Source organism: Achromobacter semiaridum (genome assembly GCF_053543755.1).
The window spans coordinates 1-57,671 of sequence record NZ_JBLVOL010000004.1 but is presented as its reverse complement, the minus strand read 5'-3'; the positions used below and the strand labels follow the sequence as shown (position 1 = coordinate 57,671).

General features: G+C 64.4%; 46 protein-coding genes and 1 tRNA gene (1 of these 47 running past the window's edge). 31 read left to right on the top strand and 16 right to left on the bottom strand.

All coding sequences use genetic code 11. The features are described 5' to 3' along the window. From murF to lpxC, 11 genes are all read left to right on the top strand, one after another. Positions 1–330, top strand: partial view of a bifunctional UDP-N-acetylmuramoyl-L-alanyl-D-glutamate--2,6-diaminopimelate ligase MurE/UDP-N-acetylmuramoyl-tripeptide--D-alanyl-D-alanine ligase MurF gene (murF, locus tag ACNPP0_RS01220; RefSeq protein ID WP_448704798.1) — the 3' end only. Its footprint begins 2,529 nt before the window's first position; only the last 330 of its 2,859 coding nucleotides appear in the window; its start codon lies off the left edge, out of view; it ends in the stop codon at positions 328–330. Beyond that, a complete protein-coding gene (mraY, locus tag ACNPP0_RS01215) occupies positions 320–1,489 on the top strand; it encodes a phospho-N-acetylmuramoyl-pentapeptide-transferase (RefSeq protein WP_046804320.1) in 1,170 nt (389 codons plus the stop codon). Before murF ends, mraY begins: the two co-directional genes overlap by 11 nt. Beyond that, entirely contained in the window at positions 1,486–3,018 is a 1,533-nt protein-coding gene (gene murD, locus ACNPP0_RS01210) for a UDP-N-acetylmuramoyl-L-alanine--D-glutamate ligase (RefSeq protein ID WP_448704797.1), read from the top strand. Before mraY ends, murD begins: the two co-directional genes overlap by 4 nt. Beyond that, positions 3,015–4,208 (top strand): putative lipid II flippase FtsW, encoded by a 1,194-nt coding sequence (gene ftsW, locus ACNPP0_RS01205; protein ID WP_332613012.1) that lies wholly within the window; start codon positions 3,015–3,017, stop codon positions 4,206–4,208. The genes murD and ftsW overlap by 4 nt, the downstream gene beginning before the upstream one ends. Next, on the top strand, positions 4,205–5,281 hold the full coding sequence (murG, locus tag ACNPP0_RS01200; RefSeq protein ID WP_332613010.1) for an undecaprenyldiphospho-muramoylpentapeptide beta-N-acetylglucosaminyltransferase: 1,077 nt from the start codon (positions 4,205–4,207) through the stop codon (positions 5,279–5,281). Before ftsW ends, murG begins: the two co-directional genes overlap by 4 nt. Then, positions 5,278–6,684, top strand: a complete 1,407-nt coding sequence (murC, locus tag ACNPP0_RS01195; protein ID WP_046804316.1) for a UDP-N-acetylmuramate--L-alanine ligase — start codon at positions 5,278–5,280, stop codon at positions 6,682–6,684. Before murG ends, murC begins: the two co-directional genes overlap by 4 nt. Further along, complete coding sequence (locus tag ACNPP0_RS01190) at positions 6,681–7,631, top strand: D-alanine--D-alanine ligase (RefSeq protein ID WP_332613008.1); 951 nt, start codon at positions 6,681–6,683, stop codon at positions 7,629–7,631. Before murC ends, ACNPP0_RS01190 begins: the two co-directional genes overlap by 4 nt. Positions 7,632–7,643: 12 nt before the next feature. Then, positions 7,644–8,468, top strand: a complete 825-nt coding sequence (locus tag ACNPP0_RS01185) for a cell division protein FtsQ/DivIB (protein ID WP_046804314.1) — start codon at positions 7,644–7,646, stop codon at positions 8,466–8,468. A gap of 4 nt (positions 8,469–8,472) precedes the next feature. Continuing rightward, positions 8,473–9,699, top strand: coding sequence for a cell division protein FtsA (ftsA, locus tag ACNPP0_RS01180; RefSeq protein ID WP_006217473.1), 1,227 nt, complete (start codon positions 8,473–8,475; stop codon positions 9,697–9,699). Between the two features lie 192 nt (positions 9,700–9,891). Continuing rightward, the gene (gene ftsZ / locus ACNPP0_RS01175) at positions 9,892–11,076 is read left to right on the top strand and encodes a cell division protein FtsZ (protein ID WP_046804312.1); all 1,185 of its coding nucleotides are present in this window, start codon (positions 9,892–9,894) and stop codon (positions 11,074–11,076) included. Positions 11,077–11,317: 241 nt separating this feature from the next. Next, entirely contained in the window at positions 11,318–12,241 is a 924-nt protein-coding gene (lpxC, locus tag ACNPP0_RS01170; RefSeq protein WP_046804311.1) for a UDP-3-O-acyl-N-acetylglucosamine deacetylase, read from the top strand. Positions 12,242–12,445: 204 nt separating this feature from the next. Here lpxC and ACNPP0_RS01165 read toward each other — a convergent pair whose 3' ends face one another. Further along, positions 12,446–12,853 (bottom strand): DciA family protein, encoded by a 408-nt coding sequence (locus tag ACNPP0_RS01165; RefSeq protein WP_006217476.1) that lies wholly within the window; start codon positions 12,851–12,853, stop codon positions 12,446–12,448. Positions 12,854–12,980: 127 nt separating this feature from the next. Here ACNPP0_RS01165 and ACNPP0_RS01160 point away from each other — a divergent pair, with 127 nt between their 5' ends. From ACNPP0_RS01160 to ACNPP0_RS01120, 9 genes are all read left to right on the top strand, one after another. Continuing rightward, positions 12,981–13,967 carry a M23 family metallopeptidase gene (locus ACNPP0_RS01160; protein WP_448704801.1) on the top strand — a complete coding sequence of 329 codons (987 nt, stop codon included), beginning with the start codon at positions 12,981–12,983 and terminating at the stop codon, positions 13,965–13,967. Positions 13,968–14,141: 174 nt separating this feature from the next. Then, positions 14,142–16,877 (top strand): preprotein translocase subunit SecA, encoded by a 2,736-nt coding sequence (secA, locus tag ACNPP0_RS01155; protein WP_332613003.1) that lies wholly within the window; start codon positions 14,142–14,144, stop codon positions 16,875–16,877. Between the two features lie 15 nt (positions 16,878–16,892). Continuing rightward, positions 16,893–17,612, top strand: a complete 720-nt coding sequence (locus tag ACNPP0_RS01150; RefSeq protein ID WP_448704796.1) for a VOC family protein — start codon at positions 16,893–16,895, stop codon at positions 17,610–17,612. A 241-nt stretch (positions 17,613–17,853) separates the two neighbouring features. Beyond that, on the top strand, positions 17,854–18,606 hold the full coding sequence (locus ACNPP0_RS01145; protein WP_448704795.1) for a GntR family transcriptional regulator: 753 nt from the start codon (positions 17,854–17,856) through the stop codon (positions 18,604–18,606). After that, positions 18,606–19,592 carry a tripartite tricarboxylate transporter substrate binding protein gene (locus tag ACNPP0_RS01140; protein ID WP_442880391.1) on the top strand — a complete coding sequence of 329 codons (987 nt, stop codon included), beginning with the start codon at positions 18,606–18,608 and terminating at the stop codon, positions 19,590–19,592. The genes ACNPP0_RS01145 and ACNPP0_RS01140 overlap by 1 nt, the downstream gene beginning before the upstream one ends. Positions 19,593–19,651: 59 nt before the next feature. Continuing rightward, entirely contained in the window at positions 19,652–21,346 is a 1,695-nt protein-coding gene (locus ACNPP0_RS01135) for a thiamine pyrophosphate-binding protein (protein WP_332612998.1), read from the top strand. 139 nt (positions 21,347–21,485) lie between these two features. Next, entirely contained in the window at positions 21,486–22,268 is a 783-nt protein-coding gene (locus ACNPP0_RS01130; protein ID WP_332612996.1) for an SDR family oxidoreductase, read from the top strand. A 78-nt stretch (positions 22,269–22,346) separates the two neighbouring features. Further along, a complete protein-coding gene (locus tag ACNPP0_RS01125) occupies positions 22,347–22,805 on the top strand; it encodes an Lrp/AsnC family transcriptional regulator (protein ID WP_046804345.1) in 459 nt (152 codons plus the stop codon). Positions 22,806–22,967: 162 nt separating this feature from the next. Continuing rightward, positions 22,968–23,579 (top strand): gamma-glutamylcyclotransferase, encoded by a 612-nt coding sequence (locus tag ACNPP0_RS01120; protein WP_332612994.1) that lies wholly within the window; start codon positions 22,968–22,970, stop codon positions 23,577–23,579. Positions 23,580–23,595: 16 nt separating this feature from the next. Here the strand turns inward: ACNPP0_RS01120 and pagP are convergent, their stop codons facing one another. The 4 genes from pagP to ACNPP0_RS01100 form a co-directional block, all read right to left on the bottom strand. Next, positions 23,596–24,150 carry a lipid IV(A) palmitoyltransferase PagP gene (pagP, locus tag ACNPP0_RS01115; protein ID WP_332612992.1) on the bottom strand — a complete coding sequence of 185 codons (555 nt, stop codon included), beginning with the start codon at positions 24,148–24,150 and terminating at the stop codon, positions 23,596–23,598. A gap of 159 nt (positions 24,151–24,309) precedes the next feature. After that, entirely contained in the window at positions 24,310–25,782 is a 1,473-nt protein-coding gene (gene mgtE, locus ACNPP0_RS01110) for a magnesium transporter (protein ID WP_332612991.1), read from the bottom strand. A gap of 10 nt (positions 25,783–25,792) precedes the next feature. After that, a complete protein-coding gene (locus ACNPP0_RS01105) occupies positions 25,793–26,203 on the bottom strand; it encodes an acyl-CoA thioesterase (RefSeq protein ID WP_046804300.1) in 411 nt (136 codons plus the stop codon). A 105-nt stretch (positions 26,204–26,308) separates the two neighbouring features. Then, positions 26,309–27,403: a YeiH family protein gene (locus ACNPP0_RS01100; RefSeq protein ID WP_332612987.1), complete on the bottom strand. Its 1,095-nt coding sequence runs from the start codon at positions 27,401–27,403 to the stop codon at positions 26,309–26,311. A gap of 120 nt (positions 27,404–27,523) precedes the next feature. On the opposite strand from ACNPP0_RS01100, the gene ACNPP0_RS01095 reads away from it, so the two are divergent. Then, a complete protein-coding gene (locus ACNPP0_RS01095) occupies positions 27,524–28,417 on the top strand; it encodes a LysR family transcriptional regulator (protein WP_332612985.1) in 894 nt (297 codons plus the stop codon). A gap of 2 nt (positions 28,418–28,419) precedes the next feature. On the opposite strand, the gene ACNPP0_RS01090 is transcribed toward ACNPP0_RS01095, so the two are convergent. Next, positions 28,420–29,616, bottom strand: a complete 1,197-nt coding sequence (locus tag ACNPP0_RS01090) for a M20 aminoacylase family protein (RefSeq protein ID WP_448704794.1) — start codon at positions 29,614–29,616, stop codon at positions 28,420–28,422. A gap of 76 nt (positions 29,617–29,692) precedes the next feature. On the opposite strand from ACNPP0_RS01090, the gene ACNPP0_RS01085 reads away from it, so the two are divergent. Next, complete coding sequence (locus ACNPP0_RS01085) at positions 29,693–31,432, top strand: AMP-binding protein (RefSeq protein WP_448704793.1); 1,740 nt, start codon at positions 29,693–29,695, stop codon at positions 31,430–31,432. A 2-nt stretch (positions 31,433–31,434) separates the two neighbouring features. Here the strand turns inward: ACNPP0_RS01085 and ACNPP0_RS01080 are convergent, their stop codons facing one another. Further along, complete coding sequence (locus tag ACNPP0_RS01080) at positions 31,435–32,319, bottom strand: inositol monophosphatase family protein (RefSeq protein WP_332612979.1); 885 nt, start codon at positions 32,317–32,319, stop codon at positions 31,435–31,437. 145 nt (positions 32,320–32,464) lie between these two features. Between ACNPP0_RS01080 and mnmC the strand changes: the two genes are divergently transcribed. The 6 genes from mnmC to ACNPP0_RS01050 all read left to right on the top strand — a co-directional run bounded on the left by mnmC (position 32,465) and on the right by ACNPP0_RS01050 (position 39,869). Continuing rightward, complete coding sequence (gene mnmC / locus ACNPP0_RS01075) at positions 32,465–34,339, top strand: bifunctional tRNA (5-methylaminomethyl-2-thiouridine)(34)-methyltransferase MnmC2/FAD-dependent 5-carboxymethylaminomethyl-2-thiouridine(34) oxidoreductase MnmC1 (protein WP_448704792.1); 1,875 nt, start codon at positions 32,465–32,467, stop codon at positions 34,337–34,339. Between the two features lie 269 nt (positions 34,340–34,608). After that, positions 34,609–36,834, top strand: coding sequence for a glycoside hydrolase family 31 protein (locus ACNPP0_RS01070; RefSeq protein WP_448704791.1), 2,226 nt, complete (start codon positions 34,609–34,611; stop codon positions 36,832–36,834). Between the two features lie 228 nt (positions 36,835–37,062). Next, the gene (locus ACNPP0_RS01065; RefSeq protein ID WP_046804292.1) at positions 37,063–38,151 is read left to right on the top strand and encodes a methionine ABC transporter ATP-binding protein; all 1,089 of its coding nucleotides are present in this window, start codon (positions 37,063–37,065) and stop codon (positions 38,149–38,151) included. Next, the gene (locus ACNPP0_RS01060; RefSeq protein WP_006226291.1) at positions 38,108–38,761 is read left to right on the top strand and encodes a methionine ABC transporter permease; all 654 of its coding nucleotides are present in this window, start codon (positions 38,108–38,110) and stop codon (positions 38,759–38,761) included. The genes ACNPP0_RS01065 and ACNPP0_RS01060 overlap by 44 nt, the downstream gene beginning before the upstream one ends. Before the next feature lie 99 nt (positions 38,762–38,860). Further along, positions 38,861–39,658 (top strand): MetQ/NlpA family ABC transporter substrate-binding protein, encoded by a 798-nt coding sequence (locus ACNPP0_RS01055; protein WP_332612971.1) that lies wholly within the window; start codon positions 38,861–38,863, stop codon positions 39,656–39,658. 135 nt (positions 39,659–39,793) lie between these two features. Further along, positions 39,794–39,869 (top strand) — tRNA-Lys (locus ACNPP0_RS01050). Between the two features lie 96 nt (positions 39,870–39,965). On the opposite strand, the gene ACNPP0_RS01045 is transcribed toward ACNPP0_RS01050, so the two are convergent. The 7 genes from ACNPP0_RS01045 to ACNPP0_RS01015 form a co-directional block, all read right to left on the bottom strand. Further along, positions 39,966–43,007, bottom strand: coding sequence for an autotransporter outer membrane beta-barrel domain-containing protein (locus ACNPP0_RS01045; RefSeq protein ID WP_332612969.1), 3,042 nt, complete (start codon positions 43,005–43,007; stop codon positions 39,966–39,968). Positions 43,008–43,305: 298 nt separating this feature from the next. After that, positions 43,306–46,326 carry an autotransporter family protein gene (locus ACNPP0_RS01040; protein WP_448704790.1) on the bottom strand — a complete coding sequence of 1,007 codons (3,021 nt, stop codon included), beginning with the start codon at positions 46,324–46,326 and terminating at the stop codon, positions 43,306–43,308. 411 nt (positions 46,327–46,737) lie between these two features. Then, positions 46,738–47,025: an MSHA biogenesis protein MshH gene (locus ACNPP0_RS01035; protein ID WP_448704789.1), complete on the bottom strand. Its 288-nt coding sequence runs from the start codon at positions 47,023–47,025 to the stop codon at positions 46,738–46,740. A gap of 182 nt (positions 47,026–47,207) precedes the next feature. Then, positions 47,208–48,830, bottom strand: coding sequence for a methyl-accepting chemotaxis protein (locus ACNPP0_RS01030; RefSeq protein WP_448704788.1), 1,623 nt, complete (start codon positions 48,828–48,830; stop codon positions 47,208–47,210). A 160-nt stretch (positions 48,831–48,990) separates the two neighbouring features. Then, positions 48,991–49,902, bottom strand: a complete 912-nt coding sequence (locus tag ACNPP0_RS01025) for a LysR family transcriptional regulator (protein WP_332612963.1) — start codon at positions 49,900–49,902, stop codon at positions 48,991–48,993. Positions 49,903–50,185: 283 nt separating this feature from the next. Further along, the gene (locus ACNPP0_RS01020) at positions 50,186–50,605 is read right to left on the bottom strand and encodes a hypothetical protein (RefSeq protein ID WP_332612962.1); all 420 of its coding nucleotides are present in this window, start codon (positions 50,603–50,605) and stop codon (positions 50,186–50,188) included. Then, complete coding sequence (locus ACNPP0_RS01015; RefSeq protein WP_332612961.1) at positions 50,602–51,039, bottom strand: Fur family transcriptional regulator; 438 nt, start codon at positions 51,037–51,039, stop codon at positions 50,602–50,604. The genes ACNPP0_RS01020 and ACNPP0_RS01015 overlap by 4 nt, the downstream gene beginning before the upstream one ends. A gap of 106 nt (positions 51,040–51,145) precedes the next feature. Between ACNPP0_RS01015 and ACNPP0_RS01010 the strand changes: the two genes are divergently transcribed. After that, positions 51,146–51,931: a helix-turn-helix domain-containing protein gene (locus ACNPP0_RS01010; protein WP_332612960.1), complete on the top strand. Its 786-nt coding sequence runs from the start codon at positions 51,146–51,148 to the stop codon at positions 51,929–51,931. A 19-nt stretch (positions 51,932–51,950) separates the two neighbouring features. On the opposite strand, the gene ACNPP0_RS01005 is transcribed toward ACNPP0_RS01010, so the two are convergent. Then, positions 51,951–52,412, bottom strand: a complete 462-nt coding sequence (locus ACNPP0_RS01005) for a YkgJ family cysteine cluster protein (protein WP_046804230.1) — start codon at positions 52,410–52,412, stop codon at positions 51,951–51,953. A 223-nt stretch (positions 52,413–52,635) separates the two neighbouring features. Between ACNPP0_RS01005 and ACNPP0_RS01000 the strand changes: the two genes are divergently transcribed. Beyond that, positions 52,636–53,241 (top strand): DNA-3-methyladenine glycosylase I, encoded by a 606-nt coding sequence (locus ACNPP0_RS01000; protein WP_332612959.1) that lies wholly within the window; start codon positions 52,636–52,638, stop codon positions 53,239–53,241. Between the two features lie 20 nt (positions 53,242–53,261). On the opposite strand, the gene ACNPP0_RS00995 is transcribed toward ACNPP0_RS01000, so the two are convergent. Then, entirely contained in the window at positions 53,262–55,187 is a 1,926-nt protein-coding gene (locus tag ACNPP0_RS00995) for an LTA synthase family protein (protein ID WP_448704787.1), read from the bottom strand. A gap of 355 nt (positions 55,188–55,542) precedes the next feature. Between ACNPP0_RS00995 and ACNPP0_RS00990 the strand changes: the two genes are divergently transcribed. Continuing rightward, on the top strand, positions 55,543–57,618 hold the full coding sequence (locus ACNPP0_RS00990; RefSeq protein ID WP_448704786.1) for an AsmA family protein: 2,076 nt from the start codon (positions 55,543–55,545) through the stop codon (positions 57,616–57,618). Positions 57,619–57,671: the final 53 nt, after the last annotated feature.

The following is a 57,671-nucleotide window of genomic DNA, read 5'->3' as shown; positions in this document are numbered from 1 at the left end:
GGCACGCGTGTCCTGGTGTTGGGCGACATGGGTGAAATCGGGGACAACGGCCCCGCCTTGCACGCCGAGGCGGGCCACTATGCGCGCGAGCAAGGGCTTGACGCGTTGATCACGCTGGGCGACGCCAGCCGGGCGGCCGCGGCCGCATACGGACCCGGCGCGCAAGCGTGCACATCGGTAGACGAAGTGGTGGCCGCCTTGCGCGGCTTGCGCCCGTCCAGCGTATTGATAAAGGGATCGCGCTTTATGCGCATGGAGCGGGTAGTGAAGGCTTTTTCCACGAACGACGAACAGACGGCCAAGGCGCAGGGAGAGCAGCATGCTGCTTGAGCTAGCCCGTCTGCTTTCCGATGATGTGCGCGCCCTGGGCGTGTTCGAATACATCACTTTGCGCGCCGTGCTGGCGTGCGCGACGGCGTTGCTGATCGGTCTGGTGGCCGGTCCGCGTGTGATACGCAAGTTGACCGAAATGAAGATCGGCCAGGCCGTGCGCGCCTATGGTCCGGAAACGCATCTGGTCAAGACCGGCACCCCCACGATGGGCGGCGTGCTGATTTTGATTTCCATTGCCATCAGCACGTTGCTGTGGGCCGACTGGACCAACCGTTTCGTGTGGGTGGTCCTGCTGGTCACGTTCGGCTTCGGCTGGATCGGCTGGATGGACGATTACCGCAAGGTCGTCTATCGCGATCCCGAAGGCATGCCCGCGCGGCAGAAATTCTTCTGGCAGGCCACCATCGGCATGGTGGCCGCGGTGTACCTGGCGTTTGCCGTGTCGGCCCCCGCCAACACCGACCTGTGGCCCTTGTTCAAGGCCTGGGTCGGTAGCGGCTTCACGATGTCGCTGCCGACGCGCGCCGACCTGATCGTGCCGTTCTTCAAGTCCGTCAGCTATCCGCTGGGCGTGCTGGGATTCGTGGCGCTGACCTGGGCCGTGATTGTTGGCACCAGCAATGCCGTGAACCTGACCGACGGCCTGGATGGCCTGGCCATCATGCCCACCGTGATGGTGGGCAGCGCGCTGGGTATCTTCGCCTACGTGGTCGGCCGCGTCGACTATTCCAAGTACCTGCTGTTTCCATACATCCCCGGCGCGTCCGAACTCATGGTGCTGTGCGCGGCGATAGGGGGCGCGGGACTCGCCTTTTTATGGTTCAACGCGTATCCGGCCCAGGTCTTCATGGGCGACGTCGGCGCGCTTGCCCTGGGCGGCGCGCTGGGCACCATCGCGGTCATCGTGCGCCAGGAAATCGTGCTGTTCATCATGGGCGGCGTGTTCGTGGTGGAAACGCTGTCGGTGATGATTCAGGTGACGTGGTTCAAGTACACCAAGCGACGTTATGGAACAGGTCGACGCATATTCCGCATGGCCCCGCTGCATCATCACTTTGAAGTGGGCGGCTGGAAAGAAACCCAGGTGGTCGTGCGTTTCTGGATCATCAGCATGATGCTGGTGCTGATTGGCCTCTCAACCCTGAAGTTGCGATGAATACGATGGAAACCTCCCGCGCTGACGCGCCGCTTGTCCTGATCCTTGGATTGGGCGAGACGGGTGTCGCCGCCGCACGCTGGTGCGCCCGCCTGGGCGCCCGCTTGCGCGTGGCCGACACGCGCGCTGAACCGGGTGGGCTTGCCGCGCTGCAAGAGGCGCTGGCGCAAAGTGATGTGCATTACCACCTGGGATGCGATGCGTCCTTTGATACGGCCCTGCTGGATGGCGTGACGCAAATCGTCCTTAGCCCCGGCCTGGCGCCCACGCAAGCGCCTGCCGCTGATCTGCTGCGCGAGGCCGAAGCCCGCGGCATCGAGGTGCTTGGCGAAATTGAATTGTTTGCCCGCGCGTTGGCCGATCTGGCCGAAACGCGCGAATACCGTCCGCGCCTGTTGACCGTCACCGGCACCAACGGCAAGACCACCGTCACCGCCCTGACGCGCGACTTGATCGACGCCAGCGGCCTGTCGGTGATCGCCGCCGGAAACATCAGCCCGGCCGCTCTGACCGCGCTGATGGACGCGCTGGACAACGATGCGCTGCCGCAGGTGTGGGTGCTCGAGCTGTCCAGCTTCCAACTGGAAACGACGCGCTCGCTGATGGCCGACGCCGCGGTCGTGCTGAACGTGACACAAGACCACCTTGACTGGCATGGCGGCATGGAATCCTACGCCGCTGCCAAGGCCCGCATTCTGACGATGGCGCGTATCGCCATCGTCAACCGTGATGACCCGCTTACCGTGGCCATGGTGCCTACCTTGAACGCGCTGAACGTGCGCAGCTTTGGCCGAGACATGCCCGAGCTGGTCGGCGACATGGGCCTGGAACTGGGCCAGGGCGTGGCTTGGCTCGTTGCCTGCGAACCCAGCGATTTCGACGAACCCGCACCGCCCACGCGTCGCAAGAAAGACGCGCCCGAACCGGTGCGCGCCAACGGTCGCAAAAGCCGCCTGATGCCCGTGGACGCGTTGCGCATTCGGGGCATCCACAACGCCTTGAACGCGCTGGCCGCCCTGCAACTGGCCCGCTGCCTGGACCTGGGCTGGGGCGCCATGCTGCGCACGTTGCGCGAATACGCGGGCGAACCGCATCGTGCAGCGTTCGTACGCCAGATCGGCGGCGTGGACTACATCAATGACAGCAAGGGCACCAACGTGGGCGCCACGGTGGCCGCGCTGGAAGGCCTGGGCCAACCGGTCGTGCTGATTGCCGGCGGGCAAGGCAAGGGGCAGGACTTTTCGCCTCTGATCCCCGTGGTGTCGCGCCATGCGCGCGCCGTCATGCTGATCGGCGTGGACGGCCCCGAGATCGGCCGTGTGCTGGCGTCCACCGGCGTCAACTGCATCACCGTTGACTCACTGCATGCCGCCGTGCGCGGCGCGGCCGATCTGGCGCAGCCGGGCGACGCCGTGTTGCTGTCGCCGGCGTGCGCCAGCCTGGATATGTTCCGCAACTATCCGCACCGTGGGCAGGTTTTCATGGAAGAGGTCGAAGACCTGGCACGCGACCGCGGAGAAGTGGCATGAGCCTGATCGCCGACCTCACCGCCAGCGTCAATGCCGTACGGCCCGGCCGTACCAAGATGCGCAACTTCGATCTGCCGCTGGTCATCGCGGCGTCGACCTTGTTGCTGCTGGGCTTGCTGATGGTGTATTCGGCGTCGATCGCGTTGGCCGACGGCCCGCGCTACGCGTCCTATGGCCGCTACTACTTCGTGATCCGCCATGGCCTGTTCGTCAGCGCCGGCCTGGTTGCGGGCGCGGTAGTGCTGGCCATCCCGATCCGGGTCTGGCAGCGCATGGCGGTGCCGCTGTTCGTGGTGGCGATGGTGCTGCTGGTGGCGGTGCTGATCCCGGGCATCGGCCGCGAAGTCAACGGCGCGCATCGCTGGATCCCGCTGGGTCCGCTGAACTTTCAGCCGTCTGAATTGATGAAGCTGGCGGCCTTGCTTTATGCCGCCGACTACACGGTGCGAAAGCAGGAACACATGCAGGCGTTCGCGCGCGGCTTTTTGCCGATGGCCTTTGCGTTGGCCGGCGTGGGCATGCTGCTGCTGCTTGAGCCCGACCTGGGCGCCTTCATGGTGATCGTGGCCATTGCCATCGGCATCCTGTTTTTGGGCGGCATCAACGGCAAATACTTCAGCAGCCTGCTGGCCGTCTTGGTCGGCACCTTCCTGATGCTGATCTGGCTGTCGCCGTGGCGCCGGGCGCGCCTGTTCGCGTATCTGGACCCCTGGAACGAAGACAACGCCTATGGCAGCGCCTATCAGCTGTCGCATTCGTTGATCGCGCTGGGCCGTGGCGAATGGCTGGGCGTGGGCCTGGGCGCCAGCGTGGAAAAACTGCATTACCTGCCCGAAGCGCACACCGACTTCCTGATGGCGGTGGTGGGCGAAGAACTTGGCTTTGCCGGCGTCATGCTGGTGATCACGCTGTTCGCCATCATCGTCTACCGCGGCTTCGATATCGGGCGTCAGGCCATCGCCATGGAACGCACGTTCGCGGGCCTGGTGGCGCATGGCGTCGCGATGTGGTTCGGCGTGCAGTCCTTTATCAACATGGGCGTGTGCCTGGGCCTGCTGCCCACCAAGGGCCTGACCTTGCCGCTGATGAGCTACGGCGGTTCGGGCGTGGTGATGAACCTTTGCGCGCTGGCCATGCTGATCCGGGTTGACGTCGAAAATCGCGTGATGATGCGTGGGGGACGGGTATGACCGCCGCGCGCACCATCCTGATCATGGCCGGCGGCACCGGCGGCCACATCATGCCCGGTCTGGCCGTGGCCGATGTGTTGCGCGCGCGGGGCTGGCGCGTGATGTGGTTGGGCAACCCGGACAAGATGGAAGGCAAGCTGGTGCCGCCGCGCGGTATTGAACTGGTGCCGCTGCGCTTTCAAGGCGTGCGCGGCAAGGGCGCGTCCGCGCTGCTGAAACTGCCGTTCCTGCTGCTGCGCGCCTTCGCGCAAGCCTGGTCGCGCCTGGCGGACGTGCGTCCCGACGTGGTGCTGGGCATGGGCGGCTACGTGGCGTTCCCCGGGGGCGTGATTGCGGCGCTGCGCGGCACCCCGCTGGTCGTGCACGAACAGAATGCCGTTGCCGGCACCGCGAACAAGTGCCTGGCAAAGATGTCGCGCCGCGTGCTTAGCGGCTTCCCCGACGTGCTGCCCAAAGGCGAGACGATGGGCAACCCGGTGCGCGCCGACCTGTGCGCGCTGCCCGACCCGGCCATGCGTTACGCCAGCCGCTCCGGTCCGTTGCGCCTGCTTGTCGTGGGGGGAAGCCTGGGCGCGCAGGCGCTGAATATTGCCGTACCGCAAGCGCTGTCGCGCTTGCCGCAGGATCGCCGCCCGGTGGTTGTCCATCAGGCCGGCGAACAACATTTACCCGCGCTGCAACAAGCCTACGCCCAGGCGGGCGTGCCGGCCGATTGCCGCGCGTTCATCGAAGACATGGCGGGCGCCATGGGCGATGCCGACCTGCTGATCTGCCGCGCGGGCGCCATGACGGTGTCTGAAGTAGCGGCCGCGGGCGTCGCCGCGCTGTTCGTGCCGCTGCCGCATGCCATCGATGACCACCAGACCGCCAATGCACGCTTCTTGAGCGATGCAGAGGCCGCTTGGCTACAGCCGCAATCCGCCCTGACGCCCGAGTGGCTGGCGGACTGGCTGGCCCAGCGTTCCCGACAAGAACTCGAAGCCGTTGCCGTCCGTGCCCGCGCGCATGCGCAGCCGGAAGCCGCGGCCCATATCGCCGATGTCTGCGAACAAGCAGCGGGGCGTTCATCATGAAACACAGAATTCAACATATCCATTTCGTGGGCATCGGTGGCTCGGGCATGAGCGGCATTGCCGAGGTCCTGCTCAACCTGGGCTACACGATTAGCGGTTCCGACCTGAACGAATCTGCGGTCACGCGCCGCCTGGCCGGTCTGGGCGTGAAGATCGCCATCGGTCACGTGGCCAGCAACGTTACCGGCGCGGCCGCCATCGTCACGTCCACCGCGGTGGCGGGCGACAACCCCGAAGTCATCGCTGCCCGCGCCGCGCGTATCCCCGTGGTCCCGCGCGCCATCATGCTGGCCGAGTTGATGCGCCTGAAGCGCGGCATCGCCGTGGCCGGTACGCACGGCAAGACCACCACCACCAGCCTGGTCGCCAGCGTGCTTGCGGCCGGCGACCTGGACCCCACATTCGTGATTGGTGGCCGCTTGAACTCGGCCGGCGCCAACGCGCGGCTGGGGCAGGGCGACTACATCGTTGTCGAAGCCGATGAGTCCGACGCGTCGTTCCTGAATCTGCTGCCGGTGATGGCCATCGTGACCAACATCGACGCCGACCACATGGACACCTACGGGCACGATGTGGCGCGCCTGAAAAGTGCCTTCATCGAATTCACGCAGCGCCTGCCGTTCTATGGCAGCGCCGTGCTGTGCTCGGACGACGCCAATGTGCGCGAGATCATGCCCTTCGTGTCGCGCCCGATCACCACCTATGGCTTGAACGAAGACGCGCAGGTGCGCGCTTATGAAGTGCAGCCGTCCGGCACGCGCATGCGCTTTAACGTGCAGCGCACGCATCGCGACACGCTGCTGCCGCCGCTGCAAGTGGAACTGAACCTGCCCGGCCTGCATAACGTGCGCAACGCGCTGGCCGCGATTGCCGTTGCAACCGAGCTGGGCGTGTCCGATGACGCCATCCGCGATTCGTTGGCCGCCTTCAAGGGCGTGGGCCGCCGTTTCACGCAGACGGGCGAATTTCCGGTGCCGGCCAGCCATGGCGGCGGCACCTTCACGGTGATCGACGACTACGGCCATCACCCTGTCGAAATGGCGGCCACGCTGGCTGCCGCGCGCGGCGCCTGGCCCGATCGCCGCATCGTGCTGGCCTTTCAGCCGCACCGCTACACGCGCACGCGGGATTGCTTTGAGGATTTTGTACGGGTGCTGGGCACGGCCGACGCCGTGTTGTTGACCGAGGTCTACGCCGCCGGCGAACCGCCGCTGGTGGCCGCCGATGGCCGTGCGCTGTCGCGCGCGCTGCGAGTGGCCGGCAAGGTCGAGCCGGTGTTCGTCGAAGACGTGGCTGAACTGCCGCAGGCTGTGGTCGACTTCGTGCGCAACGGCGACGTCGTGATCGTGATGGGAGCGGGTTCGATCAGCAAGGTCCCCGCCCAAGTAGGAGAACTGGCATGAGCGCGCAATTCGGCAAAGTGGGTGTGTTGTACGGCGGACGCTCCGCCGAGCGCGAAGTGTCGCTGATGTCCGGCAAGGGCGTGCAGCAGGCGCTGGCCAGCGCCGGCGTGGACGCGCACCTGTTCGACACGGGCGAACGCAGCCTGGCCGAATTGGCCGCCGAAGGCTTTGACCGCGTCTTCATCGCGCTGCATGGCCGCTACGGCGAAGACGGCACGATTCAGGGCGCGCTGGAATTGCTGGGCATTCCGTACACCGGCAGCGGCCCGATGGCGTCCGCGCTGGCCATGGACAAGACCATGACCAAGCGCGTGTGGCTGCAAAACGGCCTGCCAACGCCCGAATTCGAAGTGTTGGATGCCGACACGGAACTTCGTCTGGTGCCGGATCGTCTGAGCCTGCCGCTGATCATCAAGCCGCCGCATGAAGGGTCGACCGTGGGCATCACCAAGGTCGTTGGCTATTCCGACATGAAAGAGGCGTATGCCGCCGCCGCGCGCTTTGACAGCGTGGTGCTGGCCGAACAATTCATCACCGGTCGCGAGCTGACGGTGGCGGTGCTGGGGTCGGGCAAGGGCGCGCGCGCGCTGCCCGTCATCGAGATCGCCGCGCCCGGTGGCAACTACGACTACGAACACAAGTATTTCTCGGACGACACGCAGTACTTCTGCCCGGCAACGCTGCCGGACGGCGTGGCTGAAGAAGTCGCCGCAATTGCCGTTAAGGCCTATCAGGCGCTGGGCTGCGAAGGCTGGGGCCGCGCCGACTTCATCCTCGACCGCGACAACCGGCCCTGGCTGCTTGAAATGAACACCTCGCCTGGCATGACCAGCCATTCTTTGGTGCCGATGGCCGCGAAGGCCGTGGGGATCAGCTACGCCGAACTCTGCGTGGCGATTTTGTCCGAGGCCTCGTGCAAAGTGCACAGCGCCCCGCGTAACGCTTGACCTGGATAATCCGTGTGGAACGACGCTCGCACTACCAACCTGATCGCCAACACGCTAGCCGTGCTGGCGGTTTGCGCCATGCTGATCGCGGGCGTGGTCTGGGTAGCGCAACGCCCGTTCTTCACGCTGACGGCCATCGAGCTGGAATCGATGCCGGACACCGAATTGCACTACGTGTCGCCGCAAGCGGTGCGCTCGGCGATCGCGGGCCGCTTCAAGGGCAACTTCTTCACGGTGGACCTGGACGACGCGCGCGAGATCTTCGAATCGGTGCCGTGGGTACGCCATGCCACCGTGCGTCGCATCTGGCCCAACGTGCTGCGCGTGCGAATCGAGGAACAGCAGCCCTTGGCGCTGTGGAACGAAAACCAGATGATCAACACCTGGGGCGAAGCGTTCACGGCCAATACGGGCGAGGTGGACGACGAAACCGTACTGCCGCAGTTCTCGGGCCCCGAGGGCACGGAATCGCTGGTGGTGCAGCGCTACGCCGAATTGGCGCGGTGGTTCGCGCCGCTGGACATGCATGTCAAACAGTTGGAGCTGAGCCCGCGCTATGCCTGGCGGGTGGTGCTGTCCAACGGCATGCTGCTGGACCTGGGCCGCGACCCGGGCGCCGACGCGCCGGACCCGCATGGCCTGCCCGGCGCCTTGCCGTTCGCGGCTCGTATTCAACGCTTTGTGCAGGCGTGGCCCGTCGTGTCAGGGCGCCTGGAAGGGCGCACCATCACGCAGGCCGACCTGCGCTATCCGAATGGTTTCGCCCTGGCGCTGGCTCCGTTGCCCGCGTCGGAAACCAAATCCAAATCCACACCGAAACCTCCCAAGAAACGCTAACGCCATGACCCGTGACATCAAGGACCTTATCGTCGCCCTCGATATCGGCACCAGCAAGGTGGTGGCTGTGGTGGCTGAAATTTTGCCCGAAGGGCGATTCGAAGTGCTTGGCCTTGGCCAGCATGAATCGCGCGGCATGCGCAAGGGCGTGGTCGTCAATATCGAGACCACTGTGAATTCCATTCAGCGCGCGCTTGAAGAAGCCGAGCTGATGGCAGATTGCAAGATTCGCGACGTCTACACCGGCATTGCCGGCAGCCATATCCGCAGCTTCAATTCCAGCGGCATGGTCGCTGTGAAGGACAAAGAAGTCACCGCCACCGACGTTGCCCGCGTCATCGAGACCGCCAAGGCGGTGAACATCCCGACCGACCAGCAAGTGCTGCACGTGCTGACGCAAGAGTTCATCGTTGATGGCCAGGAAGACATCCGCGAGCCCATCGGCATGAGCGGCCTGCGCCTGGAAGTGCGCGTGCATATCGTGACCGGCGCGGTCAGCGCCGCGCAGAACATCGTCAAGTGCGTGCGCCGCTGCGGCCTGGAAGTGCAGGACCTGATTCTGCAACCGCTTGCCTCCAGCCTGGCCGTGCTGACGGCGGACGAAAAAGAACTGGGCGTCGTGCTGGTGGACATCGGCGGTGGCACCACCGATGTCGCCATCTTTACCGGCGGCGCCATTCGCCACACCGCGGTGTTGCCGATTGCCGGCGACCAGATCACCAACGACATCGCGGCCATGCTGCGCACGCCGACGCCGGACGCCGAAGAGATCAAGCTGCGCTACGGCGTCGCCAAGCAGGTGCTGGCCAGCCCGGACGAATCCGTCGAAGTGCCCGGCCTGGGCGATCGCGGCCCGCGCCAGGTCAAGCGCCAGGCATTGGGCGCCGTGATCGAGCCGCGCGTCGAAGAACTTTTCACGCTGGTGCAGCAGGTGGTGCGCGATTCAGGCTACGAAGATCTGCTGGCATCGGGCGTTGTCCTGACCGGCGGTTCGGCGCAGTTGCCCGGCATGATCGAACTGGCCGAGGACGTGTTCCTCAAGCCGGTGCGTGTGGCGGTACCCGAATACGAAGGAAGCTTGGCCGACGTGATGCGCAATCCGCGCTTCTCGACGGTCATGGGTTTGTTGCAGGAAGCACGGATGCAGCGTGTGCGAGGTCGCAAGGTCGCCGCTCAGACAGGCAATTTCAAAAGCCTGCTGGCGCGCATGAAGGAATGGTTCATGAATTAAAGAGGAAGGGGCAGGTTGGGGCCTGCTCCTTGGAATGCGGCGCGGCAGTATCGCGGGGCGGACCAGAAAGGAGAGGCGTCTCAAACCCGTCGCGGACCATAGCAGTCGGCATCGGCTTTGAGGCGATTCACAAAATATAGGTTGTTGGGGAATTTTTGTGATTTGCAAAATCGGACTTGTGAGGGAGTCATCATGATGAACTTTGAGATGCTTGAGAACAACACCAAAGGGACCGTAATCAAGGTCGTTGGTGTGGGCGGTGCGGGCGGCAATGCCGTCGCGCACATGATTCGCAGCGGCGTGCACGGCGTGGATTTCATCTGCGCCAACACCGATGCGCAAGCACTGGCGGCAACCAATGCCCCGGTGCAGATTCGCTTGGGCCGTACCGGCCTGGGCGCGGGCGCCAAGCCCGAGCAGGGACGTGCGTCGGCTGAAACCGCGCGCGAGGAGATCCGTGCTGCGCTGAACGGCGCTCACATGGTCTTCATCACCGCCGGCATGGGCGGTGGCACCGGCACCGGCGCGGGTCCGGTCGTGGCCGAAGTGGCAAAGGAACTGGGGATCCTGACCGTTGGCGTGGTCACCAAGCCTTTTACGTTTGAAGGCAACAAGCGCCTGAAGATGGCCGAGGACGGCATTGCCGAACTGGCCAAGCACGTGCATTCGCTCATCGTGGTGCTCAACGAGAACCTCTATGAACTGATGGACGAGGACGCGACGCAGGAAGACTGCTTCCGTTCGGCCGACGATATCCTGCACAACGCTTGCGCGGGCATCGCCGAAATCATCAACGTCGAAGGTAACGTCAACGTCGACTTCGAAGACGTCAAGACGATCATGGGCGAGCAGGGCCAGGCCATGATGGGCACGGCATCGGCATCGGGCGCGGACCGCGCACGTGTCGCCGCCGAGCACGCCATTGCTTGCCCGTTGTTGGAAGGCGTGGACTTGAATGGTGCGCGCGGCGTGCTGGTCAACATCACCGCCAGCCGCTCGCTGAAGATGCGCGAAACGCGCGAAATCATGGAAACGATCCGCAGCTATGCTTCGGACGACGCGACCGTGATCTTCGGCACGGCCTACGACGAATCCATGGGTGAAAACCTGCGCGTGACCGTGGTTGCAACCGGCCTTGGCCGTGCGCAAGCGCGTCCGCAACTGGTGCAAAGCACGGCTGAAGTGCTGCGTACCGGTACCGACAACATGCCCATGGGCACGATGCCGGCTGGTCAAGGTGGCGATTACCGCAATCTGGATATGCCGTCTGTCATGCGCAACCCGCGCAGCCAGGCGTCGGCCCAGGTGCGTGCGTTGGAAAGCTCGGGCATGGATCATTTCGACATCCCGGCATTCCTGCGCAAGCAGGCGGATTGAACGAAAGAGCCGACGACAGGCTCTGAATCGCAACTCCCTCATCTCCGGCTCGCTTGTCCCCGCGGGCGAGCCGGAGGCGGAGCGGTCCGTGTTTCCCTTGCACGGTTCTATAAAGGGACGGAAGTATCGGTCGATCTGGGTTGCTTGATGGCGCCAAGGATCGGACAGCGTTACAATACGTCAGTTACGCCGGCAATCTGTACTCTTCGTGCCGGCTTCCTGGCTCTAATACCCAAGCATCATGTTCCGACAGCGCAGCATTCAGAATCTAGTCCGCACGACAGGCGTCGGCGTCCACTCCGGACGGCGGGTAGAGCTCACCCTGCGTCCGGCACAGCCCAATACGGGCATTGTTTTCCACCGTGTTGATTTGCCCGAAGTCGTGGACCTGCCTGCTCAGGCCACCGGTGTCGGTGACACGCGCATGGCGTCCGTCCTGCAACAGGGCAACGTCCGCGTATCCACGGTAGAGCACCTGATGTCGGCATTGGCCGGCCTGGGTATCGACAACCTGCATATTGACCTCACTGCCGAAGAAGTCCCCATCATGGACGGCAGTGCGGCAACCTTTGTTTATCTGTTGCGCTCGGCGGGCATCGTCGAGCAGAACGCGCCCAAGCAGTTCATCCGCGTCAAAAAGACGGTGGAAGTGCGCGAAGGCGAAGGCCGCAACGAAAAATGGGCCCGGCTGGAACCGCATGAAGGCTACGCGCTGGCCTTCTCGATCGATTTCCGCCACCCCGCCATTGATTCCACCGCCAATTTTGCCGAGATCGATTTCGCCACGCATTCGTACGTGCGCGAAATTGCGCGCGCGCGCACGTTCGGGTTCGTCAATGAAGTGGAAGCGCTGCGCTCGATGGGCCTGGCCCGTGGCGGCAGCCTGGACAACGCCATCGTCATGGACGAATACCGGGTGCTGAACAGCGACGGGTTGCGCTATGACGATGAATTCGTGAAGCACAAGATCCTGGACGCCATCGGCGACCTGTATCTGTTGGGCAAGCCCCTGGTGGCGCGCTACGTGGCGTGCAAGTCGGGCCACGGCCTGAACAATCAGTTGGCCCGCGCGCTGCTTGCTCAGCAAGACGCGTGGGAACTGATCACCTATGAATCGCAGGCTGAAGCGCCGCAAGCCTTCCGCCACGAATGGAAGCTGGCGTAACGCCGGGTTCCTGATGGGATGCGGGCGGGGGCGCGATGCCCCGATTCCGTCCGCTTACCGCCTTGTCCCACTAATGGACGGGGCCGGTCACCATCCCCTGATGCAACAGCCGCCATCCGGCTCCAAACCATCGTCGTAGTCCGACAAGAACTTGGTTTCGCTTCGTTTCCGTGCGCCGTGCGCGCCGGACAAAGCCGGATAGCTTCAGCTACTCTTGTGGTGCCTCAAGAGCTTGGCAACCGCGTCGGCCAACGGGCCGGGGCGTAGTTTTTCGTGCAGCGTTTCGAACGCACCCAAGGCGGTATTGCCCAGGGGCTGCGCCTCTTTGGGAGGGCGTGGCTGACGGGCGCCGGGCTTCGGTAACCCCGCTTGTACCTTGACGGCAATTTCGTTAAGGTTCCAGCCTTGATCGGCCAGGGCACGCGCCACGCGCGGCGCCAACTGACGCATCTTGGCTGCGTGCGCGGCACTGGGCACCACCAGATGCAGGCACTGGTTTTCCAGTTTGCCCACCTGGCAGACGGCACCTAGCGGGGCGGGCAGAACTGCCGCCACCGCATACTGAATTTGCAAGTGCTTGCGGGCAGTCGCCAACACTCCGGCGCCCCGCATGTCATGACCCAGCCATCCCAGAGCGGTATTTTCTTTCCGCCGGCTGGAACTGGAACGTTGACGGTATGAAGTGGGTCTATTCATCCCGGCTCTAGAGAATTAGGAAGCAATCTTGAAAATCGTGATTATGCACGCCCGCGACGGGCGGGACGGGCATTTCACCCTGGGTGGCGCGCGGCTGGCGTTGCTGCTTGGGGCCGCGCTGATGACAGCCGCCATCTTCGGCGCCGCGCTACAGCGCTACCTTACTCCCATCCTGCCCGCGGTACACGCCGTGGGCTGGCCTCTGGCGCAACAGCCGGGCCGCGATACCGATTTCCTGCGTGGAAACATGAATTTGCTGGCCGCCAAGGTGGGCGCCCTGCAAGCCAAGCTGGTCAGTATCGACGGCTTGGGCCAGCGCGTGGCCAAGGTGGCGGGCGTGGCGTACACCGATCCCGAACTGGCCAAGCAGTTGGCCGTGGCGCAGCCCGAAGCGCTGACCCAGCCGGAAGCGACCCAGGTCATGGATGACCTGTTCACCGATCACCCACCGCCCAGCGCGGCATCCGCCGAAGCCCTGGGCCGCCAGCTGGACGAAATTCAGGCGCGGCTGGCGCAGCAGTCCGACAACCTGAAGCTGCTGGACGCGGCGCTGACCAAGCGGTCGGCCGACCAGGCCCGCATGCCCACGGCGATGCCCATCACCGACTACCCCTATCTGACTTCTTCCTACGGCTGGCGCCGCAATCCGGTGACGGGTCGCACCGCCATGCACGAAGGCCTGGACTTCGCGGCGCCTTCCGGAACCCCGATCCTGGCCGCTTCCGGCGGCGTGGTGCTGGAAGCCAAGTTCCAGCCCGGCTTTGGCAATATGGTCGAAATCGACCATGGCGATGGCCTGATCACCCGCTACGCGCATGCGTCGTCGCTGATGGTCAAGCAGGGGCAGTTGGTTGAACGCGGCCAGCAAGTGGCTCGCGTGGGCAGTTCCGGACGTTCGACCGGGCCGCATCTGCACTTCGAGGTCCGCCTTGCCGGACAGCCGCTGGACCCCCGTTTGTTCCTGGGATCGCAGCAGAACGCGCCGCCCGCCGTGGCCCAAGCCGCGGCGACTGAACCTGCGGCGCGCTGACCGGTCAAACCGGTCATCTTCAGCACTCTGGCCATAGGGCCAGGCTATTACGCGCCAGGTGCGTTAAACTGGTTCGTTTCCCAGCGGACCCCGCTCAACCAATAAATCAAAGTCACGGGAGGCGCTGCCCTTGCCCTTTGCAGGCGCGGCGTGGCTCGTGCGGCCGACATACGCATGGTTTCTCTGCTCAAAAAACTCATAGGTAGCCGCAACGACCGGCTGCTTAAGCAGTATCGCAAGCTGGTAACCCAGATCAATGGGCTCGAGCCCAAGATTTCCGCGCTTTCCGATGCGGAGCTGGCGGCCAAAACTGACGAATTCCGATCCCGATACGCCCAAGGTACGTCGCTTGACGACCTGCTGCCCGAGGCTTTCGCCGTCGTGCGCGAAGCCGGCAAGCGCGTGTTCGGGATGCGCCATTTCGACTCTCAGTTGCTGGGCGGCATCGCGCTGCATAGCGGCAAGATCGCCGAAATGCGCACGGGGGAAGGCAAAACGCTGATGGCGACGTTGCCCGTTTACCTGAATGCATGCGCCGGCAAGGGCGTGCACGTGGTGACGGTGAACGACTATCTGGCCCGCCGCGACGCGGAATGGATGGGGCGCCTGTACCACTTCCTGGGCATGACCACGGGCGTGGTGGTGCCGCAGCAGCCTAACGAAGAGAAAAAGGCCGCTTACGCCGCCGACATCACTTACGGCACCAATAACGAATTCGGTTTCGACTACCTGCGCGACAACATGGAATACCGTGTTGAGGACCGCCGCCAGCGCGTGCTGTTCTACGCCATCGTCGACGAAGTGGACTCGATCCTGATCGACGAAGCCCGTACGCCGCTGATCATTTCGGGCCAGGCCGAAGATCACACCGAGCTCTACATCCGCATGAACGCGGTGCCGCCGCTGCTCAAGCGCATGGCCAGCGAGCCCAAGCCGCAAGAGCCGGAACCCGAAGGCGATTACTGGGTCGATGAAAAAAGCCAGCAGGTTTACCTGTCGGAAGCCGGTCACGAGAATGCCGAGGCCATTTTGGCCCGTTTGGGCATCCTGCCGGAAGGCGAATCGCTGTACGACCCGCGCCACATCGCCCTGATGCACCACCTCATGGTGGCCCTGCGCGCTAACAACCTGTTCTTCCGCGACCAGCAATACGTGGTGCAGGACGGCGAAGTGGTGATCGTCGACGAATTCACGGGCCGCCTGATGGTGGGCCGCCGTTGGTCCGATGGCCTGCACCAGGCCGTCGAAGCCAAGGAAGGCGTGAAGATCCAGCACGAGAACCAGACGCTGGCATCCATCACGTTCCAGAACTACTTCCGCATGTACGAAAAGCTGTCCGGCATGACCGGTACGGCCGATACGGAAGCGTACGAATTCCAGGAAATCTACGGGCTTGAAACGGTCATCATCCCGACCAACAAGCCCATGATCCGCAAGGACCAGAACGATCAGGTCTTCAAGACCGATCCGGAAAAGTACAACGCGATCCTCGAAGACATCCGCGACTGCCACGAGCGCGGCCAGCCCGTGCTGGTGGGCACGACCAGCATCGAAAACTCCGAGCTGCTGTCGGGCCTGCTGAAAAAGGCCAAGCTGCCGCACGAAGTGCTGAACGCCAAGCAGCACGCCCGCGAGGCCGAGATCGTTGCCGAAGCCGGCAAGCCGGGTCACATCACCATCGCCACCAACATGGCCGGTCGGGGTACCGACATCGTGCTGGGCGGCAGTGTGGACAAGCAGGTTGACCTGATCCGCGCCGACGAATCGCTGTCGGAAGCCGAAAAGAATGCGCGCATCGAGAAGATCCGTGCCGAATGGAAGCCGCTGAACGAGCAGGTCAAGGCCGCCGGCGGCCTGCGCATCATCGGCACCGAACGCCACGAATCGCGCCGTATCGACAACCAGCTGCGCGGCCGCGCCGGCCGCCAGGGTGACCCGGGCTCGTCCCGTTTCTACCTGTCGCTGGAAGACTCGCTGATGCGCATCTTCGCGGGTGACCGCGTGCGCGCCATCATGGAACGCCTGAAGCTGCCCGAGGGCGAGCCCATCGAGGCGGGCATGGTGACGCGGTCGATCGAAACCGCGCAGCGCAAGGTGGAAGGCCGCAACTTCGACATCCGCAAGCAATTGCTGGAATACGACGACGTGGCCAACGACCAGCGCAAGGTGCTGTATGCGCAGCGTAACGACGTGCTGGAAGCCGCCAGCGTCAGCGCCACGGTGAACAACCTGCGCGATGCCGCCGTGGTTGAACTGTTCAACACGTACGTGCCGCCGGAATCGGTCGAAGACCAGTGGGACGTGCCCGGCCTGCAAAAGGCGCTGGAAGGTGACTGGCACCTGCACCTGCCGCTGACGGAAATGCTGGAGAAGGAATCCAACCTGACCGACGAAGACCTGCGCGAACGCGTGGTGGCCGCGGCGCGCGATGCGTACCAGGCCAAGGTCGATCAGGTGGGCGTTGAATCGTGGTCGCAATTTGAACGTTCGATCATGCTGCAATCGATCGACACGCACTGGCGCGAACACTTGTCGTCGCTGGATTACCTGCGTCAGGGCATCCATCTGCGCGGTTACGCACAGAAGAACCCCAAGCAGGAATACAAGCGCGAAGCCTTCGAATTGTTCTCGGGCATGCTGGATCGCATTCGCGATGACGTCGTGCGCGTCTTGATGACGGTGCGCGTGCAATCGTCCGAGCAGGTCGAGCAAGCGGAAGCGGAAGCGGCGCAATCGCACGTGCAAAACGTGCAATACCACCACTCCGACTACGACGAGGCACTGGCCCAAACGGAATCGGACGACAGCGCCCAGCCCGTGCGCAACGCGCTGCCCAAGGTTGGCCGCAACGACCCGTGCCCGTGCGGTAGCGGCAAGAAGTACAAGCAGTGCCACGGCAAACTGGTCTGATCAGGGGATAACGCCATGCTGCATTCTGTCGGCCGCACCGAATTCGACCACGCCGTCGTGATGGTGCGCGACCGGCTGGATGCGCTGGCGCCGCACTTCGAGCGCCAGGGTTTTCACCTGAGCGACAAGTCGGTGCATAACCTGGGTTCTTGCAATCGGCTGATCGTGCTGGAAGGCACGTATGTGGAATTGCTGGGGTGGCCGCCTGGGGCGCCGCCCGCCCGCAAGGAAATCGCGGATTCGCCGTTCGGGCTGGAAGCGCTGGTGTTTCGCACCTATGACGCCGATGCCACGTACGAACGGCTGAAGGCCGCCGGCTTCGCCGTGAACCCCGTCCAAGAACTGACCCGCCCGGCGATGCTGGATGGTCAGGAAGTGCAGGCCAAATTCCATACCGTGCGTTTTGCCGAGCAGCCCCTGCCCGGCATCCGTATGTATTTCTGCCGACACCTGACGCCGGAATGCGTGTGGTCGCCGGCATTGATGGCGCACCCGAATGGCGCGCGCAGCCTGATTCGCATCGACGCGCGCGCGGCGGACGCGCAAGCGGTGGCCGAGCGCCTGGCGCTGGTGGCGGACGTGTCCGCCGAAGCCGCTTCGGGCGGCTGGGACGTGCCGCTGGCCAATCTGCGTATTCACGTTCAGCAAGACGCCGCAGCGGTAACGCCCGCGTTGTCCACGCTGACGCTGGAAAACCGCGACGGTGCCCACTACACGCTGGATACCGGCCTGTAGCTTTGCAACGGGCGTGTCGGTCGCGCCCCGCCCGTTTCTTACTTCCACACTTATGATCCCAGGCTGCGTTTTTTGCGCAGCCGTGTCGCGTTGCGTCCCCTTTTTTACGCCGCGCCGCCCCGACCCTTCGCTTGCGGGCAAACCCTGCTTGCAACGCAAAGTGTATGCACTTTAGTATGCACTTCATCCCGTCGCATTTCTTCATTCCGATTTCCTCTATTCCCCAGCCGGATTTCGTTCCATGACGCAGTCGCCCACCGTCCATCGCCCCGCTGCCCGTACATCCGCGGGCCAGGCCGAGCTGTACGGCGCGGTCAAGGCGATGGCCGTGCGTTTCGACTTCAAGCCGGGCGAACGCATTAACGAGGTCGACCTGGCGCGCCGCTTGAACGTCAGCCGGACGCCGCTGCGGGAAGTGCTGAATCAATTGATGGTCGAAGGCTTTCTGACGCGCTCGGTGAACCGCGGCTTTATCGCCCGCTTGCTGGACGCCAAACAGATTCACAGCCTGTACGAATACCGCGCGGTACTAGAAGCCGGCATCGTGCGTGCCGCCTGCGACCGCGCCAGCGATGATGAACTGGCCCAGTTGCGCGAGTTCGTCGAGCGGTCGCGCGATGTACCGGAAGACAGCGACGCCACCCGGCTGTTGGAACTGGACGAAGCGTTTCACCTGCGTCTGGCCGGGCTGTCGCGCAATGAAGAATTTGTGCGGGCCTTGGAAAGCGTCAACGCCCGGATTCATTTCGTGCGCTGGATCGATATGCAGCAAGGCCGGCGCAGCCACACGCAGGGCGAACACTTGCGCATCGTGCAGGCGCTGGAGCAGCGCGACATGGATGCGCTGCCTGCGCTGATGGGCGCGCATATCGGCCGCCGCCTGGATCAGATCACCGATGTGATACGCACAGGATTTTCAACCATTTACATGCGGGACCAGGCCGAACCCGCCACGGTAGCGCCGGCCAACACCACAACAGCAGGGGAAAAATAATGACTCACACAATGAAGCGGATCCTGGCGGGCTTATGCACGCTGGCTGCCGCCGGGGGCGCCATGGTGGCCGCACCCGCCGCCGCCGAAGAACGGCCGTTGATCCTGGTGGTGCCGTACCCGCCGGGCGGCAGCACCGACATCCTGGCGCGCATCTTGCAGCCGCGTCTGTCGCAACAACTGGGTGGGCGCGCGGTCGTGGTTGAAAACCGCCCCGGCGCGGCCAGCCAGATCGCCACCGCTTTCGTGGCGCGCGCCGAACCCGATGGCAACACGCTATTGGTCAGCTTCGACAACCACGGCATCAACCCGGCCGTGAAGCCCAAGCTGCCTTACGACACCTTCAAGGACTTTGTCGCGATCTCGCAGACGGTGCGTTTTCCGCTGGTCATTGGCGCCAACCCCAATGTGCCCGGCAATAACCTGAAAGAGTTCCTGGCCGCAGCGGCCAAAGAATCGCCCAACAAATTCAATTACGCGTCTACCGGCGTCGGTTCGCTAAACCATCTGGCGCCCGAAGAGCTCAAGCGCCTGTCTAAGGTTGAACTGCTGCATGTGCCGTATGGCGGCGGCGGCCCGGCCATTCAGGCGGTGGTGGGCGGGCAGGCCAATATGACCTGGCTGAGTTTTGCGGCGCTGCGTGGGCAGATCCAGGGCGGCAAGATCAAGCCCCTGGCCGTGGCCGGCGAAAAGCGGCTGCCTGAATTGCCCAACGTGCCCACGGTTATCGAATCGGGCTTTCCCGGCTTTGTGGCCTATTCCTGGAGCGGCATGTTCGCCCCGAAGGGCACGCCCGACGCCACCGTGAAGAAGCTGACGGCCGACTTCAAGGCCGTGCTGGCGGACCCGGACATCAAGAAGAAGGTAACGGAAGCGGGCTTCGAAATCGTGGCGTCGAACGGCCCCGAGCTGGACGCCTACGTGAAGTCGGAATACGACCGCTGGAGCGCCTTCATCAAGAGCAGCAACATCAATCTGGATAACTGAGCGACGGTAAACCGGGCGGTGCGCCGCCCGGTCCCGACCGCGATACACGTGGAGATGACATGGAAAATTTGACCGGCGCCGAAGCCATGGTGCGGATGCTGCAACACAACGGCGTCAAACATATTTTTGGCCTGTGCGGAGACACCAGCCTGCCGTTCTACGACGCGCTGTACCGCCTGGACCACGGCATGCAGCACATCCTGACGCGCGACGAACGTAGCGCAGGCTACATGGCCGACGCCTACGCCCGCGTGACCGGCAAGGTCGGCGTGTGTGAAGGCCCCAGCGGTGGCGGCGCCACCTATCTGTTGCCCGGTTTGGTCGAGGCCAATGAATCGTCGATTCCGGTGCTAGGCATCACGTCCGACGTCGCCGTGGGCTCGCGCGGCAAGTATCCCTTGACGGAACTTGACCAGGAAGCGCTGTACCGCCCGCTGACGAAGTGGAACCGCACGATTGACCGTGCCGACCAGATCCCCGGCATGGTGCGCGCGGCGTTCCGCGCGATGACGACCGGCAAGCCCGGCGCGGCGCACCTGTGCTTTCCGTATGACGTGATGAAGCAGCAAGTGGACGCGTCCGACATCTGGGCGCAGCCCGAACATGGGCGCTTTCCCGCCATGCGCGTGGCGCCGGACCCCGCTGACGTGGCGCGCGCCGCGCAGCGCCTGGTGGGCGCGCGGTCGCCGGTGATCATTTGTGGTGGCGGCGTGGTCATCGCAGGCGCCAGCGGCGCATTGCAGGAATTGGCCGAAGCGCTGAAGGCCGCGGTGTGCGTGACCGTCAGCGGGCAGGGCAGCCTGGCCGACACGCATCCGCTGAACGCGGGCGTGGTCGGTTCCAACGGCGGCGTGATGGCCACGCGTGACGTGGTCGCGGCGGCCGACGTGGTGCTGTTCGTGGGCTGCCGGGCCGGGTCCACGTCCACCGAACATTGGCGCTTTCCGAACCGTGACGTGCCGATCCTGCATATCGACGTCGATCCGATGGTGATCGGCGCCAACTACCTGACCGAAGTGGGTCTGGTGGGCGACGCCAAGTTGGCGTTGGAGGCCCTGGGCGCCGAAGTGCAGGCGCGTCTGGCGCACCGCAATTCGGACGCCGTGGATGGCGCCGTGCTGGCCGGCCGCGCCAAGGCAGCGCGCCGGGCGCAGCTGGAGCCGCTTGCCAACAGCCTTGAGGCCCCGATCCGCCCCGAGCGCGTTGTGCAATCGCTGAACCGCCTGCTGCCCGACGATGCCGTGGTGTGCGCGGACCCGGGCACGCCTTGCCCGTACTTTTCGGCGTACTACGACGTGTCGCGCCCCGGCCGGCACTTCATTACCAACCGCGCACATGGCGCACTGGGCTTCTCAATGTCGGCCGCGCTGGGTGCATGGGTAGGCCGCCCACAATCCAAGTGCGTGTCGGTGATGGGCGACGGCAGCTTCGGCTTTACCGTGGGCGAACTGGAAACCATCGTCCGCCACAAGGCGCCGTTGCTGATGATCGTGTTTTCCAATTCCGTCTATGGCTGGATCAAGGCCAGCCAGAAGGCCGGCTACGACGAGCGCTACTACAGCGTGGACTTCAACCGCACCGACCATGCCCGCATTGCCGAAGCCTATGGCGTGAAGGCGTGGCGCGTGGAAGATCCGGCCAAGCTGGACGCCGCCATCAAGGCCGCCATGGAACATGATGGCCCGGCGCTGATCGACGTGGTGGCGCAGCCCTTGCAGGACGCGGCCGCGCCGGTCAGCCAGTGGATGGGCTGATTCGCGCCTGATCGTACAGCGGTACCCAGGGCCCTTCGGGGCCCTTTTTTTGGCTGCGCGCCGTGCTGCTGGTCCTATACTGATCCGCTTTGGCGCGGCGACGCCGCGTGGTCTGCAACACGTCAACGGGGAATCGGGCATGGATCTGGGGATCAGTGGCAAGACGGCTTTGGTGTTTGGTGGCAGCCGCGGCATGGGGCGCGCCTGCGCGTTGCAATTGGCGCGCGAGGGCGTGGCGGTGACGATCGCGGCACGCACCCCGCAGACGCTTGAGCAGGCAGCTGCCGAGATCTCGAAGGAAACCGGCATCGGCGTGGGCTGGGTGTCGGCCGACTTGACCCAGGCAACCGGCCGCGATGCGGCGCTGGCGGCGTGCCCGCATCCGGACATCCTCGTCAACAACGCCGACGGCCCGCTGCCCGGCGATTTTCGTGACTGGTCCCGGGACGATTGGATCGCGGCGCTGGACGCCATGATGCTTGGCCCCATCGACATGATCCGGCGCGTGGTGGACGGCATGGTCGAGCGCCGTTTTGGCCGCATCGTCAATATCGTGTCGCGCAGCGTCAAGGCGCCGCATGCGGAACTTGGCCTGTCCAACGGCGCGCGTTCGGGCCTGATCGGCTTCGTGGGTGGCCTGGCGCGCCAGACCGTGCGGCACAACGTCACCATCAACAATCTGCTGCCCGGCGCCTTCGCCACCGATGCACAGATTCGCCACATCCAGGGCATGCTGGACGAGGCCGGCGGCAAGACGTTCGAGCAACTATGGGACGAACGCGCACGCGGCAACCCGGCGGGCCGCTATGGGCAGCCCGAGGAAGTGGGCGCCCTGTGCGCGTATCTGTGTTCGGCCCAGGCCGGCTACATGACCGCGCAAAGCGTGCTGATCGACGGCGGTGGCTACCCGGGCACGTACTAGTCGCAAGCCGGGTTCCGCGCTGGACGCGCGCGGGACTAACAGGCAAGATTGGCACCCATGCCGTTCGAGAAAAAGCCCATGGACCAGACCGACATCAAGATATTGGGGTTGCTGCAAAAGGACGCCACGTGCTCGGTCGCGGAAATTGCCGAACAGGTGAATCTGTCGGTCACGCCATGCTGGCGGCGCATCCAGAAGCTCAAGGACGACGGCGTCATCGCGCGCAACGCCATCCTGCTGGACCCGCGTGCGCTGGGCTTGAACCTGACGGTTTTTGTGTCCATCAAGACCAGCCAGCACAACGAAAAATGGACGCAAAGCCTGATCAACGCGGTCATGGCCTTGCCCAATGTGGTCGAGTTCCACCGCATGGCGGGCGACATCGACTACCTGCTCAAGGTCGTGGTCGAGGACATGGCGGCGTATGACCGCTTCTACCGCCGGCTGATCGGCGCCGTGGATTTGCTGGACGTCAGCGCCAGCTTCTCGATGGAAATCATCAAAAGCACCACCGAATTACCGCTGGACGCGGTGTAGCGACGCGGCGCGCAAATTTTTTTCGTCGTGGGCAGCTCGGGCGGATGCAAATTCCTTTCGGCGCGTTGCAAAACGCCCATCTCGCAATTCTTTTGCGCGGCCGTCGGCGTAGGATATCGTTCATTCCCTGCTGGGGAATGAATCGGGATATCAGAGGACCCTATGTCGTTCGCAGTACCCGCCGGCTGTGCCGGTCTGGAAAAAACGCGGCAAGCGCTATCGGTGGACGACCTGTTGGCCGGCTGGAACGGCGTCGACGACTTATGGGTGTTCGCCTACGGTTCCCTGATCTGGCATCCCGGCTTTGCGTGGCGCGAACGCCGCCTGGCCACCGTGCGCGGCTATCACCGGTCCTTGTGCCTGTGGTCGCGTGATCATCGCGGTTCTCCCGACAATCCGGGGCTGGTGTTTGGCTTGAACCGGGGCGGTTGCTGCCGGGGCGTGGCGTATCAGATCGCCGCCGCCGATGTGCCCGACGTGTTCCAGGCACTGTGGCGGCGCGAGATGGTGACAGGCGCCTACACGCCCCGCTGGCTCACTTGCCACACCGAAGCCGCGCCGGTGCGGGGGCTGGTATTCCTGCTGAATCGCGCCTGCGATGAATATGCCGCCGATCTTTGCGACGATCGCCTGATTGCGTCCGTGCGCAGTGCCGTGGGCCACTCGGGGCCCTGCCTGGATTACGTGGTGGAAACCGAACGCGCGTTGCGCGCGCACGGGATCGACGACTGGCGGCTGGGTGATCTGGTGCGCAGGCTGGGTCAGGCGTTTTAAGCTCTGGCGTGGCGCCCTAGAAGTGCCAGCGCCCAAACATATACAGCACGTTGCCCGCGCCGGACGCGCCGGGAATATAGGTCGCGTAGAACATCGCGTCTTTGTAGCCGGCGCCCACTAGCGGCAGGATGCCGGGAAACGGCACGTAGTTCATGATGTCGTGCCGCGCGGTCAAGAACACCGTGTAGCCCGCGCCCAGCCGGAAGTTCTCGCTGACTTGCCCGATCTTCAGAAAGCCGTAGCCGGCGATGGGTTCGACCTTGCTGTGCGAATCCAGGAACGCCATGGCGTACAGGCCCTGCCAGTCGCCGTCTTCGTCGTAGATGCTGCGGCCATAGCCGCCCCCCCACGCCAGCTCGTTGAAGCTGTCGATTTTTTCTTTGCTGTACATGGCGCGGTTGTGCCAGGCGTAGCCGGAAACGTAGAGGTCGTGGCCGCCTTCGGTCCAGATCTGGTCCAGGCGATTGCAAGCGGATTGCGCCCACGAGGGCAGGCTTTCACAGGCCTGTGCGGTGGCGGTGAAAGTCGAGAGCAGCAGACAGAGGATCGCTGCTCGAAATGTGGCGTTCATTGCGGGTAAACAGGGGTAACGATGACAATTCGATGACTGTACATGTAGTCATCGCTTTATCCCTGTCAGATGGCTGTCATGCATCGGCGTGCGTAGCCACCGCCCCAGGAAGGGCGCGGCACGCCAACGCAAGAACAAGAATTTTCTGTGGTGGCCGAGCTACAGCAAGAAGATCGTGGCCAAGCCCAGAAAGATGAAGAAGCCCAATGAATCGGTGGCGAACGTCAGCAACACCGACGACCCCATTGCCGGGTCCTTGCCGAACCGTGCGCGCACCATCGGCACCAGCACGCCCACCGAGGCGCCGACCAGCATATTGCAGATCATCGCCGCCATCATCACCAGCGCGATCGACAGCGAATGCGAGATCACCCAGGCAAACAAGGCGGCGACCAAACTGCCGCACAGGCCGACCAGCAACGTCACGAAAAGCTCACGCTTGACCAGTTGCCACAGGTTACGTCCGGTGATCCGGCCCATGGCCAGCGCCCGGATGATCAGCGTCATGGTCTGGTTGCCGGAGTTGCCGCCGATACCCGCAACGATCGACATCAAAAACGCCAGGATCACGATCTGGCTGACCGTGCCTTCGAATTGGGATGCCACGAAAGACGCCGTGGCGGCGGTACAGAGGTTGAACAGCAGCCATGGCGCGCGGTTGCGCAGGGCGGTGGAGACGGGCGCAAAGATGTCTTCTTCTTGCAAACCGGCACGCGACAGCGCTTGTTCTTGCGAGTCTTCACGCATCACGTCCACGACGTCCGCAATGGTGACGCGGCCGATCAAGCGGCCCTGGTCGTCCATCACGGGGGCGGACACCAAGTCGTAGCGCTCGAACGCGCCGGCGGCGTCGGCGTCGGAATCCAGCGGGTTCAGCGCCAGAAAGTCCGAGTTCATGACGGCGCGCACTTCGGTCTCGGGTTCGCTGACCAACAGGCGCGACAACGGCAGTATGCCTTGCAGCTTGTCCTGGCGGTCCACCACGAAGATCTGGTCAGTGTGATCGGGCAGTTCGTGCAGGCGGCGCAGGTAGCGCAGCACCACTTCCAGCGTGACGTCCTCGCGCACGCGGACCATTTCGAAGTCCATGATCGCGCCCACGCTGTCTTCCGGATAGCCCATGGCTTCCAGCAGCTGCGCGCGTTCTTCTTCGGTCAGGCCCTTTTGCACTTCGGCCACCACGTCGGGCGGCAGGTCGGGCGCCAAGTCCGCCAACTCGTCGGCGTCCATGTTGCCGGTGGCGGCAACCAGGTCCTGGCGGTCCATCGCTTCGATCAGCGATTCCCGCACCCAGTCTTCGACTTCCAGCAGCACGTCCGCGTCGTGCTCGGGGCTGACCAGCTTCCAGATGGCCTGGCGTTCGTCCTTGGGCAGCGATTCCAGGATGAAGGCGATGTCGGCCGGATGCAGGCCGTCAAGCAGCGTCTTGAGTTCGGCTTCGTGCTGGCGGTGGACCAGGTCTTCGACCAGCGGCGCCTTGGCGTCGCCTTCTTCCTGGCGATGCACCAGGTCGGCCACCAACTGCTGGCGGCGCAGGCGTTCCTGCACTTCAGCCAAGGCGGTTTGGGCGTCTTCCGGGTCGAGGCGGCGGGGCGTCGCGGGCGGTTTCTGCGCGGCGGCGGACTGCGTCATGCGTTACGGCTCAAAGAGAAGGTAGGGGGCGGCTGCGCCGCGCTTCGTCGGTGGCGACGTAGGTCAGCGTGGCCTCGGTGACCTTGACGACTTCAGCGTCCAGGCGCTGGCGTTGGGCGTAGACCTCGACTGACACCGTGACCGACGTGGTGCCGGTCTTGACGATGGCCGCGTAGAAGCTGAGCAGGTCGCCCACGAAAACGGGCTCTTTGAACTGGAAGGCGTTGACCGCCACGGTGGCGACCCGGCCGGCGGCGCGGCGGGCGGCGGGAATCGAGCCGGCGATGTCCACCTGGGCCATGATCCATCCGCCAAAAACGTCCCCGTGGATATTTGCGTCGGCCGGCATCGGCATGACGCGCAATACCGCGTCGCGATTGGCGGGCAAAGTCGTAAACGGGGTTTTCGGGCTGGAGGTCATGCGGCCGACTCCAATGCATGGGAACCAGCCGATTATGCAGGAAAAACGAGACAGCGGCGTGCGCGGTGCAAGCCGTCGCGGCGCTTTGCCGCGACGGCCTGAAAATCAGGTCGCCAACTTCACGATGCCGTAGCCGCCAACCAACAGCCAGGCATACAGAATGAGGCCCAGGGCCATCACGCGGGGCCCCGCCTTCTTGATCTGGGCAAAGCGCGTTTCGATGCCCAGGGCGGTCATCGCCATGGTCAGCGCAAAGATGTCCAGGCGGCGGATGGCGGCGATGGCGTCGGCGGGGATGATGTTCAGCGAATTGATGATGGCCAGCACCAGGAAGCCGACGGCGAACCACGGAATGGGCAGCTTGCCGCCCTTGGCCTGGCCGCCCGACTGGCTGGCCGCGCTGCGCAGATACATGCCCAATACCAGCAGCACCGGCACCAGCAGCGCCACGCGGGTCATTTTGACGATGGTGGCGACTTCGGTGGTGGCCGGGTCGATATTGCTGGCCGCGCCTACCACTTGCGCCACTTCGTGGATGGTGCCCCCGATATAGATGCCCAGCGCCTGCGTGTCCAGGCCGAGCCAGCCCGCGTGATAAAGAATGGGGTACAGGAACATGGACAGCGTGCCGAACAGCACGACCGTGGCCACGGCCACCGCGCTTTTGTGGGGCGCCGCCCGCAGCGTGGGTTCGAATGCCAGTACCGCCGCCGCGCCGCAAATGGCGCTGCCGGCTGCCGTCAGCATGGCGGTATCGCGGTCCAGACCCAGCAGGCGCTGCCCGACAACCGTGCCGATTACCAACGTGCCCAGCACCACCGCCACCGACACGGCCAAGCCCGGCAGGCCCACGGCGGCGATCTGCTGGATGCTGATGTTCAATCCGTAGAACGCCACGGCGATACGCAACAGGCGGCGCGCGGTGAAGTTCACGCCCACGCCCCAGTCCGCCGGCATGGTGCCGCGCAGGAAATTGCCGTACAGCATGCCGCAGACGATGCCCACGACCAGCGGCGAAAAGCCCAGCTGACGAATGGCGGGCAAGTCGGCCAGTTGCATCACGGCGGCCGCCATCAGGCCCACGAACAACACGCCATTGAGCTTGTCGCGCCAGGGCGTGGCGGTGGTGCCCGCTGTGGCGGCTGCGGTAGGCGCCGTCGAGGCGGGCAGGGGAACGGCGGTGCTGGATGAGGTGCTCATGACGGGCCTTTGCGGCATATCTAAATAACTAGGCGAAATATTAAGTCCCTGGCCGTTATTTGAAAAATCTTCAATTTGAATATGTAATATCGGAAATTCTGATAATCGCCGCAGGCGCCCATGACCCCAGACCAACTACTGACCTTCGCGTGCGTGGCCGACACCGGCAACATCAGCCGCGCGGCGCAAGTGCTGAATTTGTCCCAGCCCGCCGTATCCGGCCAGCTACGCGCGCTACAAGATTGGTTTGGTGAACCGCTGTACCGGCGCAGGGGCCATGGCATTGCGCTGACCGAGGCCGGCGAGCGCCTGGCTGAACAGGCAAGGCAGCTACGGCAGGTGTACCGGCAGGCGCAGGCCGTGCGGGAATCGTGGCGCGGGCTTGAAACGGGGGCGTTGCGGCTGGGCGCCAGTACCACGCCCGCCAGCTATCTGTTACCCCGGCTGGTGGCTGATTTTCGGTCCGCCTTTCCGGCGGTCAGCCTGCATCTGTCGGATGGAAACACCCGCGAAATCGTCGAGCGGCTGCCCGCGCTGGACCTGGCTTTCATTGAAGGCGATGTGCCCTCGGGGCTGCCCGCCGACACGGCCGTGCACGCGTGGCGCCAGGACGAAGTGGTGGCAATCGTGCGGGCCGACCACGCGCTGGCCTCGAAGGGCGCGGTGACCTTGCGTGACCTGGCGGCCTCTGCCCTGGTGATGCGCGAGCCCGGTTCGGGCGTGCGCCGACTGGTCGAGCGCGCCTTCGCCGATGCCGGGTTGGCGCCGTCGGTGGGGCTGGAACTGGCGGGGGTGGAAGGGGTGAAGCAGGCGGTGCGGGCGGGGCTGGGCGTGGGATTTGTGTCGGTCATGTCGATGCGGCATGAAGACGGCGCCTTGGCGGCGCTGCGCCTGTTGCCCCGGCCGTTGACGCGCACCTTGAGCATCCTGGTGCCGCATGCGGATGCGGCCGCCCGCGCCGCTGAACGCTTCCTGGCGATGTGCCTGGCGGTCGGGGCGGCGGACGGCGGGTAGCGTCAGGCTTTGGCCAGACGCTTCAAGGCCAGCTGGACCCAATACGTGCCGCCCAGCGGCAACAGTTCGTCGTTGAAGTCGTAGCTGCCGTTATGCAGCATGCAGGGGCCCAGGCCGTGGCCGCTGTCGCGGTGCTCGCCCGTGCCGTTACCGATCCAGACGTAGCAGCCCGGCAGTTCCTGCAGCATGAATGCAAAGTCCTCCGCGCCCATCGTGGGCTGCACGTGATCGTTGACGTTGGCCTCTCCGACGATGTCGCGCAGCACCTCGGCGCAGAACGCGGCCTCTTCGGCGTGGTTGATGGTGGGCGGATAGTTGCGCTGGAACGTGAATTCCACCTCGCAATCCATGGCCGCGCAGGTGTGGCGCGTGATCTCTTCCATACGGCGTTCGATCAGGTCCAGCACGTCCAGCGTGAAGGTGCGCACGGTGCCGCGCAGCTCTGCGTGGTTGGGCACGACGTTGTCGGCGCTGCCGGCGTGAATCTGCGTAATGCTGAGCACCGCGGCGTCCAGCGGATTGCGGTTGCGAGTGATGATGGTCTGCAACGATTGCGCCAGCTGCACGGCCGCCATGACGGGGTCGATGCCCAGGTTCGGCATGCCGGCGTGGGTGCCCTTGCCTTTGACCACAATCGAAAATTCATTGCTGGACGCCATGATGGGGCCGGGCGTCAAGCCGAATTGGCCGGGCTTCATGCCGGGCCAGTTGTGCATGCCGAACACGGCTTCCATGGGGAAACGCTTGAACAGGCCGTCGTCGATCATGCGCTTGGCACCGCCACCGCCTTCTTCGGCCGGCTGGAAAATCACGTAGACCGTGCCGGCGTAATCGCGGTGTTGCGCCAGGTATTGCGCGGCGGCCAGCAGCATGGCCGTGTGGCCGTCGTGGCCGCAGGCGTGCATCTTGCCGTCGTTCTTGCTGGCGTGCGCGAAGCTGTTCACTTCCTGCATGGGCAGCGCGTCCATGTCGGCGCGCAGGCCCACCGCGCGGTCCCCGGGCTGGTTGCCCCGGATGATGCCGACCACGCCCGTGCCGCCCAAACCGCGGTCGACCTCGATGCCCCATTCTTCAAGCTTGGCCGCCACCACGTCGGCGGTGCGGAATTCTTCGAAGGCCAGTTCGGGATGTGCGTGGATGTCGCGGCGTATCTTCGAAATATCGGGGTGCCAGGCGACGATGGGTTCGAGCAGTTTCATGGGGAAAGGTCGGGCGAAAAAGGGAACGCAACAAGGTTATCATCATTCAAAAATCTATTTAATGGAGACAAACACCATGACGCGTCCGTGGCTTGCCCATTACCCGCAAGGGGTGCCGGCAGAGATCTCCACCGAGGGCTATTCCTCGCTGGCCGACCTGCTCGACCGCGCTTGCAAGCAGTACGCCACGCGCATCGCCTGCACGGCGATGGGCAGCGATATCACCTATGCGCAGCTGGATCGGCATGCGCGCGCCTTCGCCGGATGGCTGCAAAGCCTGGGCCTGGAAAAGGGCGCCCGCGTGGCGCTGATGATGCCGAACGTGCCGGCCTACCTGGTCGGCATGCTGGGCACGCTGCGGGCGGGCATGGTCGTGGTGAACGTGAACCCGCTGTACACGTCCGACGAACTTGAACGCCAATTGCACGACAGTGGCGCGTCGGTGATCCTGATCCTGGAAAACTTCGCGCACACCTTGCAGGGCGTGAAGAATCGCGGCCGGCTCAAGCAGGTGGTCGTGACGGGGCCGGGCGATCTGCTGGCTGGTCTGAAGGCGCCGCTGGTCAATTTCGTGGCCCGCCATATCAAGAAGATCGTTCCCGCCTGGAACATCGATGGCGCGCAGTCCTTGCCCAAGGTCTTGGCCGCCGGCGCCAACCTGCCATTCACGGCGCCTGCGCTGACGATGGACGACGTGGCGGTGTTGCAGTACACGGGCGGCACCACCGGCGTGCCCAAGGGCGCGATGCTGTCGCACCGCAACCTGACGGCCAACGTGCTTCAGACCGAAGCCGTGGCCCAGCCCGTCGTGCACGATCTTGCCAATTCACAGCTGACCATCATCAGCGCGCTGCCGCTGTATCACGTGTTCGCCATGACGGTTTGCGGCCTGTATGGCCTGCATGCGGGCATGCGCAACGTGCTGATCATCAACCCGCGCGATCAGCCTTCGCTGATAGCGGCCTGGCGCAAGGTGCCGATCAATCTGTTCCCCGGCGTCAATACTCTGTTCAATGCGCTGGCCCACAACGCCGACTTCGCCAAGCTGGATTTTTCGGCGCTGCGCTTGACGCTGGGCGGCGGCATGGCCGTGCAGCAGTCGGTGGCCGAACGTTGGTTGAAGATCACCGGGCGGCCGTTGATCGAAGGCTATGGCTTGTCGGAAACGTCGCCGGTGGCGACGGTGAACCCCACCAACGCCACGGCGTATTCCGGTTCGATCGGCCTGCCGTTGCCATCCACCGATGTGGCCATTCTTGACGATGCCGGTCAGGAAGTGCTACTGGGCGAACGCGGCGAAGTAGGCATACGCGGGCCGCAAGTCATGCTGGGTTATTGGCAAAAGCCTGAAGAAACGCAGCAGTCGATGACGGCCGACGGATTCTTTCGCACGGGCGACATCGGCATCATGGACGACAAGGGTTATACGCGCATCGTGGACCGCAAGAAAGACATGATCGCCGTGTCCGGATTCAAGGTCTATCCGAACGAGGTCGAGGCCGTGGTGGCGCAGATGCCGGGCGTGCTTGAGTGCGCGGCCATCGGCGTGCCGGACGAACGTTCCGGGGAATCGGTCAAGGTGTTCGTGGTCAAGAGCGACCCGTCGCTGACCGAAGCGCAAGTGCAGGACTGGTGCCGCGAAAAGCTCACGGGCTACAAGCGGCCGCGCTTCGTGGAATTCCGGGATGAGCTGCCCAAGAGCAACGTGGGCAAGATCCTGCGTCGCGAACTGCGGCCGGACGCATCCGCCGCTGCGGCCACTGCGTCAGCCGCCACCGCGCCCGTCGATACGAAGGCAGGCGCGGCCACGCGTTAAGGTCAGGAAGCAGCCGGCCCGTTGTCCAGGTGCGGCGCGATCATGTCGTGCAGGGCGCGTTCGATGGCGGGGTTGCCCGCCACGACGCGTCCACCGATAGGCCAGGGGTCCAGCTTGTGCATGTCTGAACACGTGCCGCCCGCTTCGCGCAAGATCAGCGTGCCGGCGGCAACGTCCCACGGTGCCAGCCCCATTTCCCAATACCCGTCGTAGCGGCCGCAAGCCGTCCATGCCAGGTCCAGCGCGGCCGCGCCCATGCGCCGCACGCCGCGCGCGCGTTTGATGGCGTCGTTCAGCATGGGCATGTATTGGTCGGCGAAGGAAAAATCGCGGAACGGAAAGCCGGTGGCCAGCACGGAATCTTCGAGGGTCTGCGTACGCGAACATTTGATGCGCCGGCCATTCAACCAGGCACCGATGCCGTACACGGCGGTAAACAGTTCTTCGCGATTGGGGTCGTACACCACGCCGACCACGGGCGTATCTTCGGCCAGCGTTTCGGTGGCCGATACCGCCGTGCCCGCGTGGGCGATCAGCGCGATGGACACGGCGTAGTGGGGAATGTCGTGCAGAAAGTTGGTGGTGCCATCAAGCGGGTCGATGTACCAGGTGGCGCTGCCTTGCGGCTTGCCGCCCGTCTCTTCTGCCACGATGCCGAACTTTGGCGTTCGCTCGCGTAGTTCCTGAATGATCACGGCCTCGGCTTCGCGGTCCGCCTGCGAAACGAGATCGTTGCGCGCCTTGCGGTCGATCACGAGATCGGCGCGGTGATGCGCGTAGGATTGCAAGATGGCCGCGCCGCCATGCGCTGCGGTAACTGCCGCATCGATCGCGGCGCACAGGTCGATGGGCTGGGCCAGTGAGCGGGGCTGATCATAGGTGTCCATGTAAACCAGTGTAAGCCCATGATTGCGTCAAACTCGCGGCTGCCGCGCGAAAGCCGGGCAACGCGTGGTGTCCATCCAACGTCTGCGCGGCGGCCCGTCGATAATTCGCGTCTGTCACAACCCTGTCCATTCTTTCGAAAACCCCATGTCCGCGCCTTACGCACCCCTGACCCCCGCAGTGATCGAATTCGACGCAGACGGCAAGCTTTACAGCGCCGTGTACGGCGACGTCTATCACCCGCACCCCGGATCGGTGGGCCAGGCCGAACACGTGTTCCTGCGTGGTAACGGCCTTCCCGAGCGCTGGCGTGGACGCGACGCATTTACCGTCTGCGAAACCGGTTTTGGCCTGGGACTCAACTTTCTGGCGCTGTGGCAAGCCTGGCGGCAAGACCCGCAGCGGCCTGCCGCGCTGCATGTGGTGTCGATGGAGGGGCATCCCTTTACCCGCGATGACCTTGCCGCCTTGCTGGCCCGCTACGCCGCCACGCCGCTGGCCGACCTGGCACAGCGCCTGGTTGACCAATGGCCCGCGCTGTTGCCGGGGCTGCATCGGCTGGAGTTCGAAAGCGGTGCGGTGACGTTGACACTGGGCTTGGGCGATGCCGGGGTCATTGCGCCCCGCCTGTCGGCGCGCGTGGACGCTTTCTTCCTGGACGGCTTCGCGCCCGAGCGCAATCCGGGCATGTGGTCGGCGTCATTGCTGCGCGATCTGGCGCAATTGGCCGCACCGGGCGCCACGGTGGCCACTTGGGCATGCACCGGCGAACTGCGGCAGACCCTGCAGGATGCGGGGTTCGACGTGCGGCGCGCGCCGGGCTACGGCGGCAAGTGGCATATGACCGAGGGCATCGCACGCGCGCAGGGGCAAATGGCCGCCGCCATCGCGGGCCCGGTGGCCGTGAAGCACGCCGTGGTGATTGGCGCAGGGTTGGCGGGCGCAGGCATCGCCCAGTCGCTGGCCGGGCGCGGTTGGCGCGTGACGGTGCTGGATGCGGCATGGGCGCTGGGCAAGCCGGCGCATGCGGGCCATGTGGCCGCCGCCCTGACGCCCGTGGTGGCTCGCGACGACAATGCGCGCGCACGCCTGTCCCGCGCGGGAAGCCAACGCGCGCTCGCCCGCTGGCAAGGGCTTGCCGGCGATGCCGCGCCCCGGGTTTGCGGTACGGTCCAGGTTGAACGCGACGCCGGCAAGTCGGCCGCGCTGGCCGGCACCTTGGAAACGTTGGCCTTCCCCCGCGACTGGGTGCGGTGCGTGGACCGCGACGAAGCCGGCGCCTTGGCGGGCCTGCCGGTGGCGCGGGGCGGCGTGTACTTCGGGCAGGGCATGCTGGTTCAGCCAAACCGTCTTATTGAAGCCCTGCTGCAAACGCCCGGCGTCAGCGTCGTGCCCGGCAACGCGGCGCGGGTCGAGGCGTCGGGGCAGGGCTGGCGTGTCATGGACGCCCAGGGCGACGAGCTGGCGCAAGCGCAAACCGTCATCCTGGCCAATGCCTTTGGGGCGCAAGCGTTATTGAAGCAAAGCGGTTTGCTGGATCCCTTGCCGCGCGTGGCGCAGATGCACGCGCTGGCGGGCGAGGTCACGTTGGTGCCCGCTGCCGCGCTTGACGGCGGCCCGCGCTGCATAGTGGGGGGCGAAGGGTATTTGCTGCCGGATGTGGGCGCGGGTTGCGTGGTCGGCAGCACCTACGAGCACGGCGCGGCTCAGGCCGTAGTGACCGAGCCGGGCCAACGCACCACGTTGGCCAAGGCGGCGGGGCTGCTGAGCGGCCACTTTCCGGGCTTTGACGCCTTGGTGCCCGGGTCGCTGCGGGGGTGGGCGGGGGGGCGCGCCGTGTTGCCGGGGCGGCTGCCCGCTGTGGGCGAATTGCGCCACGCGCCCGGTCTGTGGATGGCCGTCGGCTATGCATCGCGGGGCTTGTCGTGGTCGGCGCTGATGGGGGATGTCATCGCAGCTCGCCTGAGCGGCGAGCCGGACGTGCTGGAAACCGATCTGGCTCAACTTATTTCACCAAGGTGAAAAAAAGTTGGCTCTCTGGCAGGGGCCGAAGCCAGGTGGCGTAGAATTGCGGTAATTGCCAGGATTTGGCGCCAAATAGGCCGTAATGGGCCTGATGTTGGCGTTTCGGCGGCGCGCGGCACTAGGCCGATACGCGTGGGCCGAGGGCTTTACGACCCCTTTTTAAGGATGAGAAAGCCATCCAGAAGAGGGACCGAGTTTATTTCAAAGCTCAAATCCGTCAAAATAGCGTCTTTTGATGGTTTTTGGCTTAAGCCGGGGGATGCTCTGTGCCGCCCAAGTTCGACTTTGCCCATACTACCCAGCTCGATAACATCGAGCTGCTGACGTCCCGCCCCAGTCGTTTTGATTTCGACGCGGGCGATGGGTTGCACCTGGTAGTCGAGGCGCATGCGCCTGGTGTTTTTCGCCTGCGCTGCGGCGAGGCGAACCACCTGAACGATGACAAGCCCGGCGCGCGTGCGCGCGCCGTGGCCGAGATGCTGCTCGCGCGCCAAGAGGCCGTGGGCGAAGCCACCATTGCCCCGCGCGATGGCGGCGACGGCTGGCGCATCACCCAGGGCGACGTCGCCCTGGAGATCCAGTCCAACCCCGTGCGCGTTGCGATGTACCGCAACGACGAACGGGTATTCGAGTCGGAAGTCTCGGCGCATACGCCCGCGTTCGGGCATAACGCGCTGGACAAGGAAGACGACGCAGTCTGGACGGCGGGGTTTACCTTGCAAGCCGACGAGCGCGTCTTCGGCCTGGGCGAAACCCCGGGCGACTTGAACCGCCGCGAAGAATCCGTCGTCTCTGATGACCCCGAGCATCGCGCCTTGCCCTTGGCATGGAGCCCGCGCGGCTGGGGCGTCTACGTCAACACGATGCGTCGCGTGGAACATGCCGTGGGCGTTGCGCCGGCGGATTCAGCCTATGTGCTGACCGTTGACGACGCCGTGCTGGACGTGTTCCTGTTCGCAGGCGAGCCGGCCGAAATCCTGAACCAATACACCGCGTTGACCGGCCGCGCCGGCCAGCCCGTGCTGTGGGCGATGGGCGCGTGGCTGACCCAGGCTGCCGGCGAAATGCCCACGCAGACGGTCGCCCTGGTGGCGCGCATGCGCGAAAACCAGATCCCGGTGGATGCCGTCACACTGGCGCAGCCGGTGGCGTGGGGCTTTCAGTCCGACAAGGCGGTTTTCGAATGGGATGCCCAGCGCTTCCCCGACGCCAAGCAGATGCTGGCGCTTTTCCATAAGCACAACGTGCATGTTGCGGCCTCCGGTTTTCCCGGCGTGCTCAAAAGCAGCCCGTTGTTCGAAGAACTGGAAGATCGCGGCTGGCTGCTGGCCAAGGAAGACGGCGCCGCTCAGGTCTTTGACGGCATCGCCGCCACCTCGGGCCAGCCTTTCGGCTTGCTGGACCTGACGTATCGCGACATCTACAACCTGTGGGTCGAGCGTCATCGCCAACTGATCGACGACGGCCTGGACGCGCCCGCCTGCGACGCCCAGATCGCCATCCCCGATGGCGTGGCGGCACGCAACGGCGAAACGGGCCCCGCGCTGCGCACCATGTACCCGCTGCTGGTGCGCCGCGCGCTGTTCGATGCCGTGGCCGGCCTGAAAGTGCCGCCTGAAGGCGTCGTGCCCAGCTCTGACCTGTTCCCCGCCGCGCAGCGCTTGCCATGGCAGGTGGGGCCGCAGGCGGAAAACTCCTGGGCCGGCCTGCGCCATACCTTGCGCACCGCCTTGTCGATCGGCGCCAGCGGCCTGCCTGTGCAGGTCCATGGCATTGGTTCGGCCTCGCGCGACCGCGCCGGCATGACGTCCGAACTGTATTTGCGCTGGTTGACCGTCGGTGTGTTCTCGGCCAACTTCTCGTTCCAGGGCGTGGAAGGGCTGATGCCTTGGGACTTCGACGAAGACACTCTGGCGCAAGCCCGCACCTGGATGCAATGGCGTTATCGCCTGGTGCCCTATGTGCTGGGCGCCATCGAAGATTCCGCCCGCACCGGTTTGCCGGTGCAGCGTTCCATGGCGCTGTCCTTCCCCAACGACCCGCACGCCCACGAATGGGACTTGCAATACCTGCTGGGCCCAGCCCTGCTGGTGGCGCCGGTTACCGAACCGGGCAAGCAGGTGCGTGTGTATCTGCCCAAGGGCGAAGCCTGGTGGGATCTGAACACCGGCCACCGCTACGAAGGCGGCACCACCTGGACGATCGACTGCGAGCTGGGCCAGTTCCCGGTTTTCGGCCGCGAAGGGCACATGCTCTGTCTGGGACCCGCCGCGCAGCATACGGGCGAATTCAATTCGGCCCGTATCCTGGACGAAGTCTGGATGTTCGGCATGCCGGTGCACAACCCGGTGGTCATGCGCAACAAGATTCGCGTGATGCAGATGCAGGGCTCCAGCTACATCAAGGGGCTGGAAGGGCTGCGTATTTCGCCGTCCGAAGGCCTTGAGGTCAAGCGCCGGGGGGCGGAAGTCCGCATTTCTCGCGCACGCTGATATCGGCGCGGCCGGCAATCCGGCCATCGTCATAAAGGGGCAGTCAGGAGGGCTTTCCTTCCTGGCTGCCCTTTACGCGTTTTGCCGTCGCCGTGTCGCCCTCCTTCATAGGGTAAAGCGGGCCAATGACTCGCGGGCGCGCAACGGTACGCCATATTACTTATAGTTATTAAAAATGAAAAAAACGGTCGTTCTCTTCAGAAGAGAAAAGATACAAAATCGCTTGCCATGATTCACATCGAGAACTTATCCAAGACCTATGCCACGCCGCATGGACAATTCCAGGCGCTGCGAGGCATCAACCTGCACATTGAGCAGGGCGAGGTCTTCGGCATCATCGGCCCCAGCGGGGCCGGTAAAAGCACGCTGGTCCAGTGCATCAACCTGCTTGAGCGTCCGAACGAAGGCACGATTGCCATCGGCGGACAGCAACTTACCGGACTGAACGAGGCGCAGCTGCGTGGTCAGCGCCGTCGTATCGGCATGGTGTTCCAGGGCTTTAACCTGCTGTCGCGCCGCACGGTGTACGGCAATGTCGCGCTGCCGCTGGAAATCGCGGGCGTGGCCAAGGCCGAAATCCCGGCGCGTGTCGAACGGCTGTTGGCGCTGGTGGGCCTGGAACACCTGCGTGACCGTTATCCCAGCCAGATCAGCGGCGGCCAGAAGCAGCGCGTGGGCATTGCGCGCGCGTTGGCCAACAATCCGGACGTGCTGCTCAGCGATGAAGCCACGTCCGCGCTGGACCCCGAAACCACGCACAACATCCTGGCGCTGCTGCGCGACATCAATCGCAAGACGGGTGTGACGGTCGTGATGATCACACACCAGATGGAAGTGGTGCGCGAGGTGTGCGACCGGGTGGCCGTGCTGTCGCAAGGTGAAGTGGTTGAAATCGGCAGCACGCGCGAAGTGTTCGCGCAGCCGCGCCATGACGTCACGCGCGGCATGGTGTCGGCCGCCACCGCGTCCGACCTGACCGACGCCACCTTGGCCGCCGTGAAAGAACGCATCGCCGCGCTGGCCGCCGCGCAGCCGGGCCAGGCCGTGCGCTTGTTGCGCCTGTCGCTGACCGGCACGGATTCGTCGGGCTCGTTCCTGACCGATCTGTCCAAGCAGTTTTCGCTGGACGTGGGCCTGGTGCAGGCCCGCGTTGAAGACATCCAGGGCGTGGCCGTGGGCACGATGTTCGTGCTGGCCCAAGGCACGCCCGCCGCGGTCAAGGACGCGATTGCCGCGTTGACCGCCCGTGACATTACCGTTGAAGAAATAGCTCATGAGTCCGCAACTGATCGACCTGCTTATTACGTCGCTGCTTGACACCTTGTTGATGGTGGGCGTGGCCAGCGCGATTGCGGTGGTCATCGGCATCCCGCTGGGCGTGACGCTGACCGTCACCGCGCGCGGCAACATGCTGGAGAACCAGCCCGTGAACCACGTGCTGGGCGCCATCATCAATGCCACGCGATCGGTGCCCTTCGTCATCCTGATGGTCGCCATCATTCCGTTCACGCGGCTGGTGGCGCAGACGTCCATCGGCACCACGGCCGCGATCGTGCCGCTGTCGGTGGCCGCGATTCCGTTCATGGCCCGCATTGCTGAAAACGCCATGCGCGAAGTGGACCCTGGCCTGATCACGGCGGCGCGCGCCATGGGCGCATCGCCGATGCAGATCATCCTGAAGGTGCTGTTGCCCGAAGCCTTGCCGGGCCTGATCGCCGCCACCATCGTCACCGTGGTCAGCCTGATCGGCTATTCGGCGATGGCCGGCGCCATTGGCGGCGGCGGCCTGGGCGACCTGGCCATCCGCTACGGCTACCAGCGTTTTCAATCGGACGTCATGGCCGCGGTCGTGATCGTGCTGATCGTGTTGGTGCAGGCTATTCAAAGCCTGGGCGACCGCTTCGTACGCCGCATGTCGCATCGCTGAACGCGGCAGCGTCGTTTTCGTCTGGCATCACATCGCTTCAATTTCGCTTCACTCTTGCTTCAATCTTCTTTCTACTTCCGTTACTCGGGATATCGCAACATGAGCATCAAGGTTTTGAAGTCGCTGGCTGCATTCGCGCTTGGCGCCGCCGTATTCGCCCAGCCCGCGCTGGCACAAGACAAGCCGTTGAAGGTTGGCGTCACCGCCGGCCCGCACGCGCAGATCTTTGATGTGGTCAAGGCTGAAGCCGCCAAGCAAGGGCTGAACATCCAGATCATCGAATTCACCGACTACGTGCAGCCCAACGTGGCGCTGGCCGCGGGCGACCTGGATCTGAACAGCTACCAGCATCAGCCCTATCTGGACAACGCCAACGCCGACCGCGGCTACAAGCTGGTCAGCATCGCCAAGACGGTGATTTTCCCGATCGGCATCTACAGCAAGAAGATCAAGTCGCTGGCCGAACTGAAAGACGGCGCCCGCATTGCGCTGCCGAACGACCCGACCAACGGTGGTCGCGCCCTGTTGCTGCTGCAAGCCAATGGCTTGATCAAGCTGCGTCCGGAAGCCGGCCTGAAGGCTACCCCGATCGACGTCGTTGAAAACAAGAAGAAGCTGCGCTTCATCGAACTGGACGCCGCCCAGTTGCCGCGTTCGCTGGACGACACCGATGCGTCGGCCATCAACACCAACTTTGCGCTGGAAGCCGGCCTGAACCCCACCAAGGACGCCATCGCCCAGGAATCGCCGGATTCGCCTTACGCCAACGTGCTGGTCGTGCGTGAAAAGGACAAGGACCGCGCCGAATTCGCCAAGCTGGTCAGCGTCTATCACAGCCCGGCCGTGAAGCAGTTCATCGAAACCAAGTACAAGGGCGCCGTGGTGGCCGCCTGGTAATCCAGGACGCCGCACCGCCCGGGAACGGCCGCCGCAAGCGGCCGTTTTTTATGGATGCGCGGATCGCTCGAGTGGATCGGGGCGTCATTATTTTGACAAGTCCGAAGAAATCCGCCATAATTTCTGGCTTCGGTCGGGCTGATAGCTCAGTCGGTAGAGCAGCGGACTTTTAATCCGTTGGTCGCGAGTTCGAGTCTCGCTCAGCCCACCACAGAACACCGCAAGACCCGCAATGGAAAAAACGCCGCTATCACTAGCGGCGTTTTTTTTCGTCTGCGGGGAGACGGTGGTTCGTGGACTCTCCTTCTTAGAACCTAACCGCCAACTTCAGCACGCCCGACTGCTGGCGGTTGCCGCCGCCGAACTGCGCGTCGTAGGCCACGCCCGCCGTGGTGTTCCGGGCGATGGCCATTTCAGCGCCCAGGCCCACCACCGCCGCGTCACGCGCGATGGGAACGCCTGTCACCGAGAACGTGCTGCCGCCTTCAAACGCCAATTCCTGCTTGGGGCTCACGTCGCCCATGGCATGGCGCCAGCCCAGCGTTGCGGTCAGTCGGCCCGGCGCGCGGTTGGATGCGAAATCCCACGAGCCGCGCAGGCCCAGCGTGGTGCTGGTCACGTCGTCCGTGTTGCCCGAACCGTGCAAGGCCGCCGTGCCGCCCGTCTCCTTGAAGTCGCGCGTGCGCAGCTGGTTCCACGCCAACCCGGCGTAGGGCTCGATGCTGGTCGTGTCGCTCATCGGCAGCTTGTAGCCCAGTTCCGTGAACAGCTGGGTTGACGACGCGTGGTAAGACGATTCCAGCCGTTGGTTCAAGCTGCCGGCCGCCACGTTGCGCTTGGCGTCGATGTCGTGCCAGGTGTAGGCCGCGCCCGCCATGAAGCGGATGGCACCCGGGCCCGCGCTGAAATTGCGTCCACCAAACAACGATGCCGTGTAGCTGTCGACATTCGTGCGCGAGGAAACGTCAGACATCGAGTTGTGGCTGCCGATGTAGCCCAACGCGCCGCCCATGCGCCAGCCATTGCCCACGTCGCCATCGGCGCCGAAGAAGAAGCCGCCGGCCGACTGGTTGACGCTGGACGCGTTGCCGTCACCCTTGAACGTGCTCCAGTTGCCGAACGCCTGCGCCCACACCGGGTAGGCGCCGCTTTGTGGCAGCGCGTCGGACGTGGACGATCCCAGTTGCGCCGTGGGCCGGCCCGCCATCGCGGGTGCGTCCAGGTTGGCGCGCAGGTGCGAAAGGGGCAGGGTACGCACGGCATCCGACTGGCTTTGCAGGATGCTGGTGGTGCTGGCGTAGGCTTCGCCCGACAGCATCGCCAGGGCCGCTCGCGCTTGGCCCGGCGTCATGGCCAGCACCGCGTCGGTTACCTGGCTGGCGGCCGTGGCTTTGCCGGATGTGCTGCCGCTGGCGACAACCGTGGAACCGGGGGCGGTCGGTGTGGCGCCGTTGCCGGTGGCGGGGGGCGTCGTCGACGAAGTGGAGGTGGAGGTATCACCGGTTGCGGTCGTCGCGTTGCCGGCGGACGTCGAACCATTGCCAGCTGTCGCCGAGCCACTACCGGCGGACGTCGAACCATTGCCGGCCGGCGTCGAACCAGTACCGGCGGACGTCGAGCCATTGCCGGCCGGCGTCGACCCATTGCCGGTGGACGCCGAACCATTGCCTGCCGGCGTCGATCCACTACCCGCCGACGCAGACCCATTGCCGGCCGACGCGGACCCGTTACCGCCCGTGGCCGGTGCTTCCTGGTCCAGTGCGCCGCCCACGCTGTTTTCGTTGCCCGTGTTGCCCACGCTGCCGATCGGCACGTCGTTGCGCGTCAGCGTCATGAAGGCGTTCTTGGCGTCGTAGCTCAGGGTGGGCGTCAGGAACGCATAGCCGCTGGACGCCCCTGTGAACCGACCCTGGATGCCGCCATCCGCCGTCAGGATGTTGTACGTGGTGCGCGGCGCGTAGTTGCCGTCCGGACCCACGTGCGCGACGCTGCCGTCCAGGTAGGCAACGCCGGTGACGTGGATGCGGTCGCTGGCGCTGCTGGCCGGGTCGGCGTGCACGCGATAGATCGTGTCCTGGCCAAAGTTCAGGTTGCCGTTGATGGTCAGCGTGCCGATGGGCGATCCATCATTGCCCGGCGACACCACGGCGGTGGGGTAAAGCGTGGTGCTGCCCAATTGACCCACCCCGGCCAGCACGACTTCGCGGCCGATATCCACCGGCCCGTTCAACTTGCCGTCGATTTCCAGCGCGCCGTCCGCGATCAGGATGGGGCCGGTCAAGCCGCTGCTGTCGGCAGTCAGGATGACCGAGCCCGGGCCGGTCTTGACGAAGCCCTGTGTGCCCTGCAAGGGGTTGTCGATGATGTCGACGAACTGGCCCGAGGCATAGGTGCCATCGCCCACGACGATCGCCGGCGGGTTGCCGCCGTTGCCCACCAGCGTGATAGGCGCGCCTTGCAGGCGGTAGCGGTCGGTGGCGAACTGGATGCCGGACACGCGGACGGGGCCCGCGCCGCCGTCCACGGTAACCGTGCCGGCCGCGCCCGTGAAAATCGCGTAGCCGCCATCCGGCAGGGCGCCCGTGGCGTTGCCGGGGCTGTTCCAGTTGGTGCTTGAGGCGCTCCAGGTGCCGTTGCCGCCGCCCGCGCGCGTGGCGGATGCCGCGCCGTTGCCGTTCCACAGATTGGTTGTGCTGGGGCCAAGGATAAGGTTGATTTGCTTATCGCCCGTCAGCGACTGGATGGTGGCCCCGGGTGCCGAGTCGCCGGTGACGCTGCCCAGCGTCAGTCCGTTGCCCGACAAGCTGCCGCCGTACGACAAGATGCGGTAATAGCCCGCGTTCACGCCCAAGGTATTCACCGTGACGTTCAGCGTCGTGTTGTTGATGGCGGCGTCGCCACGGACCGTGATGTTGTCGCCCGTGCCGGGTTGGGTGATGGGCAGGCCCGCGTAGCCGGTCTCGAAGGCAAACACGCTGTTGTTCATCGACAGGTTGCCGTTGACGACCAGGTTGCCGTTGGAAACGCCGGTTGGCGTGCCGACTTCGTACCCCGGCGCAACCCGCGCGCCCGAGACGTTCAAGTCCCCATTGACGGTGCCGAAGCCCGCCACCGTGCCATTCGATGATGCGTTGACGTTGCCGCCCAGCGTGACGCCCGCGCCACCGCCATTGCCACCGATTACCAACGTACCGCCGTTGACGTCCACGCCACCCGTGTAATTGGCCGACCCGTCGAACACTTGCGTATTACCGGGCGAAACCGTCAAGTCGGCGGCCATGACGCCGCCGCAATACGTCGTACCCAGCGCCAGTGTCGCCGTCAGCCACTTCTTCGTGCCGTATATCAAAACTGCGTCCTTTGTCTCGATTAATAATCCACGGCACAAACATTGCTGGATTGTTTTAAACGTATTGCTACGTAACAGGCCAATATGATTGAACCGAATGGGTTAACGAAAAAAAGGACGCAATTTATACCAGTTCTTTTATATAACAAAACGCTTGTTAACAGATACCATCCATATTCAAAATACCTGCGTGCTGGATACCAACCGCAGTATTAATAAATAGACGCCGGATACCATCCTGTTATATAAAACGCGAACTTTGAAACATTGATTATTATTAAAAGACAAAACGCAGCGATCAATATCTCCACGTCATATGCAGCGACCCCGCGTTTTCACGATTGCCGCCGCCGAATTGGCCGCTGTAGGTCAAACCAATCGTCGCGTTTTTGCTGACGGCGGTTTCGACGCCCAACTCGGCCAGCGCGGCATTGCGTGCGATGGGCGCGCCAGCCACGGTAAAGGCTTGTCCGCCATCAAAAGACATCACGGACTGGGGCTGCACGTCTCCAAAAGCATGCCGCCAGCCCAAGGTCGCTTGCAGGCGGCCTTCGGTTTGGCCCACCGTAAAGTTCGTCAGCGCGCGCAAGCCCAGCGTGCTGCTGGTTTGCGTGGCGCTGTCGCTTTGGCCACGCAGCGCGGCTGAGCCACCCGATTCCGAGAAGCCACGGGTGCGCGTGTCGCTCCATGCCAGGCCGGCAAAGGGCTCGACGCTGACGTGTTCCGACACGGGCAAGGCGTAGCCCAGTTCCGCGAACAATTGCGTTGTGCTGGCGCCATAATCGGCCGTCAGCTTTTGCGTAGCGCCCGCCACGCTGGCGTGACGTTCGGTGGATATGTCGTGCCAGGTGTACGACGTGCCCAGCATCAGATTCAACTTTCCCGGCCCCACCTCAAACACTTTGCCGCCGAACACGGCTGCGCTGTACCCGGCGACATCGGCTTTGGACGAGCGGTCGTCAACGCGTATGTCGGCGTCGGTAAAGCCCAGCGCGCCGCCCAGGCGCCAGCCGCCGCCCAGGGCATGGTCCACGCCGGCGAACACGCCGCCTGTCTTCTGGCGAACTTGCCCGGTATCGCTGTTGCCTTTCAAGGTTTGCCAGTTGCCGATCACTTCCGCCCAGGCGGGCTGCGCGTTCGACGAAGGCAAGGCGGACGCCAAGGGCGTGCCGCCGGCCTGGGCGGTGGGGGCGCCCGGCCGCATTCCCGCGCCCATATTGGCGCGCAGATAGGCCAGCGGCACGGTGCGCACCGTGTTGTTAAAGCCGGTCAGGCTGGACGTGACGCTGGCGTGCGCCTCGCCGGACAGGCTGTTGAACGCGGCGCTGGTCGCGCCTTCCGGCAGCGTCAGGATGTAGTCGTGCAGGGGGTTGCCGGCGGGCAGGCTGTCCAGCGCGTTGGCCACGGCGCGTTGATTGCCGCTTTGCGCCGCGTCGGCAAAGGCGATGGGGCGGGTCGGCATTTCCGGGGTGCCAGGGTCCACGGGCACCTGCTTGCGGCCAAGCTGCATCACGACATTCTGGGCGTCATAACGCAACGCCGGGTCCAGAAAAGCGTAGTTGGACGACAAGGTGTCGAACCGCCCGTTGATCGTGCCGGCGCTAAGAATCGTGTATTCGCGCTGCGTCTGGAAACCGCCGTCCGGCCCGATATGGACGGCCGACCCCGCCAGATTCGCCGTCCCGCTGACCACCACGCGGCTGCTTGCCGCCGACTGCGAATCCGCCATCACCTGGTAGACCGATCCTGGCGAGAAAGTCAGGTCGCCCGCCACGGTCAGCACGCCGCCAAGCTTGCCGGGCGACAGGATGGCGCCGCTTTGCAGCGTGGTCGTGCCAACCTGGCCAACCCCGCGCAATGACGCGCCACCGGCCACATTCAACGTGCCGCCCAGGATGCCGTTCACCGTCAGCGCGCCGCCTTGCACATGGGTCTGCCCGCTGAAGGCGCCCGAATCGCCCGTCAAGACGGTCGTGCCCGCCAGCACGTCGATCGTGCCCATTCCCGGTGACAAGGAATTGATTGCGGGGGCAAAGACATAATCCGTGCCGGTGTGGTTGAAGACCAGCTTGCCGGTCCCATTGCCAAAGCGCACGCCAAGCGCCGCTTGCACCACGCCGGGCGCCGTGGCGGCATCGCCGGCGGCGGCGCCGATATTCAGGGTGCCGGTCGAGCCGGCCACATCGCCGATCCGGACGCGATTAGCCGTTTCCAGAATGGCGCCGTTGGACAAGGTGACGGTGCCATTGCCCTGATAGCCCACCAGGAATGCGCTGGTCGTCCTGACCTTGGTTTGCGGGCCGTCGGCGACGATGGTGCCTTCGCTTGCCGCGCTGTATCCCGCCACGATCTGAAACGTGTCCACCAGGGCGCCGTCCGTTGCCGTCAGTTCGCCTTTCGATCCTGCGTCCATGCCAACGACGGCCATATCGTTCACGGACGAGAACCGGCTGCCGACTCCGGACACCGCCAGTTTGCCGACACCGCCGGCGTATGAGCCCAAATAGGTTCGGGCTGCCGATGTGGCCGACGCGCCGCCGGTGATGGTGACGGTGCCCGTGCCGCGCCCGCCGATCGTCATGCCGCCGCTGGTCTGTAGTGAGGCTTCGGCGCCGAGGATCTCGACGGTACCCACCGAGCCAGCGCTATTGGCGACCAGCAAGGAGGAACCCTGCGCCGTGCCGTGATCCGAAATCCGCAACACGCCGGCGCCCTTGTCGCTGACGGTAATCTGCCCAGCCTGCAACGCGCTGCCCACGCCCGAAATACTCAGCGTGCCGTTGGACGAAACGTGCGCGCCCAGCGTCACAGTGTTGGCCGTGACGGCTTTGCCGCCCGCTGTAATGTTCAACGTGCCCGCGCCGTATAAACCGAGGGTCAAAAAGGTGGCGTTCCATTGCGAGCCGGTACCGCTGATCGTGGCCGCGCCAGATTCAAGCTCGGACGTGCCGGCCGTAAAACCATTATTCGAATTGCCGACGATGGCGCTGCCGCTGTTTAACGTCCCGCCATTTATCAACGTCAACGATGGGCCGCCGATTGCGCCAAGAAACAATACGCCAGCCTGCCCAGCGCTGTTGTTGATAACCGGCGCGCGGGGTGCCACGCTATTGATGAATAAATAACCGGCGGGGCCAGGTAGCGTCGCGGTGGACCAGTTTTGCGCGTCTTGCCAATCGCTGTTGTGCGTGCCCGTCCACGTGATGTTCTGGGCCAGCGCAGGCGTCGCGGCCAGCAGGCTTAACGACCACGCGCCGCTAAGGCCAAGTGATTGCAGGGCAAGACAAATCGCCCTTTTTTTCATTTCGTAGGAAGGCATTTTCGCTTTTCGGTAATGACATGGGCGACGGCAAAATGGCGCAAGCTTAATAATCAATGCGTAGTACCAGTGCTTAGTAGCAGTGCTTGGCACTTGACGCTGGATGGCCATTTCACAGACAAAGGGAAATCGGGCAGGACGGCACGTCGAATAATGTCGACAAAAAACAAAACGCTGGGGGCGTTCAGATTTTGAATAATTGGCCCAACGGTGTTTTTTCAACGTGCGCAGGCGATCTTACGGACAGCTGACAGCTTCAATACCCTAAGGAAGGCCGATATAAGCGTCCATATATCCCAATGCCATGCGTCCCCGGAATAACCCCTTGCAGATATCCGCTGCGTTGCGCAGCCGAATAATCCCGCGCCACCCAGAATGAGAATTGGGCGGTCTTGATATTCCCGTTTTGCGTCAGGAAGGCGTGCGCGCCGATGCGCCAGACAGCATATGCAGGCTTACGCCGCAACTGCGCGCGCGTTCTGAAAGCGATTCGCTTTGCGTCAACGCGCGCCGGCTTTCTTCCAGCAGCACGTCCAGCTGTTCTTCCAACGTAGCCGCCATGACCCAGGCGCGTTCGGAAAAGCGTTCCGAGAATTGGTCGACGCAGCTCTTACAGATGGCTGCGCCGTTCTTTTCCAGCAACGGCGCGCCCTGGGCCAGCGTGGAATGGCAGAAAATGCAGGCAAGGGCGCGGTTCATTGGGCGGGCGGCTCGTTGTGGTGGGGGCAGGGCGCCACATGGATAACAGCGCCCACGCCTTTAACAACGGCCACCAGCCGGCAAGTCTTAAACCGGAAAACGGCTTAGGGAAAAAATACTCATACAAATGGAGGGTATGGCAGGGCGGTATCCGCCATTTGCATGAGGCGGCGGTAACCGCCTTAGTGCGCGTGCGCGTGCGCGTGCCCGTGGCGTAACGCGACCGGTTGCGGCGTGACGTCGATAATGGTTTCGGCCGGCACCTTGAAGAACGCGGCGGTGGCAGCCAGCCGCTCAGCCTGGTCTTCCAGCGACGACGCGGCAGCGGCGGCTTGCTCGACCAAGGCGGCGTTTTGCTGCGTCACGTCGTCCATCTGTGTGACCGCGCGGTTGATCTGGTCGATGCCCTGCGATTGTTCGGTCGACGCTTCGGTGATTTCCGCCATGATCTGCGTAACGCGCTGCACGGACGACACGATTTCCTGCATCGTCTCGCCCGCCTGGCGCACCTGTTCGGCGCCGCTGTCCACGTTGGTGGTGGACTGTTCGATCAAGTCCTTGACCTCGCGCGCGGCCTGCGCGCTGCGTTGAGCCAGCGACCGCACCTCGCCCGCCACCACCGCAAAACCCTTGCCTTGCTCACCGGCCCGGGCCGCTTCCACGGCGGCGTTCAGTGCCAGGATATTGGTCTGGAACGCGATGCCGTCGATGACCGAAACGATTTCGGCAATGCGGCGCGAGCTATCCGAAATGCGCGACATGGTTTCCACCACCTGGTGCACCGCTTCGCCGCCGCGCATCGCCACCCCGCGGCTTTCCGCCGCCAGCGCGTTGGCCTGGTGGGCGTGTTCGGTGTTCTGCTTGACCGCCGTGGCCAGCTCTTCCATGCTGGCGGCCGTTTCTTCCAGCGACGCGGCCTGCTCTTCCGTGCGTGAAGACAAATTGGTGTTGCCCGACGCGATCTCGGCCGCGCCCGTGTTGATTTCGTTCACGCTGCGGCGCACTTCGGCCACGGTGCGCGTCAGGCTTTCCTGCATGCGTTTCAAGGCCAAGAACAACACGCCGATTTCGTTGTCGGCCCCGGTGTTGACGCGCTGCGTCAGGTCGCCCGAGGCGATGCGGTCGAAATGCACCGCGGCCTCTTTCAACGGGGACAACACCTGGCGGCTGATGAAGCGCCAGCAACCGATGGCAAGAAGCAACGCCAGGCTCAACATGACGATGGCGGCGGTTTCGGCCTGCACATAGCGTCGGTCCGACGCGTCGTTGATCTCCATGGCGCGCCGCTCGGTGTGGGTCAGGATGGCGCCAAGCCGCTCTTCGAAGCGGGCGTCCGCGACGCGGGCCTCGGCCACCGCCGCGCCGTAGCCTTCGGCGGATTGCTTCTGCAACGCATCGCCCAGGGCATCGATGCTACGGACATAGGCGTCGAATACGCCATCCATGTCCGCCGTCATTTTGCGGGCGGCTTCCGTCAGCTTGGGTACCGTCTGGAACACGGCGTAGCGCTTGCGCGCGCTAGCCAGGAACTTGCTTGCCTGCTCGACGCTGGCCTGCGCCTGGGCGGTGCGCCCGGCCTGCACGTCCAGATAGGCGGCCACCAGCGTGATGCGGGTGCGCAACAGCAGGACTTGGGTCTCGTAGAGCGGGCGGGTCTGCTCGGTGGACACCAGATTCAGGTTGTCGACCGCTTCATCCGCCACTTTGGCGAACGACCAGCCCATGCCGGTTGCGGCGGCCAGCGCCAGGACGAACAGCGTAAGGACGGACAGCAGCCCGGTCCGAATTTTCAGGTTCTTAAGCATGCGCGAGACTCCAGCGAAGGCGGTCGGTGCGAGGCCCGCCGCCAAGATCAAGTGATAAACCCGCGACGACTGTAAATTTAGATTACAAATTTAACAATTGATCATTTCTCAGCGCCCCGTTGTCGTTTCGGCAACGCAGCAGGCGGTGGCGCGCCCGCGCCTAGAACAACCCTTCGGTGTCGCTGCGCAGATAGCGCAAAAACCGCTGGGCCGCGTCGGGCAGCGGGCGCGATACGTGGGTCTGGATCTGGATCTGGCCGCCATTCAACAGGGCGTCTTCGACTGGCCGGCAAACCAATGTGCCGGCCGTCAGCTGGGCGGCGGCGGTCAAGCGGGCGCACAAGGTCACCGCGTTGCCCGTCTGCACATAGTGGTAGACCGCATCGGGATGGTTGGAGGTGAAGGCGGGCGACAGGGTCGTGTTGTACAGGCTTGAGGCCATGTCCAGCAGCCGACGCAACGCGCTGCCGCCCTCGGGCAGCGCCAGCGGATAGCCCGACAACTGCGTCAAATGCAACGAGCCATGGGCGGCCAGGGGATGGCCGGGCCGCATCACGGCCACGATCTCAGCCGGCCGTGCACAGATGACGGCAATGTCCTGTTCGGCCGCGTGGCTGTACGTGACGCCGATGTCGGCCTGGGCCGAGCGCACCCTTTCGGTCACCAGGCCGGCGTCCAGCACGGTCAGGTTAAAGCGCACCGATGGGTGCTCTGCCTGGAATGCGGCGAATTTGGGCGGCAGCTCGCGCGCCGCAATGCCATGGGCGCCGGCGATCTTCACGGTTTGCGTGTAACGCCCGTTCTGGCCGCCGATCTCGGCGTATGTGCGTGCGGCATCGGCTTCCACGCGCCGTGCGTGGTCCGCCAGAATGCGGCCTACCTCGGTCACGCGCATGCCTTTCGGATGGCGTTCAAACAGCTGGTTTTGCAGGCGCTGTTCCAGCCCCGCGATCTGCCGGCTGACCGCCGAGCTCACAACGTTCAGCCGCGCGGCGGCGCCATTGACGGACCCGGTGTCGACGACGGTAAGAAAATAACGAAGCGCGGTGCTATCGAAGTGGAATCGCTTCATTGACGTGGATGCCGTAAATCTCAATGTCGAGTCCAAGCGGTTGGCAGCCGCAAAAATGGCGCGCGGGGCGGATGGCATCGGAAACGGCCGTCGCACGCAAGTCCCGGCGGGCAGGGACCAGCGGAAGTGCCAAACACGGAATTTATGCCAGCAACACCTTTTGCCACAATCGCAAAATAATCAATATTGCATTCGAATTTCGGCAACCGCCGCGTTTTTGCGTAGCGCCACAAATGCAAAACGCGCCCGAAGGCGCGCAGGTACTACGGCATCACACGCAAATTCAATCCACGACGAATCCACCGGGGCCGCTGTGGCCAAGCAGTTCTCGCGCGCATTGCAGGGCTTCGGCGCTGGTGGCCACCGCCAGGAACGGCATGCCGAACGCACGCGCCATTTTCTCGCCGCGCTTGCGGATGCGGTCCAGCGCGTCCGGTTCCCGTTCAACCGCAATAAAGGCGCGGCAACGTGCCTTCAGGCGTTGCATGTTGCGCGTCTGCCAATCGATCATGGCCTTGCGGTCGTCGTGGCCCGCTTCCATACGCATGTCGGGCATGACCATGACGAAGCTCTGCGGGTTGTCCACCAGCATTTCCATCTCGCGTATCCAGCTGGCCGAATAGCCGTCGGGGGCGCCGCCGTGCTTGGCGGTCACGATGGGAAAGCGCGATAGATCATGAAAGAAAAAATGGTCGCGGTTCATTCGAATTCTCCGTGGGCGATCGGCGCGGCGGCTTTGCAGCCGCAACTGCCGTAGAGCACCAGGCTGTAGGAGTCCAGCAGGAAACCGCTGCGCTTGGCGATCTTGCGCACCAGTTGCGCCATGGCGGGATCGCTGGATTCCAGGATCTGTCCGCAGTGCTTGCAGACCAGATGGTCGTGGTGCCCTTTGTCGTTAAGCTCGAACACGGTGTTGTGCGCGTCGAGCTGAGTGCGTTTGAGCAGGCCGGCGTCTTCAAGTTGCGTGATCACGCGATACACCGTGGCCAGGCCGATGCTGCTGCGGTCCGAGATCAGATTGCGGTAGACGTCTGCCGCGCTCATGTGTTGCCCGGCGTGCTGATAAAACAGATCAAGAATCTTCAGACGCGGGAAGGTGGCTTTGATGCCGGCGTCGCGCAGCCGGGTAGTGTCCATCGTTTTCTCCTTCGGGGGGCTGATGCCCGACTGATGAGAATGATGTACATTTTCAACTTCGCCCGCTAACGGGAACCCGTCAACCTGTAGCTCAAAGTTGCCAACCATGCTTCACATGGCCATCGCCAACGCGCGCCCCGACACGCCGCTGACGTCGTTCAGCGTGCAAGGGCGGCGCGAGTCCAAGGGCATCGCCGTGCCTTTGCACGTGCATGACGAAGGCATGCTGACGCTGGTGCACGAAGGCCTGGTGGTGGTTCAGGCCGGCTCGCAGGTCTGGACGGTGATGCCGGGCAGCCTGGGCTGGATTCCCCCGGGCACGCCGCACGGGGCGCGCTGGTTCGGCGATGCGCGCGGCACGTTCCTTTACGTGCGGCCCGACATCTGCCACCGGTTGCCGGCGCACTGCCGGTCATGGCCGTCATCCAAACTTATCGAAGCGCTGGTTGACCGGTTCAGCGCCAGCCAGCCGGGCGAGATGTCCGACGCCTATCAGACTCAGTTGTTTGACGTGCTGTTGCACGAACTGGACTCGCGCGCGCATACGCCGCAACTGTTGCCGATGCCCGTTGACCCGCGTCTGCAGGACCTGGCCAACACGCTGCTGGATACGCCTGACGACATGGCGGGCATCGACGAATGGGCGCAGCGGCTGAACATGTCGTCGCGCACCTTGATGCGCAGGTTCCGACAAGAAACTGGCGTCACGCTGGGGCAGTGGCGGCAGCAGGCGCGCCTGCTGCGCGCACTGGAAATGCTGTGCCGGGGCGGCTCGGTAACGCAGGCGGCCTTGTCGGTGGGCTACGAAAGCACCAGCGCCTTCATCGGCAGTTTTCGGGCGGCTTTCGGCATGACGCCCACGCGTTATCTGGCGGGGCTGCAACCGCATTGACCGTGCGGCGGATGCGTTGCTACGCCGCGGCGGGTTGATCCGGATGCATCGGGCCTTGCGGGTCGTTTTCCGCGTCGGGGCGGGGCGCAACGGGTGCCAGCCCCAGGCCTGCGCGCAGACGTTGGCAGTCCGGGTTGGGCGACCCATCGGGCATCCAGATATCGAATTCCCGGCAGGGCGTGGGGCGGTCTTCGTAGATGGCGCAGTGGATGCCGGGCTTGCCCAGTTCGCCGCGCAGCGAAATGCAGCGGCCGCCTCCCATTTCGGTGCCCTTCATGCAGGCGCGCAGCGGGCTCATCTGCGTGACCAATTCCACCGGCACGTGGCCGCCGTTTTCGCCCGCCAGCTCGCCGCAATAGAACGACACCCGAAAGTGCGAGCAACAGGCGCCGCAGTCCAGGCAAGGGTTGGCATCGGCCTTGTCACCGGCCAGGATGGCGGGCGACACGAACGTCAGAACAGCGGTCTCTAGCAGCGACATGAGAGAGGGGGGGGAAGTTTGGCAAGCCTGCCCAACCCCGGGATGGACGCAAAACGGGCTTGCTGTTGGTGCAAGCCCGTTTGGGATCCGGGGCGCGCGCGGACAGGGCCGGCACGGGATCAGAGCGCAAATAGTAGCTGGATTCAGACCGCGGCTGCTACGACTTTTTTCGGGGACGTTGCTGCGTTAGCATCTGTACCTGACCGCAGCCTGGAGCTTTGCCTTGAACGCCAAAAACGACTTCCCCGACGGCCTGGCCCGTTGCGGCTGGGTGGATACATCCGCCGAATACATGGCCTATCACGACACCGAATGGGGCCGCCCGCAAGGGGATGATCGCGCGCTGTTCGAACAGCTTTGCCTTGAAGGTTTTCAGTCCGGCCTCAGCTGGCGCACCATCCTGAACAAGCGCGCGGCGTTTCGTCGCGCCTTCGCCGACTTCGACCCCGCTCGCGTCGCGAAGTTTGGCGAGACAGACATCCTGGTGCTGTTGGCCGATGCCGGCATCGTGCGCCATCGGGGCAAGATCGAAGCCGTGATCAACAACGCGGCGCGCGCCTTGGAGATGATCGACCGGGAAGGGTCACTGGCCGCGTTCTTCTGGCGCTTTGAAGCGCCCGACGGGTCGCCCTCGACGCTGGGCGCGTCGACATCGGAGCAATCCATCGCGCTGTCCAAGGCGTTAAAAAAACTGGGCTGGAAGTTCGTGGGGCCCACCACCGTCTACGCCTTCATGCAATCGGTGGGCATGGTCAACGACCACACCCCCGACTGCCATTGCCATGCGCCCAGCGACAAGGCGCGCAAGGGGTTCCTGCGGCCACGCTGATCCGCGCCGGGGCGCGGGGATCAGCGCTTGCCGGCGTCCACCGGCGTGGCCGCCATTTCGGGCGTCAGCCCGGGCAGGCTGTAGCGGCCTTCGCGATACGCCCAGCTGGGCCATAGCGCATGGGCCAGTGCTTCGGTGGCCAGCTCGGGGTTCAGAGCAACGGGCGCGTAGTCTTCAGGCGCGGTGTAGCGGTACTGCACCGGCGTCTTGTTGGGCGCCAGCACCAGCAGGTCGTTTTCCTTCAGATACCCGTACGTGTTGTCGTACTGCATGATCGCGCGGCCCGGCGTGCTGCGCGTGAGGTCGTGGCCGATCATCGGGTGTTCGGTATCCACGCCGATCAACGACAGCAGGGTGGGCGGCAGGTCGATCTGGCTGATCAGGCGGTCGTCGCGGCGTGCCTCGACGCCGGCGCCCAGGATCACCGCCGGAATATGGAAGTGGCGCACGGGCACCAGGCTGGCACCGAATACGCGTGAATCGTGGTCGGCCGCCACCAGGAACACGGTGTTCTCCCAGTACGGCGACGCCTTGGCGCGTTCAAAGAAGCGGCCCAGCGCCCAATCCGCATAGCGCACCGTGTTTTCCACGGTGGCGGGGTTGCCTTCTGTCTGGATCCGGCCGGCGGGGTATTCCCAAGGGGTGTGGTTCGATACGCTGAACGCCAGCGTGAAGGTGGGCTTGTCGCCGTCTTCGCGCAGCAGGCGGTCAAGCTGATTGAACATGTCTTCGTCCGACGCGCCCCAGGTGCCGACGAACGCGGGGTCGACGAAGTCGGCGCGGTCAACGATCTGCTTGAAGCCGTTGCCCAGGAAAAAGCCCTTCATATTGTCAAAGTGCGATTCGCCGCCGTAGATGAAGCGCGAATGGTAGCCATGGCGGCCCAGCAGGTCAGCCAGCGAGAAAAAACCGCGCTGCGAGCGGGGCAGCTTCAAGACGGCCTGGGCCGGGGTGGGCAAAAAGCCCGTCACCACGGCTTCCAGCCCGCGCACCGAGCGCGTGCCCGTGGCATAGGCCCGCGTAAACGCCCAGGCCTCGCGCGCCAGCGCATCCAGTTCCGGCGTCAGGTTGGCGCCGCCCAGGCCCGCGCTGTACTGCGCGCCCAGGCTCTCTTCAAGAATGATCACCAGATTCAGCGGCCGCGCCGTCTTGCGCGTGGCGGGTTGGCGATGCAGGCTGGGGTAGTCGGGATTGGCGGGCGGGTTGGGCAGGCCGGCTTGCGCCAGCACCAGGTCGTGCATCTGGTCATCGTCCATGCCGCCGTACACCGCCGATGCGGACTTTTCGTTCTTCATGCTGTAGACGGCGTAGAACACGTTGTAGAGCGAATTGAGCGCCAGCGTGTTCAGCAGGCCGTCCGAGCAGTAGGCCACCGACGACGGGTTGATCGGGCGATGGCCCAGCGTGCCGCGTATGGCCAGGATCACCACCGCCAGGATCACCACGCTGGCAATCGGCATCTGCCACCAGGTCAGCGCCGCGTCGGCCCGGGCGTGTCCGAACAGGGCGAACGCGCCCCAGCCGATCAGCGCCAGGGCGGCAAAGGCGCCCAGCAGCACCAGCTTGTAGCCGCGCCACAGCATGCCCGAGACTTCGCGCGGGTGCTTCAGGTATTCCACGAACAGGCGGTTGGGCCGGGAATCGTATTCCAGGATGAAGGGCGGCGAGGCCACTTCCAGAAAGGCCAGCAGCATGAAGGCCACCAGGTACCAATACCCGGCAAGCGAAGCGGCAATCGGAAAGTGGCCAAAGAAAGGCGACAGCACCGCCGGCAGCGCGGCCAGCACGGCGATCTGATGCGCGTCGATGCGCAAACCGCCCAGCAACAAGGGGACCAGGCCACCGGCATTGCGCACGCGCGGCCATTGCCAGGCGGCCAGCGTCAAGCGGCTTAACGTCAGCAGCGCAAATGCCGCCACTACGAAAATCAGGGTTGAATGCCGCATTGGGCCTCCAGGTTGTTCTGCATCCGGCCCGGTGGGCCGAAACAAATCTTGCGGGCATTGGATCAGCGGCCGCGTGGAAAATTCAGCGAATCCGCGCGCCCGGCCACGCCGGTCACGGATTCGGCTATTTCGCTTTGTAACGGGCCTTATTGTGCTTCAGCTTTGCCGGGCACGCCGCATGCTGCGTCAGGCAAGGCGACAACCGCCATGTCGTCCGGCATGTAGCGCCGCCGCTTGGAAAGATCCGCACACATTATGGGGCCGGCAAGCTTAACCCTTCCCCCAGGCCGCGATACCCTTGTTGGTAAATAGGGTCGGCAGTGACGGGCCGGCCATAACGCCAAGGATGAATGCCATGACGCGAACAAGAAAAATAGCGATCGGGATTGTAGGGGCACTGGCCCTGATCGTGCTGGTATTGGTGGTGGTGATCGCCACCTTTGACTGGAACCGCGCCAAGCCCATGATCAACGAACGCGCCAGCGCCGCCATCGGCCGGCCATTTGCCATCAATGGCGATCTAAGCGTCAAGTGGCAGCGTGAACAGGACGAGGGCGGTTGGCGGGCCTGGGTGCCGTGGCCTCACGTGGTGGCCAACGATATTTCGATCGGCAACGCGCCCTGGGCAAAGGCCCCATATTTCGCCACCCTCAAGCGCGGCGAATTCAGCCTGGCGCCTTTGCCGTTGCTGCGCCAGCGCGTCGTCATCCGCAGAATCCAGCTGACCGAGCCGGCCGCCGATTTGCAACGGCTGGCCGATGGCCGCGCGAACTGGGTGTTCACGCTGCCCGAATCCGGCGAGCCGTCGCCGTGGGTGTTGGACATCAACGAGATCGGTTTTGACAAGGGCCGCGTCGGCTTCGTCGACGAAACGCTTAAGGCCGACCTGACGGTGCTGGTCGATCCGCTGGGCAAGCCCGTGCCGTTCGCCGATGTGGCGGGCGCCGCCGTCGTGCCGCGGGACGGCCAGGCTCCGGCGCCGCGCGACTACGTCTTTGGCTGGAAGGTCGACGGCAAATACAAAGGTCTGAACACCAAGGGCGAAGGCAAGGTTGGCGGCATGCTTGCGCTGCAAGACCCCAAGCAACCCTTCCCGGTCCAGGCGGATGTGGCCGTGGGCGGCACCAAGGCGTCGATCACCGGCACCGTGACCGACCCCGCCAACCTGGGCGCGCTGGACTTGCGCCTGAAGCTGGCCGGTGCATCGATGGCGCAGTTGTACCCCCTGACCGGCGTGACCTTGCCGGACACGCCGCCGTATTCCACGGACGGGCACTTGGTGGCCAAGCTGCAAAACCCCGGCGGCGCCGTCTTTGACTACAAGGATTTCAACGGCAAGGTCGGCAATAGCGACCTGCATGGCGACATCACCTTTGCCCTGGGCGCGCCTCGGCCCAAGCTGACGGGCAAGTTGTCGTCCAAGCAATTGCGCATGGTCGACCTGGGTCCGCTAATCGGGGTGCCGGCAGACGGCACCGCCGCCGCCCCCGCCGACAAGACCAAGGACGCGCCGGCCAAGCCCAAAGGCGGCAAGGTGCTGCCCACGCAGGCGTTTCGCACTGACCGCTGGCGCGACATGGATGCCGATGTCTCGCTGGACGCCGGTCGCATCATCCACGACAGCAAGCTGCCCTTGTCGGACCTGTCGGTGCATGTGGTCTTGCAGGACGGCAAGCTGACGCTGGACCCCTTCAAGTTCGGTATCGCGGGCGGCAACATCAACGGCACCATCAATCTGGACGGCGCCCACGAGACCATGGCCGGCCGCGTGGACCTGCATGCGCGTCGCCTGCGACTCAAGCAGTTGTTCCCCGCCACCGAAGCCATGCAAAAGACGCTGGGCGAACTGAACGGAGATCTTGCCGTCAGCGGCACCGGCAACTCCGTGGCGGCGCTGCTGGGCACGTCCACCGGCGACATCAAAATGCTGGTCAACGATGGCGTCATCAGCCGCAGCCTGATGGAGATCGCCGGCCTGAACGTCGGCAACTACGTCGTGTCCAAGCTGTTTGGCGATGACGAGGTCAAGATCAATTGCGGCGCCGCCGACCTTGCCATGAAGAATGGCGTGATGACGCCGCGCGTCTTTGTGTTTGACACTGAAAACGCCCTGATCACCATCACCGGCACCGCCGATTTCAAGAACGAAAAAATGGATATGGACGTCACGCCCGACAGCAAGGGCTTCCGCATCTTTTCGCTGCGTTCGCCCTTGTACGTGCGCGGTACGTTCGGCGACCCCGATGTCGGCGTGCACGTCGGTCCGCTGGCCGCGCGCGGCGCGGGCATGGTGGCGTTGGGCGTGTTGCTGACCCCGGCCGCCGGGTTGCTGGCCTTGATCGCGCCCAGCACCAACGACGAAAACGCGTGCGGGCCGTTGCTGGAACAGATGCGCAAGCCGCCGACCGCGCCGGCGCAGAAGGGAAAGTAGGTCGGTAAGGATGGCGGCCCTCGGCTAGCGCGCCGCCGCGCCGCCTCGCCGCC

What these genes read in the sequence shown, in the direction of transcription:
- mraY (WP_046804320.1), top strand. Translation starts at nt 320, where the DNA reads ATGCTGCTTGAGCTAGCCCGTCTGCTTTCCGATGATGTGCGCGCCCTG.
- murD (WP_448704797.1), top strand. Translation starts at nt 1,486, where the DNA reads ATGAATACGATGGAAACCTCCCGCGCTGACGCGCCGCTTGTCCTGATC.
- ftsW (WP_332613012.1), top strand. Translation starts at nt 3,015, where the DNA reads ATGAGCCTGATCGCCGACCTCACCGCCAGCGTCAATGCCGTACGGCCC.
- murG (WP_332613010.1), top strand. Translation starts at nt 4,205, where the DNA reads ATGACCGCCGCGCGCACCATCCTGATCATGGCCGGCGGCACCGGCGGC.
- murC (WP_046804316.1), top strand. Translation starts at nt 5,278, where the DNA reads ATGAAACACAGAATTCAACATATCCATTTCGTGGGCATCGGTGGCTCG.
- ACNPP0_RS01190 (WP_332613008.1), top strand. Translation starts at nt 6,681, where the DNA reads ATGAGCGCGCAATTCGGCAAAGTGGGTGTGTTGTACGGCGGACGCTCC.
- ftsA (WP_006217473.1), top strand. Translation starts at nt 8,473, where the DNA reads ATGACCCGTGACATCAAGGACCTTATCGTCGCCCTCGATATCGGCACC.
- ftsZ (WP_046804312.1), top strand. Translation starts at nt 9,892, where the DNA reads ATGATGAACTTTGAGATGCTTGAGAACAACACCAAAGGGACCGTAATC.
- lpxC (WP_046804311.1), top strand. Translation starts at nt 11,318, where the DNA reads ATGTTCCGACAGCGCAGCATTCAGAATCTAGTCCGCACGACAGGCGTC.
- ACNPP0_RS01165 (WP_006217476.1), bottom strand. Translation starts at nt 12,853, where the DNA reads ATGCGGGGCGCCGGAGTGTTGGCGACTGCCCGCAAGCACTTGCAAATT.
- ACNPP0_RS01160 (WP_448704801.1), top strand. Translation starts at nt 12,981, where the DNA reads ATGCACGCCCGCGACGGGCGGGACGGGCATTTCACCCTGGGTGGCGCG.
- secA (WP_332613003.1), top strand. Translation starts at nt 14,142, where the DNA reads ATGGTTTCTCTGCTCAAAAAACTCATAGGTAGCCGCAACGACCGGCTG.
- ACNPP0_RS01150 (WP_448704796.1), top strand. Translation starts at nt 16,893, where the DNA reads ATGCTGCATTCTGTCGGCCGCACCGAATTCGACCACGCCGTCGTGATG.
- ACNPP0_RS01145 (WP_448704795.1), top strand. Translation starts at nt 17,854, where the DNA reads ATGACGCAGTCGCCCACCGTCCATCGCCCCGCTGCCCGTACATCCGCG.
- ACNPP0_RS01140 (WP_442880391.1), top strand. Translation starts at nt 18,606, where the DNA reads ATGACTCACACAATGAAGCGGATCCTGGCGGGCTTATGCACGCTGGCT.
- ACNPP0_RS01135 (WP_332612998.1), top strand. Translation starts at nt 19,652, where the DNA reads ATGGAAAATTTGACCGGCGCCGAAGCCATGGTGCGGATGCTGCAACAC.
- ACNPP0_RS01130 (WP_332612996.1), top strand. Translation starts at nt 21,486, where the DNA reads ATGGATCTGGGGATCAGTGGCAAGACGGCTTTGGTGTTTGGTGGCAGC.
- ACNPP0_RS01125 (WP_046804345.1), top strand. Translation starts at nt 22,347, where the DNA reads ATGGACCAGACCGACATCAAGATATTGGGGTTGCTGCAAAAGGACGCC.
- ACNPP0_RS01120 (WP_332612994.1), top strand. Translation starts at nt 22,968, where the DNA reads ATGTCGTTCGCAGTACCCGCCGGCTGTGCCGGTCTGGAAAAAACGCGG.
- pagP (WP_332612992.1), bottom strand. Translation starts at nt 24,150, where the DNA reads ATGAACGCCACATTTCGAGCAGCGATCCTCTGTCTGCTGCTCTCGACT.
- mgtE (WP_332612991.1), bottom strand. Translation starts at nt 25,782, where the DNA reads ATGACGCAGTCCGCCGCCGCGCAGAAACCGCCCGCGACGCCCCGCCGC.
- ACNPP0_RS01105 (WP_046804300.1), bottom strand. Translation starts at nt 26,203, where the DNA reads ATGACCTCCAGCCCGAAAACCCCGTTTACGACTTTGCCCGCCAATCGC.
- ACNPP0_RS01100 (WP_332612987.1), bottom strand. Translation starts at nt 27,403, where the DNA reads ATGAGCACCTCATCCAGCACCGCCGTTCCCCTGCCCGCCTCGACGGCG.
- ACNPP0_RS01095 (WP_332612985.1), top strand. Translation starts at nt 27,524, where the DNA reads ATGACCCCAGACCAACTACTGACCTTCGCGTGCGTGGCCGACACCGGC.
- ACNPP0_RS01090 (WP_448704794.1), bottom strand. Translation starts at nt 29,616, where the DNA reads ATGAAACTGCTCGAACCCATCGTCGCCTGGCACCCCGATATTTCGAAG.
- ACNPP0_RS01085 (WP_448704793.1), top strand. Translation starts at nt 29,693, where the DNA reads ATGACGCGTCCGTGGCTTGCCCATTACCCGCAAGGGGTGCCGGCAGAG.
- ACNPP0_RS01080 (WP_332612979.1), bottom strand. Translation starts at nt 32,319, where the DNA reads ATGGACACCTATGATCAGCCCCGCTCACTGGCCCAGCCCATCGACCTG.
- mnmC (WP_448704792.1), top strand. Translation starts at nt 32,465, where the DNA reads ATGTCCGCGCCTTACGCACCCCTGACCCCCGCAGTGATCGAATTCGAC.
- ACNPP0_RS01065 (WP_046804292.1), top strand. Translation starts at nt 37,063, where the DNA reads ATGATTCACATCGAGAACTTATCCAAGACCTATGCCACGCCGCATGGA.
- ACNPP0_RS01060 (WP_006226291.1), top strand. Translation starts at nt 38,108, where the DNA reads ATGAGTCCGCAACTGATCGACCTGCTTATTACGTCGCTGCTTGACACC.
- ACNPP0_RS01055 (WP_332612971.1), top strand. Translation starts at nt 38,861, where the DNA reads ATGAGCATCAAGGTTTTGAAGTCGCTGGCTGCATTCGCGCTTGGCGCC.
- ACNPP0_RS01040 (WP_448704790.1), bottom strand. Translation starts at nt 46,326, where the DNA reads ATGCCTTCCTACGAAATGAAAAAAAGGGCGATTTGTCTTGCCCTGCAA.
- ACNPP0_RS01035 (WP_448704789.1), bottom strand. Translation starts at nt 47,025, where the DNA reads ATGAACCGCGCCCTTGCCTGCATTTTCTGCCATTCCACGCTGGCCCAG.
- ACNPP0_RS01030 (WP_448704788.1), bottom strand. Translation starts at nt 48,830, where the DNA reads ATGCTTAAGAACCTGAAAATTCGGACCGGGCTGCTGTCCGTCCTTACG.
- ACNPP0_RS01025 (WP_332612963.1), bottom strand. Translation starts at nt 49,902, where the DNA reads ATGAAGCGATTCCACTTCGATAGCACCGCGCTTCGTTATTTTCTTACC.
- ACNPP0_RS01020 (WP_332612962.1), bottom strand. Translation starts at nt 50,605, where the DNA reads ATGAACCGCGACCATTTTTTCTTTCATGATCTATCGCGCTTTCCCATC.
- ACNPP0_RS01015 (WP_332612961.1), bottom strand. Translation starts at nt 51,039, where the DNA reads ATGGACACTACCCGGCTGCGCGACGCCGGCATCAAAGCCACCTTCCCG.
- ACNPP0_RS01010 (WP_332612960.1), top strand. Translation starts at nt 51,146, where the DNA reads ATGCTTCACATGGCCATCGCCAACGCGCGCCCCGACACGCCGCTGACG.
- ACNPP0_RS01005 (WP_046804230.1), bottom strand. Translation starts at nt 52,412, where the DNA reads ATGTCGCTGCTAGAGACCGCTGTTCTGACGTTCGTGTCGCCCGCCATC.
- ACNPP0_RS00995 (WP_448704787.1), bottom strand. Translation starts at nt 55,187, where the DNA reads ATGCGGCATTCAACCCTGATTTTCGTAGTGGCGGCATTTGCGCTGCTG.
- ACNPP0_RS00990 (WP_448704786.1), top strand. Translation starts at nt 55,543, where the DNA reads ATGACGCGAACAAGAAAAATAGCGATCGGGATTGTAGGGGCACTGGCC.